The sequence below is a fragment of the Hutsoniella sourekii ATCC 700629 genome (assembly GCF_000518205.1).
GTDB lineage: Bacteria > Bacillota > Bacilli > Lactobacillales > Aerococcaceae > Hutsoniella > Hutsoniella sourekii.
In genome coordinates, this window is record NZ_JADD01000013.1 from 1 (window position 1) to 57,671 (window position 57,671).

Genomic DNA, 57,671 nt, shown 5'->3' on the forward strand with positions numbered 1-57,671 from the left:
TCATGAATGTTGAAATGAATAGCTACATCCTGATAAGAAGCGCCGGTCTCCTGCTTAAATCTTAATACATTCAGTTTAAAATTCAATGGATAGTGTTTGTTTGACTTCCTTTTCTTAAGCCCTGACGGGCCTTCCTCTCGAAACTGAGCTACCCATTTTTTGACTAAGGAAGAACTGGAAACGTCATATTTTTTGGTCAGTGACTCGTACCCTAACCGACCTTTTAAGTACTCTTGTACAATTTGTAATTTAAATTCGTAAGAATATTTTTTGGACATAAAATAACCCCCAAAAGTTAGATTTTTAACTCTAACTTTTGGGGGTCAGTACAGTACAGGTTAGCTATAGGCTTTTTTGTTTAACAAAATTTTGACTTTTCTACACAAATAATCTATTCTTAGTTCTATGTAGAAGACACCGTAAAGAATATATCCATAAGACTTTAGTCGAGGCTAGTTACCGGCTAACTCAGGAGGATATTTTCTTTTAATTAGTTAATATCTGACTAATAGATAAAGAAAGGAAGTTAACCGTGGATAATCGCAACGAATGGAATGGGTTGCTGCGAATTTTAGCGGTCATTCTGGGATCTATAGTTTCCCTGGGATGTATTTATATATCTTTTTACCTAAAGTTTTTAGGAGATATTCCCTACCGAAATTTTTCTGCTTTCGAAAATAGTTATCCATTTATTATTATTGGATTTATTGTGATCAATCTCTTGTTTGGTACCTATATTTTCTACAACAAGAGTAAAACAGACCTTTTTTATTTCACCATGTTAAGTCAGCTGTTTTTAAGTTTTTATATGATGGCCATGACTTATGCAGGTTCTTGGCTCACTTTTCCTAGATCTGTCTTACTGGTAAACTTTTTTGTTAGTAGCATTGTGATGTTTCTCTTTAATCTACTGATTTACAAGCTTTATCAGCGATTAAGAGGTCAAAAAAAAGTCTTAGTGGTAGGGGAGAGTGATCGCGCCTTAGAAGCCGTTCGTAACTTTGACTCTATGTCCAACCGTCGACATCAGGTGACCCATGTGGTTCTATCTAATTATTTAGTAAATATTCGTAAATTAATTGATCAGGTTGATATTGTTTATATCACGGGCAATATTGCCGATGAAGAAGAAAGATTAGCTATTTATGAATTTTTAATGAAGGCCAATAAGAAGCTGTTCTTAAGTACCAATTTTGAAAATCTGATGATGGTAAACCCCAATATTATGAACTTTGAAGACGAAAGTATCATTGAAGTTTCTGGCTTTAAGATTTCTGCAGAAGAAGCAGTAGTTAAACGCTTGATTGACTTAGCAGTCGCTTTAGTTTTATTAGTGGTGACAGCCCCAATTATGCTAGTAACAGCTATTTTGATTAAAGTAGACTCACCTGGACCTATTTTCTACCGCCAAGAGCGGATTACCAAAGACCAACAGACTTTTGACATTCTCAAGTTTCGCTCCATGAGTGAATCAGCTGAAGCAGAGTCAGGCCCGGTGCTAGCAAAATCTAATGACAGTCGCATTACTCGCGTAGGTAAATTTATTCGAAGTACGCGTATTGATGAATTACCACAACTGATTAATGTATTAAAAGGAGATATGTCGCTAGTGGGACCAAGACCTGAGCGACCTTATTTTGTCGACCGTTATGCCAAAGAGAACCCCTACTATCTCTTGCGCCATAATGTGCGGGCAGGTATTACAGGATATGCTCAAGTCTATGGTAAGTACACAACTGACTTTAATAGTAAATTAAACTTTGATTTACTTTATATTAAGACCTATTCCTTAGCCTTTGATTTCAAATTACTGTTTCAAACATTGAAAATTTTATTTGATAAGGTGAGTTCCAGAGGTTTGGACGAGGAAAATAAACGTAAGTCGGATTGGAGCGATTTTGACAATCAAATTCGTGTAATCAAATAAGATGATTTGAATAACTGACACCCTTCGGGGTGTCTTTTTTGATGATTATTGATTGCTAAGAATGTCTTATTTATGGTACTCTTAGGGCAAAGGAGGAGATTCTATCATGAAATTTGCTAAATGGTTACTTAGTCTGAGTTCACTAGGACTTGTGTTTGCTCCATTAAATAATGTCGTAAAGGCTGAAGCAATTGATTCAAAAACAATCTTAAAAGAATTACAAGAAGCCAATCAAGATGTTAATTCCTTAGCTGGACATGGTGAAGTGAGTATTTCCGTTGGAGATGATACCAATAAATTAGTGGATGGTAAGGCAAACGGTGACATTAAGATCCAAATGGAACCTTTCGCACTACAAGCTAATATTCAAGCAGATGGAGTCTTGGAAGATTTTGTCGCTGAGGATGAAGCAGAAGAAGAAAGTGAGCCAATGCCACTTAATTTCTCCGGTTCTGTGACAATTCTAGACAATATCATTTACTTCTATGATGGATCTGCATGGACGGTTCAGGATATTTCCGATGAAATCGGTGAATTTGAAACCGCATATGAACAATCAAAACAGGAGGCAGAAACAAATACGGAATTAATTGATCAATTGAATGCTGAACTAAGTGAGGTTACTGAGACTGATACAGAATATATTGTCAGCATTAAATCCGATCTTGATGTCGATACCTTGTATGATCAATTAAACGAAACCTTTGATTTCGATAAAATCATTCAAGAATCAATCGATCAAGCCCGCCAAGTCCAAGAAGAAGCTTTGACAGCTGAGGATGAGGCTCAAATTAAAGAAGTTCAAGAAAAAGCGATCAAAGCAGGTTTAGCTGGTATTCAAGAAAGTGAAGCCCGCTATGATAAAGAAAGCAAGATGCTAAAAGAAATGACACTTAAGTTTGCTCTAAGTCCAGAACAGATTGCTGAAGTTGTTGGCACGGACCTTGAGGAGGTAGGGGGTATTTCTGTTAATGTAGAGTACCACTTAGTTATCGATGAGTATGGACAAGATGTCGACATTCAAGTTCCTGCCGATGCTCCAACCTTTGATCAAGCTGAGGAAGAAGTGACCGATACTGAGTCTACTAGCTCTGAAGAAAGTGCTAGCTCTCAAGCGGCTTAAATTGTTTCAACACTCATAAGCAATCAAAATTCAAGGATATTCTCTCTTTTTCAAAGAGGGAATGTCCTTTTTTTTTGTGCAAAATTTTGATAATTGGAATGAATTAGGGTTAAATAAGCGAGTAAATAAGTCATAGAGCGCTTTTTATGGTACAATATCTCTAATAAATCCCAAGTAGATAGGATGGATGACCATGTACAATTATGAAGATGACAGCCTCATGCTTCACACAGACTTATACCAGATCAATATGCTGGAGACTTATTGGCGAGCTGGCATTGACCAAAGACCCGCTGTTTTCGAAGCTTATTTCCGTAGTTTACCTTTTGAAAATGGCTATGCCATCTTTGCTGGCTTGGAACGAATTGTCAATTATACCAATGGGTTGAAGTTTTCCCAAGAGGATTTGGATTATCTTCGTGAATTGGGGAACTATCAGGAAGATTTTCTGACTTATTTAAGCGAAATTGATTTCAAGTTGACCATTCGCTCGATGAGAGAAGGCGAGCTTTGCTTTGCTAATGAGCCTCTGATCCAGGTCGAAGGCCCGCTAGGTCAGTGTCAATTAGTTGAGACTGCGATTTTGAATATTATCAACTATCAAACACTTATTGCCACTAAGGCGGCCCGGATTCGCTCTGTAGTGGGCGAAGGCGATACTATAGCTGAATTCGGAGCTCGCAGAGCTCAAGAAATGGATGCGGCCTTGTGGGGAGCAAGAGCTGCTTATATTGGTGGCTTTGATTCGACAAGTAATGTACGAGCAGGTAAATTATTTGGTGTTCCAGTTTCTGGTACCCACGCCCATTCACTTGTTCAAGCTTACCGAGATGAATATGAGGCTTTTAAGGCTTATGCTTCAACGCATAAAGATGTTATCTTCTTGGTCGACACTTATGATACCTTACGTTCAGGTGTGCCAACAGCTATTCGAGTGGCTAAGGAAATGGGCGATAAGATTAACTTTATTGGGGTTAGAATTGATTCTGGGGATATTACTTATCAATCCAAACGTATCCGTGAACAATTAGATGATGCTGGATTCCCGGATGCCCGGATTGTAGCGTCTAATGACCTAGACGAGAAGACGATCTTAAACTTAAGAATGCAGGGGGCCAAGGTTAATGATTGGGGGATTGGAACAAAACTGATCACAGCTTTTGACCAACCAGCTCTAGGGGCAGTTTATAAATTAGTGAGTATCGATAATGGCTCTGGTCAACTTGTGCCGACAATGAAATTGTCTAGCAACGCTTCTAAAATGACAACGCCAGGTGTTAAACAGGTCTGGCGCATTAATCGTAATGAGGATGGAAAGTCAGAAGGCGATTATGTAGCCTTTAATTATGAACGACCTGATCAATTAGATGAGCTCTTTATGTTTCATCCGGTCCATACTTATATCAATAAAACCGTCAAAGACTTTACAGCCCGTCCGCTTCTTCATGATATTTTTAAAGCTGGTAAGCAAGTTTATAAATTACCTAATATCAACGAAATCCGGGAATATGCCAAAGAGAATTATATGGGACTTTGGGATGAATATCGTCGCATCCTAAATCCAGAACAGTATCCAGTAGACTTGTCTCAGGACTTGTATGATACTAAAATGGAAAGTATAGCAGAGATTCGTGATTCAGTGGATGAAATGGTTGCCCGAATCGAAGAGGAGAATTAAAGATGCGTTCATTACAAGCTGAAATCATTCAGGCCTTAGCTGTTCAACCCGAAATTGATCCGGCTTATCAGGTAAGATGGTCGGTTAACTTTCTAAAAGAATATTTATTAAAGCATGCGGGGCTCTTCACTTATGTTCTAGGAATTAGTGGTGGGCAGGATTCCACATTGGTAGGAAGACTGGCTCAGATTGCTGTCGAAGAGCTACGTCAGGAAACAAAGGATAACCGTTATCAATTTATAGCCGTTCGATTGCCATACGGTACTCAAGCAGATGAGGCGGATGCTCAAGCGGCTCTAGATTTTATCCAACCTGACCAACGAATGGTGGTGGATATTAAACCTGCTACTGATGCCATGGTGAATTCCTTAGTTCATAATGATTTAACAATTAGTGATTATAATAAGGGTAACATTAAAGCAAGACAGCGAATGATTGCCCAATATGCGATTGCAGGTCAGGTTAGTGGAGCGGTATTAGGTACAGATCACGCAGCTGAAAGTGTAACTGGTTTTTATACCAAGTTTGGAGATGGTGCTTGTGATGTTGCACCGATTTGGCGCTTGAATAAAAGACAGGGTCGCCAATTATTAGAGTATTTACAAGCTCCCGAAGCTTTATATCTCAAAGTTCCTACTGCCGACTTGGAAGAAGACCGTCCAATGCTTTCGGATGAAGTTGCGCTTGGCGTGAGTTATGAAGCTATTGATGACTACCTAGAAGGACGCGTCGTCACTGATCAAGAAGCTGAAGTAATTGAATCTTGGTATTTAAAAACTCAGCACAAACGCCATCTGCCTATCACTATTTATGATCAATTTTGGCGCTAATCATCAAGCTAGTCTGGATCCCATTTGGGAAGACTAGCTTTTTTATTTTCTAAGTCTAGTTGAGTGAGAACTTGTAATAGAGGAAGTGGTATGAAAGTGAAAACAGCGATAATAATTGATAGTTCTGCTGGGATCTCGGAATTAAATGCTCATCCAGACGTCTATCAGGTTGATTTATCAATCATTAAATTCAATGATGAAGTATTAGATGATCTTTACAATGAAAGTGAAATTGAGAAATTTTATCAATTTTTGAGTCAGGAGAAAGAATTACCGACTACCTCTCAACCAGCTCCAGCTGAATTTCTTCAAATACTAGACGAAATGAAGCGTATAGGATACGACCAGGTGATCGGGCTCTTTTTAGCTGACGCCTTGAGTGGGACCGCGCAAACCTGTCGCATACTCTTAGAAAGCTATCAAGAAGACTTTGAAAGCTTAGTGATCGATACAGCCGGGGCTTCCTTAAAAATACAATACATGGTTGACCAGACTTTAAAGGCTGTGGAACAAGGTTTCAATCTAGAAGAGATTCAAGCAATTCTAGTCAGAATTGCTCAGGAAGCAAACATCTATTTAATGGTAGATAGCCTGGATAATTTAGCCAAGGGAGGGCGAATTGGAGCAGCTTCTGCGCTCATCGGAACAGCCTTGAGTATTAAGCCTATCCTGAGGATTGGATCGGAGGGCTCGATAGAATTATTTGATAAGGTTCGTACTAAAAAGAAAGCCTTAAATCGGATGATTGATCAAGTATTGCTTGAAGCCAAGAAATATGGATCTGATTTTGATATAGGGATTGCTCATACAGGAGCAGAAAAAGAGGTTGAATACGTTTGCAATGCTATCCAAGAGCAATTAGCTAGCCCAGTTTCTTTTAAGATAGCCTGGCTAACACCGGTGATAGGTATTCATACAGGAACTGGTGCCTTAGGAATGATGGTCTTACCTCATCGTCCGGAAGAGATGTAACATCCTGTTTCAATAAAAAGCATCAGCTGATGAACGGACCCCCTAATATTGGATTTTATTGGTCCAACATTAGGGGGTCCGTTCATTTTTATTATTTATTGATAGGAAGATTAATTGTCTTTTTGCCAAGATGTTCAAAATCAACTTGGCCACTAAAACGCTCAGTTAGAGCATCTAGGAGTTGATTTGTTTCTTCTTCATGGCTTGCTAATTGATAGGTGACCTGGTCTGTATATTGGGTGTCCAGGACTGTGATTTTGAGGGTCGTTGTTTCCAAAAAATATTGAAACAAATCAATTTGAGAATAGTCCAGCTGGATTTCAAGAAGGTCTTGAGTAATATTTTGAATAATGATAGCTTTTTTTAAGGCTTCAGAAACCGCACTACTATAAGCTCGTATCAGCCCACCTGCGCCAAGTTTAACGCCGCCGAAATAACGGACAACAACGGCCATAATGAAGGTGAGGTCATTTTGTTTTAAAACTTCGAGCATTGGAACACCAGCCGTACCACTTGGTTCGCCATCATCATGGGCTCTTTGGACAGAAGCATCTTCTTCTAGAATAAAAGCTTGGCAATGATGAGTGGCTTTATAGTGTTCTTTACGTATTTGCTTAAGGTGTTGCTGGAACTCCTCTTCAGAATGAATGGGGATTAAGTAGGTAATGAAGCGAGATTTTTTGATTTCGATTTCATCCATAAGAGGTTCTTTAATACTGTAATAATTTGCAGACATTGAATTCATCCTTTGTTTTCTATTTACTGGGGGTAATCTGCCTCATTATAACATGATGAATTCTGTATAAACAAGTCACACACTGGTCATAAAAAAACGCAAGCCCGAAGGCTTGCGCTCATCATTTCAAATTAGAAGATTTCCTTGTCACTACCGAATGTTTCACCCAAAGCTTGTTGGGCTAATACGTTCAAGAAGTTCCATGGACGATCATATTCTGGTTGGAAGAAGAAGTCAGCAAGGGCTAAATCTTCTAGTGTCCAGCCAGCAGAAATAGCGACAGATAACGCATTGATGGCAACCATGACATCTTTTTCAGACATCAATTGAGCTCCTAAGATTCGATGGCTATCTTTTTCGTAGTGAACTTTCATATGGATGGTTGTATCGTCTCCGATAAATTTAGGTAAGATTAATTCCTCATGGTACTTACTTTCAACATCCAAGTCGATGCCACGTTCAACATCAATATCTTTGATTCCGGTACAAGCAAAGTGGTAGTCAAATAGGCTGAGACCTGAAGTACCTGAAACCGCAGGCATGGTGAATTTATTTTCGCCAGCAGCAATGTTTTTAGCAGCAATAACACCTTGACGGCGAGCATTTGAAGCTAAGGCGATCGCACGGGCGTCTCCAGTTGGGGCAAATGGGATATGAGTGGCGTCGCCAGCTACATAAATATCCTCAACACCTTCTGCCTGCATGTGTTCGTCAACAGCTACAAAACCGCGATCATTGACAGTTAGAGTATCTTTCAACCAAGCGGTATTAGGACGAACCCCTACAGCCATGACGACAGTATCTGCTTCATATTCACCCTTGTCTGTTACGACCTTGGCTACTTTACCATCTTCAGCAACAATTTCCTGAACTTTTTCTCCACCTTGGAAGGTCATGCCTTTTTCTTTAGCATTTTCTTGCAAGATGTCTGTGAATTCCTTGTCCAAGTAGGTTGGTAAGATAGTGTCTAAGGAGTCAATAACAGTGGTTTCAATGCCTTTTTTAACAAAAGCTTCAGCCACTTCAATACCGATATATCCCCCACCGACAACAACCGCTTTTTTAGCAGAATCCATCCGTGTTTTGACTTTATCAGCCCACTCACGACCACGTAAGTAGTAAACATGTTCACTATCAATACCAGGAATTGGGATTTCAACTGGAACTGCACCAGGACTTAGGAAAAGCTTGTCATAAGAAGCTTCCTCTTCACCTTCTTGAGTTTTAACAGTAATTTTCTTGGCTTCTGGATCTAGGGCGATGACATCACTGTTCATATGGACATGGACACCCTGAGCCTTATACGAATCTTCATTAGCATAGTGCAAACTGTCTAATGATGGAGAGATTCCCTCTAAGTAACTTTGAATACCACATGATAGGAATGAAGCGGTAGAGCCCCGTTCGTATAGATGGATTTCTACATCCGGAACTTCCTTAAGTAAAGTCTGGACAGCTTCATAACCCGCATGAGAGGTACCAACAACGATTACTTTCATTTACAATTCCTCCTAATAGTTTATTGGTAATTTAAATGTAAACGTTATACTAGGGGAATTCAAATAATTTGCTCAGATTGTAATCGTTTCATCCTAACACTGACTATGATAGAATAACGATACATGATAAGGAGTGGAATAAGATGAAAAGAGCAATGATCATTGTTAATCCAAGTTCTGGTCAAGAAGAAGCGGTAGACTACGCTCATCAATTAGAGAAAGTTTTACAAGAGCAGTTTGACCATGTTTCTATAGAAGAAACACAAGCAGAAGGTGATGCTACTGCATTAGCTAAGGAGGCTTGCGATAAAGAATATGCGGCCATTTATTTACTGGGTGGCGATGGAACTATCAATGAGGGGATTACTGGCCTAGCTGATCAGTCTTATCGACCAGCGATTGGCTTATTGCCTTTAGGGACCAAAAATAACTTTGCACGCATGCTAGACTATCCAATGGATGTTGATCAAGCGATCGATGCCCTCCGTCAACCGGTTATTCAAGAGATTGATTTGGGAACGGTAGGTAATCAATATTTTATCAGCTCGGTATCAATTGGAGCTTTACCGGAATCTGTTCAAGAGGTTGATTCAGATATGAAGACCAAGTGGGGGCCATTAGCTTATGCTATTAAGGGGCTTCAATCTTTGGGTCAAGACCAAGCGCCAACCTACCGCTTAGAAGTAGATGGGGTGGTACAGGAAGAAGCTTATGAACTGATTGTTATCGGGTTAGGCAACTCGATTTACGGCTTGGAATCATTCTTTTCGGAATCTAGTCTAGGCGACGGTTACTTACAGATGTTAGCAGTCAAGGAATCTTCTGCACTGGAGTCGCTATCGATGATTCCTGAATTCTTCAAGGAAAAGAAATCGGACAATCCGCAAATGACCTACTTGCAATTCAAGGAGGCGACTATTTCTATTGATGATAGCCAGGAGCACTACTTAACCGTCGATGGTGATCAAGGACCAGCTCTTCCTTGTCGCATTAGTATCGTGCATGATCATTTGAAAATGATTAAACCCCAAAAAGAGGCGATCTAGGTCTTGACCGGCCCAGACTCACCTATTCAATATACTTATAGAGCAAGGATGACTAGCCTAGACATGGCTAGTCTTTTTTTGCATTAAAATAATGTAAATTTAAAAATTATGTGTATTTATATAGTAGGGGGGTGAAAGGAGAAAAATAATGCACACACAAGCAGATAAAATGGTACTAGCGGGTAGATTGCTAACTGATCATGAATTTCATCAGGCCGGTGGTCAGCTTACCCAGTTGGAGCAAGTGATTCAACTACCCGCTATCCAGGGAGAAGTAGGTTCCTTCATTTGTCAACGTTGTAGTAATCAGAATCAGGCATTGTTTGCTAAGATTCCTTCCAGTTCTTTGTTCAATTTAGAAGAGAAAGTCTACTGCACCGCTTGCTTACAGATGGGGAGGTCCTGCCAGGGAGACTGTCTGTATTATCATCCATCTGTGAATCAACTAACACCATCTACGGATTCCTCTTATTTAACTTGGCAGGGCCAGTTATCCCCGGAGCAAAGTCGTGCGTCTCAAGAAGTGATCGCAAGCTTAGAAGAGCTAGATAAGCCTCATATGATTTATGCGGTAACAGGGGCAGGTAAGACCGAGATACTATTTCAACCTATCGATCATGTCCTACAGGCCGGTGGTAGAGTAGCCGTTGTTTCTCCTCGAGTGGATGTATGTCGCGAACTAGCCCCTCGATTAAAGGAGGCCTTTAATAGTGTAGACCAAGTTCTTCTATATGGTGGCGGTGATCAGTACCGCTGGACCCCTTTAGTGATAGCTACTACCCATCAGATGTTACGGTTTCAGGAGGCCTTTGATCTATTAATTGTCGATGAAGTGGATGCCTTCCCCTATGTGGGGGATCCAACCTTACATTATGCTGTCAAACGGGCGATTAAGTCGACAGGCAAGTTAGTCTACCTCACTGCAACGCCTGACGACCACTTAAATCAATTAGTCCAGTCTAACCAGGTAAGCCAATCCATCCTTCCAGCACGTTATCATGGCCATCCCTTGCCAATTCCCGAATTCGTTTGGATCGGCGATTGGAGACAAGCTATCCAAAAGCGCAATCGTCGCTCAATCTTTTGGCAATCTGTGACACAGTTTACAGCTCAAGATGGGGTTGTTTTAATCTTTGTCCCCCATATTCAGTTGGCTGAAGACTTATTTAGCTGGCTGAAGGAAGAATGTCCTCATTTAAGCTATGCTTGTGTCCATTCTAAAGATCCTAAGCGCAAAGAAAAGGTTCAGGCCGTTCGAGATGGAGATTTGACAGGGTTGATTACTACCACTATTTTGGAAAGAGGGGTTACTTTTACTAATTGTCATGTATTCATAGTTGGGAGTGAGGATCGGTTATTTACTCGCTCTTCACTTGTTCAAATGAGTGGTAGAGTGGGACGGAAATGGGATTATCCTAAGGGCCAATTGATCTATGGTCATTATGGCCTTACCCGAGCTATGAAGGAGGCGAGAGAAGAAATACAAACGATGAATCAACGAGCTCGCCAGAAAGGATTGATTAAGGATGAGTAGGGCTATGACAGATTTTTGCTTGGATTGTCAAAAAGATCTGAATCATGATTTAACATTTAGCCAAGTATTGAGTCTAGCTCCCTTGGAGTTTCCCGTCTTGTGTTCTGATTGTCGTTCAAGCTATAGACGGTTTGTGAGTCAATCACCAGCTTGTGATGGTTGTCAGCGAAGTCTAGATCCAAAAGCAGAAGAATTATACCGTCAAGTTTATCATTGGGATGATAGTGACTATTGCTATGATTGCTATCGTTGGAGAAGAAGTCATACAAAGGAACTCCTTAAGCATTATCCGATTTATCACTATAACCAAGCTCTCAGGGAGTGGATCTATCGATACAAATACCAAGATGATGTTCGTTTGGCTTGGATTTTTAAAGAGGAGTTGAAAACAATTTATCCTACTTACTCCGATTTTCAATGGTTGGTACTTCCCTCATCTCCTCGTAGTCTCAAGGAGCGCTATTTTCATCCTGTGAGTTTATTACTAGATACAGCAGGTATTCCTCACCAATGTTGCTTTAACTACGTTGGAGATAATCAAAGACAGGCCCAAAAAAATCGTCAGGAACGATTACAACTGAAACAACCTTTTGAAATTGCTTCGGATTTCAAGTTTGTGGATAAGAAGTATTTAATCTTTGATGATATCTATACTACTGGTGCGACGATATTAGCGTCCAAGAGCTTGTTGAAGGAATGCTTGGACTTAAAGGGTGGAGGAGAGATCATAAGTCTAAGCTTAGCTAGAGATGATTTAGATGAGAAATAATTAAGAAGATTTATGAAAATAATCTGTTTGCGTTTTCATTTTTGAGTGATTATGCTATAATACAGTTAAGTAGTAGACAACTACTTCTACTAATGTGATTGACTGGCTTTGAGGCTTTCATCGCTAGTCAGTGCTAGATGATGAAGTCAACAAGATTTATCTACTGAAGTTGGTCCTGACCATTAGAATATAAGTGGGAAGAGGGATTTAGAATGTTTAATTATAATGTACGTGGAGAAAACATTGAGGTTACTCAAGCGATTCGCGATTATGCAGAAAAGAAAGTGGCTAAATTAGAAAAATATTTTGATGAGTCACCGGATGCTACTGCTTACGTCAACCTTAAGGTTTATCCTGACAAAACATCTAAAGCAGAAGTGACAATTCCCTTGTCATTTTTAGTCTTGCGTGCAGAAGAAACAACAGATGATCTATACAAGAGTATTGATTTCGTTGTTGATAAGTTAGAGCGTCAAGTGCGCAAATATAAAACAAAAATTAACCGTAAATCCAGAGAAAAAGGAGTGGAAGGTTTTGTGACTTCCCTAGAAGATCACTCTGGTGATGAGGAAGAGCCACAGCTAGAAATTGTGCGTTCTAAACGAATTGATCTTAAACCAATGGACAGTGAAGAAGCAGTACTTCAAATGAACATGCTAGGCCACGACTTCTTTATCTATACTGATGGAGAAACAAATGATATTAACATTGTTTACCGTCGTAACGATGGTCGCTACGGTTTAATTGAAACAGCTTCACTGAATTAATCAATTAATCCACAAAATTCCACTAGAAATAGTGGAATTTTTTTTTGAAATCAAGTAAGCTAGATAATGATTTAAACTAAAGCTAAACCATGATACACTATAGAAGTGTACCTCTTATATGATAGATATTTAGACAATGAAACAAATCGAGTATTTGTTGTTGATTTAAAGGAGTAATTGAATGGCAAATTTTCTCAAAAATCTTATTGAAAATGATAAAGCAGAACTTAAACGTACCGGGAAGATTGCAGATAAGATAATGGCTTTAGAGCCAACTTATCGGGCAATGTCGGATGAACAATTACGGGCGATGACAACGGAATTTAAGGCTAAGTTAGACCAAGGTGCTAGCTTGGACGATATCTTAATCGATGCCTTTGCGGTGGTCCGTGAAGCAGCCTACCGAGTATTGGGACTGCTCCCCTATAAGGTTCAGATCCAAGGGGGTATTATCCTTCACGGAGGCAATATTGCTGAGATGAAGACTGGTGAAGGGAAGACTTTGACGGCTACTATGCCCGTTTATTTGAATGCCCTAGCTGGACGTGGTGTTCACGTTGTAACCGTCAATGATTATTTGGCGACGCGAGACTCCCAAGAGATGGGGGAAGTGTATCGTTTCCTTGGATTAACCGTCGGTTTAAACTTGAACTCTTTAAACGCTCAAGAAAAACGTGAGGCTTACAACGCAGATATTACTTATAGTACCAATAATGAATTAGGATTCGACTATCTGCGCGATAACATGGTGGTTTACAAGCACCAAATGGTTCAGCGCGACCTTTATTTTGCGGTGGTTGATGAGACGGATTCAATTTTAATTGATGAAGCTAGAACCCCTTTAATTATTTCGGGACAAGCAGGAAAGTCAACAGCCTTATATACGCGAGCTGATTATTTTGTTAAAGGCTTAAAAGAAGATGAAGACTATACCATCGATGTCACTTCTAAGACCATTGCTTTAACAGACGAAGGAACGGATAAGGCAGAGCGTGTATTCCGCTTAAATAACTTATATGATATTGAAAATTCTGCCCTCGTTCATCACTTGGACCAAGCTTTGCGAGCTAACTACATTATGCTTCGTGATATTGATTATGTGGTTGATGAAGGTAAAGTGAAGATTGTCGATGGCTTTACGGGTCGGATTATGGATGGACGTCGTTATTCAGACGGTTTGCACCAAGCGATTGAAGCAAAAGAGAATGTAGAAATCGAAGATGAGTCTAAGACCATGGCTTCCATTACGTTCCAAAACTATTTCCGTATGTATGATAAATTATCAGGAATGACAGGGACCGCTAAGACGGAAGAAGAAGAATTCCGAGAAATCTATAATATGAACGTTGTGCAAATTCCAACCAACCGTCCAGTTCAACGGATAGATGCGGCCGATTTATTGTATCCGAATTTGAAATCTAAATTTAGAGCGGTTGTTGAAGAGATCAAACGCCGCCATGCAACAGGTCAACCGATCTTGGTAGGTACCGTAGCTGTGGAGACGTCAGAATACTTATCTCATCTCTTAACTCAAGAAGGAATTCCGCACGAAGTGTTGAATGCTAAGAATCACTTCAAGGAAGCTGAAATTATCCTACAGGCTGGCCAACGTGGAGCTGTTACAATTGCGACTAACATGGCTGGACGGGGAACCGATATTAAGCTTGGTTATGGTGTCGAAGAGCTAGGTGGTCTCTGCGTTATTGGAACCGAACGCCATGAGTCTCGTCGGATTGATGACCAATTGCGTGGACGATCCGGTCGTCAGGGTGACCCAGGTGCTTCTCAATTCTACCTATCCTTGGAAGATGACTTGATGCGTCGATTCGGATCGGATCGGATTCAAGCGGTCTGGGAACGCCTAAACGCGGACGATGACGATGGTGAAGATATGGCTATCCAGAGCCGGATGCTAACCCGCCAAGTAGAATCTGCCCAAAAACGGGTGGAAGGTAATAACTACGATACACGTAAAAACGTCTTGGAATACGACGAGGTTATGCGTGAACAACGGGAAGTTATTTATGGTCAACGTCAAAAGGTAATCAATACCCAAGAAAGTTTAACACCTTATGTAGAAGCTATGATCTACCGGACAATCGACCGTCAGGTAGAAATCTTTACTGAAGGTGATAAGAAGGATTGGAATCTGGAAGGATTATTAGAGTTTGTTCATTCTGTATTATTACCAGAGGATGCCATCCAATTATCCGATCTCAAGGGTAAATCAGCTAAAGAACTCAAGCAAAACCTTTACGATCGTGCCATTGCTCTATATCGGGAGAAGATAGGGCAGCTAAATGGTCCGGAACAAGTGCTAGAATTTGAAAAAGTGATCATCTTACGAGTTGTTGATACCAAATGGACAGACCACATCGATATGATGGACCACCTTCGTCAAGGAGTTGGCTTGCGTGCCTATGCTCAAACGAACCCATTGACAGAGTATCAAACAGAAGGTTATGAGCGCTTTAAAGAGATGACAGCGGCTATTGAATATGATGTCACACGTTTTCTAATGAAGGCACAAGTGCGTCAAAATGTTCAACGTGAACAAGTCAACCACCCTACGCGTGTCAGCTAACAAATAAACGAAACAGTAGCAACCGAATGATTAATCGCTTATTGAGCTGCAGATTAATTGTTCGGTTGTCTTCTTAATTAGGAGGAAATTATGGAACTATATGAGATAAAAAATCGCTTAGATTATTTTGAACAACAAATTGATAGCTTTAGGGGGTCTCTTTGACTTAGAAGGGCTGGAAGCAGATATTGCAGACTATGACCATCAGATGAGCCAGCCTGGATTTTGGGATGATAATGAAGCAGCTCAAGTAGTCATTAAAAAATCAAATGAGGCTAAGCAAGCTTACGATTCACTGAATAACTTAATCACACAAGTTGAGGAACTAGCGATGGCCGTAGAATTGTATGAACTCAGTCAAGACCCCGAATTATTAGCGGAAGCGGAATCTTTAACTAGTCAGGTCGAAGAATTGATTAATAACTACGCCTTAGAAATGTTGTTATCCGGTGAGCATGATGAATCAGATGCTATCTTGGAAATCCACCCTGGTGCTGGAGGAACGGAGTCTCAAGATTGGGGAAGCATTTTACTTAGAATGTACCAACGCTGGGCAGATCATAAGGGCTATCAAGTGGCAGTTATCGACTATCAAGCGGGTGAAGAAGCAGGAATTAAGAGCGTGACTTTAGAAATTAGGGGACGTAATGCCTATGGTTACCTCAAATCAGAAAAAGGAGTCCACCGTCTGGTTAGAATATCCCCTTTTGACTCTAATAGTCGCCGCCACACTTCCTTTGCTTCAGTGGAAGTGGTTCCAGTCTTAGATGATACGATTGAAGTCGTCATCAATGATGATGATTTGCGGATTGACACTTACCGTGCTAGTGGAGCAGGAGGACAGCATGTTAACAAGACAGATTCAGCTGTCCGTATTACCCACTTGCCGACCGGAATTGTAACCCAAAGTCAATCCCAGCGTTCTCAATTACAGAACCGGGAGCAGGCGATGGCTTTACTAAAAGCAAAGCTTTATCAAAAGCAAGAAGAAGATAAGCAAGCAGAATTAGACCAAATCAAAGGTAATCAAAAAGAAATTGCCTGGGGATCTCAGATTCGCTCCTATGTCTTCCACCCCTATTCTATGGTGAAGGATCATCGGACGAATTATGAGGTAGGTAATGCGGATGCGGTTGTTGATGGCGAATTGGACGGTTTTATCGATGCCTATTTGAAGTGGGCGATGAACTTGAATGAGGAGGGATAAGGCGATGATTCAATTTACGAATGTAAGTAAACAGTATGACAATGGAGTGATTGCCCTATCAAATATTAACCTAAGGATAGAGCAAGGTGAATTTGTCTACATTGTAGGTCCTAGTGGTTCAGGTAAGTCCAGTTTGATGAAATTGATCTACCGTGAAGAGCACGCCAGTCAGGGGACAATTCAGGTAGGTAAATTTAAAGTCACCAAGATCAAGGAGCGAGATATCGCTAATTTAAGAAGATCTTTAGGGGTTATTTTCCAAGATTTCAAATTATTGCCCCGACTTACTGTTTTTGAAAATATTGCCTATGCCATGGAAGTCACTGGCGCTAGCAGTAAACAAATCAAAAAGCGGGTCCATGAAGTGTTGGATCTAGTTGGACTGAGACATAAATTTCAAGATTATCCTGACAATTTATCGGGTGGAGAACAACAACGAGTTGCCATCGCTCGGGCACTGGTTAATCATCCAAGCATTCTAGTAGCGGACGAGCCCACTGGTAACTTGGACCCTGAAAATGCCTTGGAAATCTTCCGTCTACTTGAGCGGATCAATCAAAGTGGAACGACTGTTGTTTTGGGTACTCACAATGATCAATTAGTGGATTCGATGCGTCACCGAATTATTCGTTTGGATCATGGGCGCATTGTCAATGATGAGTATAAGGGGGATTATCATGCGGGTCTTTAGAAGTTGGGGACGTCATTTGCGTGATGGCTTCCGAAATTTATTTCGTAACGGTTGGATGACGACGGCAACTATTATAACGATGACGATGACGCTGTTTGTTATCGGAGGGTTGGCCGTTCTAATCAGCAACGTCAATACGTTGACTAATAATATAGAGGATGGGATGCAAATTCGCACCCACATCGACATAGCTGCCAGCCAAGAGGATGCTGAAAAATTAAAGCACTCCATTGAAGCCATTGATCATGTCCAAAAAGTTAGCTTCCGAAGCAAGGAAGAAGAGTTGGAAGCCTTAATCAGTAATGTCGGAAGTGAATTTGAACTCTTTCAAGGAGATGCTAATCCGCTCTATGATGTTTATCTTGTGGATGTAGATAATCCTGACTACTTGGGAGAAGTGGCGGATCAAATTCGTCAACTTCCCTACGCTGTGGAAGTCGGTTATGGAGAGCTGGATACAAGTAAGCTCTTAGAATCTATTGATACCGTTCGTCTGGTCCTAGCCTTGGTTGCTTCGATTTTAGTTATCATTGCTGTTATTTTGGTAACAAATACCATTCGCATGACCATCAATTCGCGACAGAAAGAAATTGAAATTATGCGCTTGGTTGGAGCACGCAAGAGTTACATTCGAGCGCCTTTTACGATTGAGGGCTTCTTTATCGGAATAGTTAGTGGTTTGATTGCTAGTTTGTTTCTCTACGGGGCTTATGAAGGCCTTCAACAAGCCATACTGGAGACGATTGGTAATCAGGTGATCCATTTAACACCGCTATGGCCATTTATCCTATATGTCTCAGCGGGTCTACTTATTACTGGTGCCCTACTAGGCATGATAGGTTCCTATCGTTCAACCAGTCGATTTCTTAAAATTTAAAGACATGCACAGGATCTAAGATCCTGTGTATTTTAGCGTTCGGTTACTCAGGATCACTTTTGCTAACATTAAGCTGTTATTTAATGATATCTTTGTTAAAATAAGAGAGTGGTAGTAGTGATAGGAGGTTTCAATGGAATATATTTTGGTTGTAGATGACGAACCCTCGATCCTCACCCTGCTAGAATATAATTTGACCCAAGCAGGTTATAAAGTAGATACGGCTGAAGAAGGGAATGAAGCCTACCAAAAAATTAGAAAAAACAGTTATGATTTTATTATCTTGGATATTATGCTATCAGGCATGGATGGGATGGATATCTGTCGTAAAGTGCGTCAAGATGGAATTGAAACGCCGATATTAATGTTAACGGCAAAAGATCAAGAGTATGATAAGATTGTTGGTTTGGAATTAGGAGCGGATGATTATATGACGAAACCCTTCAGTAACAGGGAAGTCATTGCTCGCATCAAAGCAATCTTGAGACGGACAGCTGGCAGCCAAGCATCCCAAAATAAAGCCAATCAAGATCAGCCAAATGCTTCCAAGGAGCAAGAAGAAACGGAAGCAGAAGAAGCAGTGATTCATGATGAAGTGATTCAAATTGGTGATCTAGAAATTTTCACTCAACGTTATGAAGTATTAGTCAGAGGGAAATTAGTTGATTTAACGCCAAAAGAGTTTGAGCTACTCGTCTATCTGGCTGCACGTAAGGGGCGAATCCTCAGTCGTGAGCAATTATTGAATAGTATTTGGGATTATGATTATGCAGGTGAGACTCGTATTGTTGATGTCCATATCAGTCATTTACGGGATAAGATTGAAGACAATACAAAAAAACCTCAATACATCAAGACAGTTAGAGGCTTTGGTTATAAATTTGAGGAACCTAAATAATGAATAAATACTTTAATAAAAAAGAATTAACGACACTGATTATTTTATATAGTCTTGTCGTTATTATTATGGGATTCGGCGCTCGATTTTTTTTGCATGCTAGTATTCAAATGAATCTTGAAAGAGAGGTATTTATCCACCAGCAAATCATCAATTCTGAAAAGGAATCAGACTTAACTTATCAAGCCATTAGCAAGGACTTGTTTAGTCTAGTAGAACCGGTTCAATTAGCATTTGTTGAAAGAAAGTCTGACCAAAACCACGTACTTTGGAATAACTTCCAAAATAAACCTCTTATTTCAGAGATCGTAAAGCAATATAATAAGCAAAATAAACCTGTTTTATCAGGTCATAACTTATCTGGTTACTGGGTCTTGACCCAGTTGGCTGACCAGCATTTATTGATTGAGTTCTATACACGTGACGTCTTCAGCCGATATTTTTTTATCTATTGGTTATTTATCTCATTTGCCGCCTTACTTCTGCTTATCTTTGTCATTTTTATTTGTTGGTTTAATTTTCTACCTATGGACCGTAAGCTCCACAAAATTAACCTATCACTCAAGAACATTCTTAACACGGGTGAATCACTTGAATTCATTGAGACAGGAAGTCCGGTGTTAGGGGAGCTGGCAAGCACGGTCAATCAATTAAAAGAGGACTTGAATCGTAATCATACTCATCTTATTACAAGTGAGCAACGCTTGTCACTCTTGCTAGATAATATTAACTTAGGGGTCGTCCTCGTTAATCCCAACGAGATGATAGAGCTTTATAATCCTGAAGCTGCCAATTTATTGCAATGGGACTCGGATATGTTGGGCACGTCTTATGAGGTAGCGATTAAGTCCTTTCTTTTGGTTCAGATGATTGATAACGTCATTGTAGACCGGCAAGCCTTGCATGATGAAGTGGAAATTTATATTCCGGAGTCACGCTATATTGATGTGACGATCATCCCATATGAAGAAAGTGGCGAAGGTACCGGATCGATTCTAGTTCTTCTATACGATATTTCTAACATTCGTCGCTTGGAAACTGTTAGAACTGAATTTGTCGCTAACGCTTCACATGAACTTCGAACGCCTGTAACAGCTATTAAAGGATTTGCAGAGACCCTTGTTGACGGCGCCTTGCAGGACCCAGAGCTAGCACAACAATTTGTGGAAATAATACTAAAAGAAAGTAATCGCCTAGAGACATTAATCTTCGATATATTAGAGCTATCCCGCGTGGAAAAACGGAGTGAGCCACTAATTGTAGAAGTGTTCGATTTGGTCTTAGTGGTAAAACAGATGATTGAATTTTTTGTCGATCGCGCCAACAGACACCAGATGACGATTCACTTACAAGCTCCAGAGGCTGTTTATATGAAGGCTGACCAGCATCGAGTCGAACAAGTAGTGACCAATTTACTAGATAACGCACTGAAATACTCAAACGACGGTCAATCTGTTAACGTGACGATTGAACAACGTGGGGGAATTGCGGTTATAACTTTTGTGGACTATGGTATTGGGATACCAGCACAAGACCAAGAGCGAATTTTTGAACGTTTCTACCGGGTGGATAAAGGGCGAAGCCGTCGTTCTGGAGGAACGGGACTCGGCTTATCGATTGTAAAAAATTTAATTCGCATTCTAAAAGGGTCGATCGATGTAGAAAGTCAGCTTGGCAAAGGCTCCACCTTTACAGTAAAACTCCCCTTGGAGTAGCAGTTTAGGCTAGTAGTAATTGTAAAAAGAGATCAAAGAGATGATTTACAAAAAAAGCAAAATTTTTAACAAAATTTACATTAAATTTACAATCGCAAGGTATAATGAAGAAGAAATGATCTAGCTATTACAGCTAAAAAATAAAAGGAGAAAGAATATGTCCAAAGATTTTACTGAGAATTTAATGAAATATGTATTCTTATTGTGTGCCTCTATTTCAATTATCTCAATTATTTTAATCTTCTACTTCATTTTTGAAGGGGGATTACCTTTTATCTTAGAGGAAGGATTTGGTAAGTTTATTTTAGGTACGGAATGGCGTCCAACGGCCTCTAATCCTAAATTCGGAATTTTGCCAATGATTATCGGTTCCTTACTAGTCACCTTGGGTGCAATTATTGTGGGGGTACCAATTGGTGTGTTAACTTCCATATTTATGGCTTACTTCTGCCCACCAGGATTATACCGCTTTGCTAAGCCGGCAATAAATTTAATGGCGGCTATTCCATCGATTGTTTACGGGTTCTTTGCTCTGCAATTATTTGTTCCGTTTTTCCGTAACTTGATGGGGGGAACGGGTATGAACATTGTCACAGCCTCTGTCTTGCTCGGGATAATGATTTTACCAACTATTATTGGTTTGTCTGAATCCAGTATTCGAGCCGTCCCTCGTTCTTACTATGAAGCAAGTGTAGGGTTGGGAGCGACCCATGAGCGGTCAGTGATGCAAGTTGTGGTGCCAGCTGCTAAATCAGGGATTGTTTCAGCGATTATCTTGGGAATTGGTCGTGCGATTGGGGAGACTATGGCTGTAATTTTGGTTACTGGTAACCAGCCGGTTATTCCGACACGATTGAATCAAGGGGTTCGTACGCTAACCACTAATATCGTCCTTGAGATGGGCTACGCTTCTGGTCGTCACCAAGAAGCTTTGATAGCAACAGCTGTTGTCCTCTTTGTTTTCATTTTGATAATCAACTCGATTTTCATGGTCATCAAGTCGAGAGGAGATAAGAAATAATGGAATCTAAATTCAGCTTTACTCGTCTATTAGTGTGGGCAGCTGGCATATTTACCTTGTCTATGCTGTTGTTTATTGTTGGTTTTATTTTAGTGAAGGGAATTCCTGCCTTAAACTTAGATATGTTTGCTTGGAATTATACCACCGATAACGTATCCATGATGCCAGCAATTGTATCGACCTTGGTTATTATTGCTATTGCCTTGTTGATAGCAGTACCGATTGGTGTATTCACAGGTTTCTACTTGGTAGAGTATGCCGACCGTAACTCTAAGTTCTTGCCAGTTCTTCGTTTGGCTACAGATACTCTAGCAGCGGTTCCATCCATTGTTTATGGTTTGTTCGGGATGTTATTCTTTGTCTCTAACAAGCGCTTAGGCCTAGGTTATTCACACTGGGCTGGTATTTTTACTATTACCATTATGATTCTTCCGGTTGTTATTTCTTCCACCGAAGAAGCTCTAAGATCTGTTAATGATAACTTGCGAATGGGTAGCTTGGCTTTAGGAGCTGGTAAGTTAAGAACCATTTTTACGGTTGTTCTCCCAGTGGCCATGCCAGGTATTTTATCGGGAGTCATTTTAGCAATTGGTCGTATTGTCGGTGAGTCTGCTGCCTTGATCTATACACTAGGTTCATCTTCACAGATGATGGATAGCTTATCTTCGTCTGGACGGACCTTGGCGGTTCATATGTATATGCTTTCTCAGGAAGGATTACACGTCCAAGAAGCCTATGCAACAGCTACTGTCTTAATATTAATTGTTTTGATTATCAACTGGCTATCAACCTTCTTGAGTCGTAAGTTAGGAACTGGAGGAAAATAAAAATGACAAACGATTTAAAATTTGAAATTAAAGATTTAGATTTTTATTACGGTGATTTTCAAGCACTAAAAAATATCAATATGAATATTGAAGAGAACCTAGTAACCGCATTTATCGGACCATCTGGTTGCGGGAAGTCTACCTTCATTAAGACTTTGAACCGTATGCAAGACCTCGTTCCTTCTGCTCGAGTGGATGGTTCGATCCGTTTAGACGGGGAAGATATTTATGCTAGTGGTTATGACGTGAACTTACTGCGTAAGCGTGTAGGTATGGTTTTCCAACATCCGAATCCGTTTCCTAAGAGTATTTATGATAATATTGCCTATGGTCCAAGAACACATGGTATTACTGACAAGGCTCAATTAGATCAGATCGTTGAAGAAAGTCTACAAGGGGCTGCCATTTGGAATGAAGTGAAAGATAAGCTAAACCGAAATGCCACTGAAATTTCCGGAGGGCAACAGCAAAGAATTTGTATTGCTCGAGCGATTGCTAATAACCCTGAAGTTTTGTTAATGGATGAGCCTACTTCTGCCTTGGACCCTATCTCTACAGGTAAGATTGAAGAATTAGTTTCAGAACTCAAGGAAAAATATACGGTTGTAATGGTTACGCATAATATGCAACAAGCTGCACGTATCTCTGACAAAACAGCTTTCTTCTTAACGGGAGAAGTAATCGAGTTTGATGATACTGAAACCATCTTCTCCAATCCGCGTGATCAACGAACGAATGATTATATTTCAGGACGTTTTGGTTAATTTTTCTTATACAACTATTTATACTAATATTAAGGGGTGGAATAAATGAGAGAAACATTTGATACAGAATTACAGAAGTTCACAGATAATCTATACCGTCTAGGCAATGCGGCAAATGAATCAGTACACCGAGCCATGCAGGCATATAATAATAATGACAAGGAATTAGCGCATGAAGTTGTAGCTGATGATCTACGTATTAATGCATTAACAGTAGATATTGAACAAGAAGCATACCGCTTAATCGTTTTGCAACAACCGGTCGCACAAGATTTGCGCAAGATTTTTACAGTACTTCAAGCAAGCTCTGATATTGAGCGTCTTGCTGACCACGCGGCATCAATTTCAAAGCAAATTATTCGTCGTAAGGGTACTCAGCATGACCAAGTAGAAGATATTGATAGTTTAATCAATGAAATGGGTCAACATGTAACCGAAATGATTTCTGAAGTACTTGAAGCATACCGCAATGAAGATGTTCAGGCTGCCCGAGAGATTGCTCATAAGGACCGCCAAGTTGATGAAATTCTCAAGCAAGTTTATAAATTAGTTTCATCACACATGAAGGAAGATACTTCATTAGTGGGTGTGGGGATTAGCTACATTGGGATTGCTAATAGTTTAGAGCGAATCGGGGACTATGTGACAAATATTTGTGAGCGTATCCTATACCTACATTCAGGAGATATTGTAGAATTGAATTAATTAGTATAACCGATCTATTAACCGTTTTCTCTTTGGGAAAACGGTTTTTATATTTAAATAAAGTTTAAAGAATCTTGGAGAAGCTTGTCACAATAGACTTCCTAGCATATAATGAGGGTAATTAATTTTAGAAAAGGTGGATTTGCCTATGGACATTTTAAATAAATTAACTAGTTTAAAAAATCACCCCAGAATTTTAGCAGCAATTATTGCTGGAGCTCTGGTCGTTATTTCCTTACTTGGACTCTCAATTAAACACTTTGGTCAGGAGCCGGATCAGGTGCATGGGGCCCATGGCCAATCTGAACAGCCAGAAGCCTATGAATTATATAAGATGATAGCTGCTGATCCGATAGCAGTTAATGGTCAGGCCAACTTAGAGTCAGACCAGTCCTATTATTATGAAGCTGACCGAGGGAAAATCGAATCCATCTTTGTAAAAGATGGACAGTTCGTCCAAAAGGGTGATCTTTTGTTTCAGTATCGCACAGATAATCCTCAGCCTCGTTATGACTTGGAAGATGCCTACCGAGAACAATCAAGGTTACTGGAAGATCGTAAGAAGGCTATTTATGATTTAGCAGCGATTACCGGTTATGCTTATAATTATCGTGGGGATCGTCTGATCTATTATTGGGATGAGTACGGTAATGAGAACTATTATATTGAAGAAGCTATGGGTAAGTCCGGCAAGGCTTCCAATGAAAATCCTGACGGTATTATAACCGCACAAGATTCTGAAACAGAGACTTTAGATCAAGGTGAAGAACCGGATCAAGCACTCAAAAAGCAAATTAGAGAATACAATCAAAAACTAGAAGATTATGAAATCAAAATTCAACGCCTCATCGAACAACAAGAAGGAAAGGTGACCGCTAAAAGAAATGGCAAGGTCATTCTAGACCAAGAGGGAATGGATAATAACCAAGTGCCCCTCGTGCGTGTAATTAGCGACCAGATAACGGTTAAAGGTCAAGTAGGCGAGTATGATTTCCATCTCCTTCATGAAGGGAGTCCGGTTGAGGTTTATGTGAATGCTGAAAACCGACAATTAGAAGGGAAAATTATTTCTTTTGACAAGATCCCTGCCCCTCAACCTGCCACTCCGATGACGCCTGCTACCCCTGGACAAGCTGGAGATTCAGGTGATTCTAATCCGGTGTCTGGATCCGTTTCTTCCAATGAACCAAAATATGGGTTTGAAGTAGAGGTAAATGAACCGATCCAACCTGGTTTTACTGTCAAAGTTCGCTTGCTTCCTAAAGGAATGAGCGTACCTAGTCAGGCCATCGTTGAAGAAAATAATAAACAATATGTTTTTATCTTTAAGGATGGCAAGGCCCATAAACAAGAAGTTCAATTAGAAGCCCAAGGAATCGGGCAAGTTGTAACCAGTGGGCTCAGTGTTGGTGATCAAATTATTCTGCGTCCAGTTGGCATAGAAGATGGCCAGAAAATTGAGGTTATCGAAGAGGCTGAAGAAGCTACTCCTGAACCACAAAATCAGCCTAACCAAGGATAGGAGGATAGGGATGATTGATTCACAGCCCTTGATCCAACTGGATCATATCAATAAATACTATCAAGTAGGTGAGCAAAAGCTACACGTCTTGAAAGATATAGAATTATCTATCCAAAAAGGAGAGTTTGTCTCAGTGATGGGGCCATCTGGCTCCGGGAAGTCGACTTTGATAAACATTGTTGGTTTTTTAGATAATAAATTTGAAGGTGAGTATTATTTTGATGGACAGGCGATTAAGAATTGGAATGATAATAAATTCTCACACTTACGAAATGAGGAAGTTGGCTTTATTTTTCAAAGCTTTAACCTGATTGAATCCATGTCTGTTGCAGATAATGTGCGTTTACCTTTAATTTATCAGGGAATGCGAACTTCTCAAACGAGGGAACAAGTCCAACACGCTCTTGAAAGAGTAGGACTTGCTAATAAAGGACGCAATAAAATTTATGAATTATCTGGTGGTCAAAAGCAACGGGTTGCTATTGCTAGAGCTTTGATTAACCGACCTAGTTTTATCATTGCGGATGAGCCAACGGGAGCCTTGGATACCAAGACATCCAAGGTGATTATGGAAATCATCTCTGAGCTAAATCAAAAAGATGGTGTCACGGTGATGATGGTGACTCACGATCCTAATCTACAAGCATATGCTGACCGACACATTGTTATTATCGATGGGGTGATGAGTGAACAAACAGAAATGGATGCAGAAGCCCTGACGCGTGAATTTAATAAGTCTTATCAAGTGACAGACGAGTTTGAAGACCGTTATCAGACAAAGGAGGATCAAGTATGAGATTAGCAGAACTGATTAAATCTTCCTTTACGACACTGAAGGCTAATGGTCGCCGTACATTTCTTACAATGATAGGGATTATCATAGGAATTTCATCGGTTATCACCATCCTAAGTATTGGTAATGGTTTTCAGAAGTATTCGGTGGAGACACTCACTAACGATAGTCAAGGTAGGGTGAGTCAGTGGGTCATGTTTTATCCTAAAGATGGCTTGAAGGCGGATGCAATCAAGGCTTTTAACCCTGAAGATCTCGGCTTGGCCCAAGAAGTCCAAGGAGTATCCGATGTGGAAGTGGCCAATTTCCCTTCATTTGCTACGCAAGTAGCGGTTCTGCCCGTTAAGAGACAGGATAAGTCGGACTATTATAATGTTGCTCACTCCGAAGAGGTTCCACCTTATCAGATGATTGTTGGACGACGTTTAAATCAAGTCGATTCAGATAATCGTCAGAGAGTGACCATCATTAATGAAGACATCGCGAAAGAGCATTTTGGGTCTGCAGAAGAAGCCCTTCAACAAATGTTAACCATTGGTGACCACCCTTTTACGGTGGTTGGAGTCTATGCGGTGGATTCTAAGTATGCTAATACTGGCTTTATTTCTTTAACTAGTGAGCGGGTTATGGATATTCCTTCTGGTACTTATGATTTACTTTTTGGTGCCAGTGACTTTAAGCAATATTTAAAAGTTTTTATCGAGGATGGCTTTGATCCTAGGGCGGTTGGTCAGAACGTTCAAAAGAAATTAACCGAAGATGGAGCGGGACGTAGCCAAGGGCAATATATGTTCCAAGATATTTCACAACAGATGGAAGGGGTTCAAACGACCCTTCAGTCTGCCACCTTGTTGATTTCAGCCGTCGCGGCTATTTCCCTATTTATTGCTGGAGTCGGGGTAATGAATATGATGTATATTTCGGTTGCTGAACGCACAAAAGAAATCGGGATTCGTCGGTCAATGGGGGCCACTCAAAAAAGTATTCAATGGCAATTTTTACTGGAAGGGATTGCCATCACCTTCCTGGGCGGTGTCATTGGCTATGTCTTAGGTATCATCATTTCAATGGTTGTCAGCCAATTCTTACCTTTTAAATCGGCTTTTGATATCAAAACAGCGATGATTAGTGTGCTGATTTCTGTATTTATTGGTATTGTCTTTTCAGTGATGCCCGCTCGCTCGGCTGCTAAGAAAAATTTGGTGGAAATATTGCGCTAAAAGTAATAATTTTCCAAAAATTAACGTGAAATTTACATTAAATTTACAATTGTCAGGTATAATGGAATTGAGCTTGAAAATGAAACGTTTTTAAGCGGAGTTGTTAGATGCCTAAAAATCAAAAATAGAGGAGTTGTATTAATGAAAAAATCATTAAAAGCTTTACCATTTATGGCAGTTGCTGGATTAGCAGCGTCTGTTGTCGCACCAGTATTCGCTCAAGAAGGTCCAATCAATGTTGTATCGCGTGAAGATGGTTCAGGAACTCGTGGAGCTTTTGTTGAAATCGTTGGCGTTGTAGACGAAAACGATGACGATATGACCGTCCTATCAGCAGCAATCCAAAACTCTACTAATGGGGTAATGCAAGCCGTTGCTGGAGATCCTGCAGCTGTTGGTTATATTTCATTAGGTTCTTTAGATGATACAGTTAAAGCTGTTAAAGTTGATGGTGTAGAAGCTACACCTGAAAACGTTAAATCTGGAGACTATCCAATCGCTCGTCCATTTAACTTGGCTTGGAATAATTCAGAAGATTTATCTGAAGTTGCTCAAGACTTTGTAAACTTTATTCATTCAGCAGAGGGACAAGCTGTTGTTGAAGAAGAAGGATTCATTTCTGTTGCTAAAGATGGTGAAGAACTACCAGCTTTTGAAGCAGGTGAAGTAGAAGGTACAATCGAAGTGGTTGGTTCAACTTCAGTTACACCAGTAATGGAAAAATTACAAGAAGCATACAACAAATTAAACGATAAAGTGACTATCAACATCACTTCAAACGGTTCATCTGCAGGTATGTCAGCTGCAATGGACGGTACGGCTGATTTAGGTATGGCATCTCGTGAACTTTCAGAAGAAGAAACAGCTGCTTTGGATTCAGATGCAATCGCCTTAGATGGTATCGCGGTTGTTGTAAACAATGAAAACCCTGTTGAAGACTTGAAATTAGAAGCAATCAAACAAATTTTCCTTGGAGAAATCACTACTTGGGAAGACGCTGTTAAATAATTATTCCTTTTAGGAATTCTAGAGAGCTTAGCCTTTTGGCTAGGCTCTTTTTTTAGAACATATGTTTCGTTTTGCTTCTGCAGGTGTGATATAATGGGTGAATGATAGAGGGGGTATTAAATGTTGAATCAAGAAATCAAAGTACATGGCGCCCGTACCCATAATTTAAAAAATATCGACGTTACGATACCACGCAATGAACTTGTGATTATTACTGGTTTATCGGGTTCAGGCAAGAGTTCCCTGGCATTTCAAACACTATATGCGGAAGGTCAGCGGAGATATGTAGAAAGTTTGTCTGCTTATGCCCGTCAGTTTTTGGGCCAAATGGATAAACCGGATGTGGATTCCATCGAAGGTCTCAGTCCATCCATTTCCATTGACCAGAAAACAACCAGCCATAACCCACGTTCAACCGTGGGTACGGCGACAGAAATAAATGACTATTTGCGATTATTATATGCTCGCGTAGGAACACCTTATTGCCCCAACCATCATGTCCCTATTGAAAGACAGTCACCGGAACAGATGGTCAATCGGCTATTGAGTCTGGAAGAAGGGACACGAATTCAGATTTTATCACCAGCTGTTCGGGATAAGCGGGGTCAGCATAAGCGCTTACTGGAAAAAATCAATAAATCCGGTTATATTCGTGTGCGAGTAGATGGGGAAATATATGATGTTATGGAAGTTCCTGATCTGGAAAAAAATCAAAAGCATACCATTGAAGTGGTTGTTGATCGCCTAGTTATTAAAGATGGAATCCGGACTCGCTTGTTTGATTCAGTTGAGCAAGCGCTAAGATACTCTGATGGTTATATGTTGGTAGATGTTATTGGTGAAAAAATGCTTTATTTTAATGAGCATTTTGCCTGTCCTTATTGCGATTTTACAGTTGATGCTTTAGAACCGCGTCTGTTTTCATTTAATGCTCCTTATGGGGCTTGTCCTTCTTGTGATGGTCTGGGATCTAGATTAACAGTGGATGAAGAATTGGTAATACCAGACCCGACACTAAGCCTAGCTGAAGGTGCTTTAGCCCCTTGGTCTAATTCAGATTATTATCGGGCATTGCTTGAACAATATTGTCAAAGCCAGGATATTCCTCTGGATCTTCCTTTCAAAGACTTAAGTCCTGAGCAGCAAGATAAGATTAAGTATGGGGATCCAGGTACGGTCTTCAAATTCACCTTCACTGAATTTAGGGGTAAAAGGAAGAAAACAAGTGACAAGGAATTTGAAGGTGTGATGACTAATGTGGAGCGGCGTTATAATGATACGGCTTCAGACTTTATGCGTGGTGTTCTCAGAGAATACATGCATGAATTAACTTGTCCAACCTGTAAAGGGCAACGCTTAAATAGGGAAGCCCTATCTGTAAAGGTCAACGATCGCAATATTGCTGAAGTTTCAGATTTGTCGATTGAAGATGCCAGAGAGTATTTTCAACATTTGACCTTCAATGAAGAAGGGCAAGCTATTTCTGAACCGATTATCAAGGAAATCGGTGATCGCTTGAATTTCTTGTATAATGTAGGCCTAGGCTATTTAACTTTGAGCCGGGTGGCCGGTTCACTATCTGGTGGAGAATCTCAACGAATTAGACTTGCCACTCAGATTGGTTCAAACCTCAGTGGAGTCATGTATGTCTTAGATGAACCTTCCATTGGTCTCCATCAACGGGACAATGCTCGATTAATTGAATCCCTTAAACAAATGCGAGACCTAGGCAATACCCTCATAGTCGTTGAACACGATGAAGAGACCATGGCAGAGGCTGATTATATTATTGATATTGGACCCGGTGCCGGTGAGGCAGGTGGTGAAATAGTCGCTGTTGGCACACCAGAGGAAGTCATGAGAAATCCTCAATCCTTGACTGGTAGATATCTTTCAGGGGAATTGTCAATCCCAGTACCTAAATCTCGCCGCCAAGAAGACTTAGGAGCGGTTGATGTGCTGGGAGCCAGCGAAAATAATTTGAAGCATGTCGATGTTTCCTTCCCTTTGGGTCGATTTACCTGTGTAACGGGTGTGTCTGGATCTGGTAAAAGTAGTCTGGTTAATAATATTTTGAAAATAGCTCTTCAACAACGAACGACCAGTACCCAGGAGCGTCCGGGTCAATTTGATGATATTAAAGGCTATGAAGGTTTAGACAAGGTGATTGACATCGACCAAAGTCCGATTGGCCGTACACCTCGCAGTAATCCAGCTACTTATACAGGCGTCTTTGATGATATTCGTGAGCTCTTTGCTAAAACCAATGGAGCCAAGCAAAGAGGTTATGATAAGGGCCGATTTAGCTTTAATGTCAAAGGAGGCCGCTGTGAAGCGTGTAAGGGGGCAGGGATTAAGCAAATCGAAATGCACTTCCTACCAGATGTCTACGTGCCGTGTGAGGTCTGTCATGGTACTCGCTACAACTCAGAAACTTTAGAAATTGAATACAAAGGCAAAAATATTGACCAAGTCTTAAATATGACGATCGATGAAGCGCTAGATTTCTTTAGTGCTATCCCTAAAATTAAACGTAAATTGGAAACTTTGGTAGATGTTGGATTGGGTTATGTGACCTTGGGTCAATCAGCAACGACTTTATCAGGAGGAGAAGCTCAACGGATGAAATTAGCCTCCGAGTTGCAGAGGGTAGCTACTGGTGATACCTTTTATATTCTGGATGAACCCACAACAGGTCTTCATGCACATGATATTAAGAAACTCTTAAAAGTTTTGGATCGTTTAGTTGAATCAGGTAACACGGTTGTTGTAATCGAACATAATTTAGATGTTATTAAGACAGCTGATTATATTATTGACATGGGGCCAGAAGGTGGTGTTGGCGGAGGACAGGTCGTCGCTACCGGCACACCAGAGGAGGTTGCTCAAGTATCTGAAAGTTACACTGGTCAATATTTAGCAAAAATACTTAATTAATAGAGAAGAAGTTGTAAGTGAAGTAATCATGCCAAACTTAATTTAAACAAATCGTTTAGATTTATAGCCTTTATTCGTGTTTAAATCAGTTGATAGTAGTGAAAAAATATTCCCTCAGCAGTAGTTTTAGGACAATTGACGCATAGCGCGCTCTGAAGATGGTCCACTACAGCTGAGGGATGTTTGGTTTTTGAGCTTTTATCAATTAATTTTAACTTATTTTACAAGCTCTTTATTGAATAATCGGCCCTGAGACCTATGCATAAATGGTAGGAAGATGAGATAATTAAACTGTAGAAAAGGTTCAGGATTTATGAAGGAGGCCTACCATGTCACAAAAAGAACGCATTATTGAACTCGTTCGTCAAGGCGTAATTACAGCAGATGAAGCCTTGGACTTATTAGAAAGTCAGTATAAGCAAGCGGATCGATCAGCCACCGATTATTATAGTAAAGAGTATGAGGCAGATTTGCATGAATTTCAGCAGGAATCAGAATTAAGCTCTCAAATTCGAGAATTAGAAGAACACGTAGAGGAATTAAAAAAAGAGAAAACAATTGCCCAACAAAAGATCCGGGAATTAGATATTTTAGAGGATTTAGAAGATCTAAATGATGAAAGTATAAAACAAAGAGAAGACTATCAAGAAAAACTCACTGAACTTGAAGAGACACTGGACCAAAAACAAGCAACATTAGATCAGCTTCACCAGCAAGCGAAAATAGAGGGCTCAGAGTCAGACTTTGAATCAAATCAAGGTAAGAGATTTGCTGATTATGCTGATCAAGCCAGCCAGGAAGGTGAACGTATTGCACGGAAGGTGAAGACCTTCACTCAAGATTTATTGGATAACTTCAATTGGAAGGAAATTAATCTACAAGTGCCGTGGCTAAAGACTAATGAATGGAGTCATCGTCTTGAAATGCCTGCAAGTTCCGTTGACCGTTTAGATTTAGCTATTAATAATGGATCCATTCAAGTGGTTGAAACAGATCAAGATAAAATTATCTTGGATTGTCAAGTGACCTTCTTTGGAAATGAACCCGAAGATTTACAGCAAGAGTTTAACCGTTTAGTAACTTTTGAGAAAGATCGCAATAACTTAATTTTCCACGCGAATGCAGCTCGTATAGCTGTGGATGTCGCAGTTGGCTTGCCAAAAAATGAGTATCAGTCTTTGGAAGTCAGTCTTTGGAACGGCGACTGCCAAATTGTTGGTGGTCAATTTAAGGAATTGAAAGTGGAAAACAAAAACGGTAATATTAGTCTTGAAGATGTTCAACTGGATCAAGTGGAGCTAGCAACACTGAATGGTGATGTTTTGATGAAATCGAGTGAGTGGCAGACCAGTCAGGTCAACACCTTAAAAGGTGATATCCGTTTACTTGGAGCCATAGCAGATAGTCAAGTGGAAAGTCAATTAGGAACCATTTACTTAACCAAACAAGATCTAAAGCCAGCTAATATTCAAGCTCGTTGCTTACATGGAGACATCAAACTGGCCCTTCCTAATCAACAAGCCTGTTCGATCGTAGCCAAGGCTCAAAATGGTCAAGTATTGAACCGACTATCAGGCATGGGAGATGGCCAAGAACAAGTAAAAGTAAAGGAAATTCAACGTTCAGGTCAAGAGCAGGTAAGAGGACATTTACAAGCTGTCTCTGGGAACATTTATCTCAAAGATAATGAATAGGAGGAAATAGTGATGCGTAAAGAATTATATAAATCATCTGTTAATAAACGTTTTATGGGCGTTTGCCAAGGTTTAGCTGATTATTTTGATATTAGTGTTAATATTGTGCGAGCTATCTTTTTGATTTTAGCATTAGCTGGTTCTGGACTTGGTATTTTGGTCTACTTTGCGTTAGGTATTTTCTTACCTTACGACTATCAGGTGCAAGGACAAGCCGGACCCGGCAATCAGAGACCGGGTGGCCAATCTTACAGTTACACCAATCCTTTTAATCGTAATCAAGAACAAGCGCGTAAAGACGTTACACCAGAAGATGAAGATCACTGGTCTGATTTCTAATAAGTAGGGCCCGCAGTCATGCGGGTCTTTTTTAGTGGATAAATTTTGTCAGTAGCCCCTTTTTTAACTATAATGGTAGAAAGATATGATAGATAAAAGGAGATAATAATGATTGATTATGTAACAGTCGGTGAATTAGTCGAGGCCTTAAATGTGTCTTTTGTGTGTGGGAAGGAGCATGACCATCGCCGTATTTATTCAAGTGAGGTATCACGTCCGGGCTTGGTATTAGCAGGTTATGACCATAATTATCCGCATGAACGGCTTCAACTAATTGGCTCAACAGAAATGAATTATATTGATGTACACGATTCAGATAAGCAAGAGGAATTATTTGATTTAGTGATCACCGAAGATACACCAGCTGTTGTTTTTTCAAGGGACATTACTATTCCTACTTCCTTTCTTAAAATTGCTAAAACCAAGGGTGTGCCGGTTTTAACTAGCCAATCAAAGACGAGTCGAGTCTTAGCTAATATTGCCAACTATTTGGAAATGCGCTTGGCTGAACGTATGTCTAAGCATGGAGTCTTTGTTGAAGTATTCGGTATGGGCGTATTATTAGTGGGCGCGAGCGGGGTTGGTAAGTCAGAGACCGGCTTAGAATTGATCCAAAGAGGTCACCGTTTGATCGCTGATGACCGTGTTGAATTTTACCAAATCGATGAGCGGACCCTAATCGGTGAATCGCCAGATATATTGAAGAATTTAATCGAGATTCGCGGACTCGGTATTATTGATGTGATGAGTTTATATGGTGTAGCTTCCATTCGTGATTCTAAGCGTTTAGAGCTGATCATTGACTTAGTTCTAGATGATGGTACCGTCGAGTATGACCGTCTTGGCTATGATACGGCCTATGAACAGATCTTTGATGTTCACGTGCCAAAAATTTCTATTCCGGTTAAGTTAGGGCGTAACTTAGCGGTTATCATTGAATCTGCTGCTATGAATTATCGCGCGACTGAGATGGGTTACGATGCCAAGAAGAAGTTCAATGATAACTTGCGGAGACTGATCGAAGCGAATCGAGAAGGTGAGTAAGATGACCTTAGCCTGGATTGATCCGGTGGCTTTTGAGCTTTTTGGTGTCGGAATTCGATGGTATGCCATTATTATAGCTCTAGGGGCAGCCATCGGTTATTTTATGTTTCTACAAGAGGGTCGACGTTTGCAGTTGGATGAAGACACCCTGTTTGATCTATTTTTTTGGTCCGTAATTATTGGCTTAGTGGGAGCTCGTTTGTATTATGTAATATTTTCTTTTAAAGATTATATCGACCGTCCTTGGGATATTTTAAATATTCGTCAAGGTGGTATGGCTATTTATGGTGGTGTACTCGCAGGGATTGCGACCATCTATTATCAAGCTAGAAAACGAGGCCTTTCTTTTATCACTCTACTTGATATTGCAGCTCCAGCAACAATGATGGCTCAGGCTATTGGCCGTTGGGGGAATTTTGTCAACCAGGAGGCCCACGGTGGGCCTGTTTCACGCGCCTTTCTGGAAAGCCTTTATCTGCCTTCTTGGATGATTCAACAATTATATATAGATCAAACCTATGTCCACCCCACATTCTTATATGAGTCTGTCTGGTGTATACTGGGGGTTCTAGTGATGATTTACTTACGTAACCAGCCCAAACTCTTAAGACAAGGTGGTTTAGTCGCTTGTTATTGTATCTGGTATGGCTTGGGCCGATTTTGGATAGAAGCTCTACGTACCGATAGCTTATACTTAGGGGGTCTGAGAGTATCTCAAGCTTTGTCCTTGATTTTAATAATTATGGGTCTATATCTATTGTATTATCAGAGAAAAAATGGGGTCCCTTTTTATAGCGATCGACGGAAGGTCAGCTAGTGAATAGGAGGAATGAATGATGAAAATGTCAGTATTAGGTAGTGGGTCTTGGGGGAGCGCTTTGGCTAAAGTTTTAGCAGAAAATGGTCATTCAGTGATGATCTGGGGGCGCAACCAGAAAGTGATAGATGAAATTAATCAGCACCATACCAACTCTTTCTATCTTCCTGCAAACCACCAGGTCCTACCTGAAAGTATTCAAGCAACTACTGATTTAAAGCAAGCCTTAGCTAATTGTGAGCTTCTATTATTGGTGACACCAACTCAGACTATCCGGTCTTTGATGGAATCCTTGCGCCCCCAATTAATTGAAATGACTAAGCAGCCCATTATTGTTCATGCAACTAAGGGTTTAGAATTGACCAGCCACCTAAGAGTGAGTCAAGTCATTGAACAAGTGATGGGAGATGATCTACAGCAAGAAGTGGCGGTCTTATCTGGACCGAGTCATGCTGAAGAGGTGGTGCGCCAAGATATAACGACTTTAACGGTAGCTAGTCAAAATTTGCGAGTTGCTACTACTGTCCAAGGAATATTCATGAATCCTTACTTTAGAGTCTATACCAATACTGATGTGATTGGAGTGGAATTAGGTGGAGCGCTTAAGAATATTATCGCTCTCGCCAGTGGGATCCTTGATGGATGTGGTTATGGCGATAATGCCAAGGCGGCCTTAATCACTCGAGGGCTAGCAGAAATTAGCCGATTAGGGATTGAAATGGGAGCAGATCCATTGACCTTTAGTGGTCTAAGTGGGGTTGGTGATTTAATTGTGACTTGTACCAGCCCTCATTCTAGAAATTATCAAGCCGGTCTAAAATTCGCAGAAGGGAAGACAGCCGATCAAGTTGGCCAAGAGATGACGATGGTTGTTGAAGGGATGACCACTTGCCAAGCTGCCTATGAGTTGGCTAAAGAGCACGGGGTTGAAATGCCAATCACCGAAACCCTTTATCAATTACTCTACCGAAATCAGGATTTATCAACAGCTGTGAATCGATTAATGACTCGTGCTGGCAAGCAAGAAGCGTCATTTGACCAGCACGTCAAGGAGGATGTAGATGACGAATAATACAGAAGCGACAAAAAAAGATGTCATAATAGTTGGAGCAGGACCTGGAGGTATGACTGCTGCCTTATATGCATCAAGAGCTAATTTAGAGACTTTAGTGATTGAGCAAGGGGCGCCAGGCGGAGAGTTGCTAAATACGTCGGAAGTTGAAAACTATCCGGGTTTTTCAGCGATATCGGGAACAGAATTAGCTATGAAGATGTACGATAGTTCAACGGCTTTTGGAGCTGAACATACTTACGGTAAGGTAGATCGCATTGAAGTCGATGGTTCTACCAAGTATGTCTATAGTGGCGACCAAGTCTATAGGGCACCGGTTGTTATTATCGCGACCGGTTCCTATAATCGAGAATTGAACGTTCCGGGTGAAAAGGAGTTAGCCGGTCGAGGGGTGTCCTACTGTGCGGTCTGCGACGGCTTCTTCTTCAAGGATAAACATCTAGTGGTCGTTGGGGGTGGCGACTCAGCGGTTGAGGAAGGTCACTATTTGACTCAATTTGCTAGCCGGGTAACGATTATTCATCGCCGTGACCAACTACGGGCGCAAAAAATCTTACAAGACCGTGCTTTTGCCAATGATAAAATTGATTTTGTTTGGGATAGTGTTGTCGAAGAAATTATGGGTAACGATCTAGTCGAAGCGGTCAGTATTCGCAATGTTAAAACCGGCCAAGAAAGTCTCTTGAAAACAGATGGTGTCTTTGTTTATGTCGGAGTTATTCCCAACAGCCAACTGGTTCAAGGTCTTGAAATTACGGATCCTGAAGGTTGGATCATAACAAATGAGCAAATGGAAACAAGCATCCCAGGTTTATATGCCATCGGGGATGTTAGACAGAAATACTTACGCCAAGTGGCAACAGCAGTTGGTGATGGTAGTATTGCTGGACAAAAGGCTTATGAATATATTGAAAGTTTAAAGGATTAAGAATAAATAAGAGAAGAAGGAAGACAAGTTGATTTGTCTTCTTTTTTTATTTTTCATGTAAATGATTGAAGAGAGCGTCGTCTTTTATTATGATTTGTTCATTAAAAGAGTGCTAAAATTCTAATGAAATGGTATAATGAAAGCGCATAATAATTGAAAGGTGGCGTTAATGATGACGTGGCAAGAAACCTATGAATTGTGGGTAAATAATGAACAACTTGATCCCCTACTCAAAGAGCAACTTCAAACTTTATCTGAAGCAGAAATTGAAGATGCATTTGGAGCTTCCTTGAGTTTTGGAACGGCAGGGATGCGTGGAACCCTTGGCACAGGAACCAATCGGATGAACATTTATACCGTGCGTCAAGCAACAGAAGGATTGGCTCAATTGATCCTAGAAGCCGGTCCGCAAGCCAAGGAACAAGGCGTAGCAATTGCATATGACTCTAGACACTTCTCACCAGAGTTCGCTATGGAAGCGGCGCTAGTTCTCGGTAATCACGGAATTAAAAGTTATGTTTACGAAAGTTTAAGACCTACACCTGTGCTATCCTTCGCGGTTAGATACTTAAAGACTTATGCCGGAATTATGATCACAGCTTCCCATAATCCAGCGGCTTATAATGGTTATAAGGTTTATGGCAGTGATGGAGGGCAAATGCCACCAGAAGATGCTGATAATTTAACTAACTATGTGAAAGCAGTTAGCAATCCCCTTGAGGTCGCTATCGGAGATAAGACAGAACTACTAGGCTCTGGAACCATTGAAATTATTGGCGAGCGAGTGGATCAAGCCTATTTAGAGGAAATGAAAGCCGTAACGATTGATCCGCAAGTGATTCAAGAAATGGCAGATGATGTAGAAATTGTCTTTAGCCCTCTACACGGAACGGGTCTTGAGATTGGACTCAAGGCATTGGACCAAGCAGGCTTCAAGAATATCCACGTTGTTGAAGAACAAAGAAAACCTGACGGTGATTTTCCAACGGTTGCTTCACCTAACCCTGAGTCTCCTGAAGCCTTCGAATTAGCTGAGAAATTAGGCCATCAAGTCGAAGCAGATATACTACTAGCAACGGACCCAGATGCTGACCGTCTGGGAGCGATGATTCGTAAGTCTGATGGTAGTTATCAATTACTAACTGGTAATCAGATCGCTTCATTGATGCTTGATTATATTTTGGCAGCCCGCAAAGCAAAAGATGACTTACCAGCAAATAGTGTGGCCGTGAAGTCAATCGTTTCAACCAATTTAGCGGATCAAATTTTAGCCAGCTATGACCTTGAAATGGTAGAAGTTCTCACCGGCTTTAAATTTATTGCCGAGAAGATCAAAGAATATGAAGAAACCGGTAACCATACTTTCGTCATGGGATTTGAGGAAAGTTACGGCTACTTGGTCAAGCCATTTGTTCGTGATAAGGATGCCATTCAAGCTCTGGTTGTCTTATCTGAATTAACGGCTTACCACAAGAAGGCCGGTCGCACATTAGGAGATGCCTTGGAAGCTATTTATGATCAGCACGGTTATTTCTATGAAAAAACAATCTCTGTTGATTTCCCAGGCTTATCAGGTAAAGAAAAGATGGCTGAGATTATGGATTCTGTTCGTCAGTCACGCCCTCAAGAAATTGGAGGCATTGCGGTCGACTATACCAATGACTATTTGAATAGTGTGACTTACGATAAAGAAGGTCAAGAATCTAAATTAACCTTACCAGTATCTGATGCACTCAAACTCTTCTTAGAAGACGGCAGTTGGGTTGCCTTCCGACCAAGTGGAACGGAACCTAAGATTAAGCTTTATCTAGGAACCCAAGCTGAAGACAAGCAAGCTGCCTTAGATAAGGCTGAAAAGATTGAAGCGAGTATTCGAGCCCTCACTGCTTAATTAATGAGCCCCCTTTTGGGGGCTTTTTTTGCTAAGGGGGAGTCAACGACTTTAAACTTAAAATATGATATAATGAACAATACTAAAACGGTAAGGAGCGATTGCAATGACCGACACCTTAGAATTAGTCATTATTACAGGCATGAGCGGTGCGGGTAAGACTGTAGCGGTGCAAAGTTTTGAAGATTTGGGCTACTATTGTATTGATAATATGCCACCTAACTTATTGCCTAATTTCTGGGAATTGATGAAGGAAAATGGCAAAATCACAAAGATTGCTCTCGTTATTGATTTGCGGACGCGGGAATTTTTTAGTGAATTAAATAATGTCATTCAACAAATGGATAATACACAGTTTATTACGACGCGAATTCTCTTCTTGGATGCTAGCGACCAAGCTCTAGTGTCGCGTTATAAAGAGACTAGACGTGGGCACCCTCTAGCTCATGAAGACCGTCCTTTCGAGGGCATTCAAAAAGAAAGAAGGTTGCTTGAAGACATTCGGACCAGAGCGCAGATGGTTATTGACACGAGTGATTTGACGCCTAGACAATTAAGAGAAGAGATTATCTCTACCTTCGCAACAGCTGATTACACAGGGTTTGTTGTTAATGTGGTATCTTTTGGTTTTAAATATGGGGCACCAATGGACGCTGATGTTATGATGGATGTTCGTTTTCTACCGAATCCGCACTACATCGATGAATTGCGCCCACAAACCGGAATGGATCAACCCGTCTATGACTATGTGATGAAACAACCTGAAACTCAGACCTTCTATTATAAGTTTATGGATTTAATTGAGTTCTGCCTACCTGGTTATAAACGTGAAGGTAAATCGAGTGTGACAATTGCTATTGGATGTACGGGAGGAAGACATCGGTCCGTCTCCTTGGCAAGACGCATTGCTCAACACTTAGAAAATGATGACTATGTTGTGAATCTGACTCACCGTGACGCTGGCAAAGTAAAGGAATCGGTGAATCGATCATGATGGAAAACAAATTTCGTAACAATGTAGCGGTTATTGGTGGTGGAACGGGTCTTCCAGTTATTTTGCGTGGCTTGAAAGACTTGGAAGCCAATATTTCTGCTATTGTTACCGTCGCTGACGATGGGGGGTCGAGTGGAGCCATTCGTGATTACGTCAACGTGGTTCCCCCTGGTGATATTCGTAACTGTATGATGGCTTTAGCGGATGTTGAACCTCAATTGAGTGATCTTTTCCAGTATCGATTTGATAGTGAGGATGCCTTTCTAGCAGGGCACGCGATTGGCAATTTACTAATAGCTGCTCTCAAAGAAATGAACGGGTCGTTAGAAGAAGCGATTAATATTTTATCGCGGTGGATGCGAGTTAAAGGGCAAATCCTACCAGCTGCTCCTGATGCACTAGTCTTGCATGCCGAATTTGAAGATGGAACAACAGCTGTAGGGGAGTCTAAGATTGCTCAACACCGTAAGAAGATATCACGTGTCTATCTCACTAATCAAGAAGGTCAACCGGCTACTCATGCCTCGCCACGTGTGGTAGAAGCGATTATGGATGCGGATTTGATTGTTTTGGGGCCGGGCTCTCTATATACTAGTATTTTGCCTAATTTGATGATTCAAGAGATTGGCGATGCTATGAAGCAAACAGAAGCTGAAGTGGTCTATGTGTGTAATATTATGACCCAGCTAGGCGAAACGGAAAACTTCACTGACGCCGATCATGTCCGTGTCCTTCATGAACACCTAGGTGATCATATTGTTGATACGGTTCTAGTAAATATCACGCCAGTACCAGAAGATTATATCCGAAATCAGCCGAATGAAGAATATTTGTTACAAGTGCGCCATGATTTCCAAGCCTTACGCGCGGAAGGTTGCCGGGTTATTTCTAGTGAGTTTTTGAGTATGAAGGAAGGTGGCGCTTACCACGACACAAAAAAAGTAGTGGAAGAGCTAGGTTATATCTTGGATACGATAAAACTTAATTCAAAAAATCACGCTCGTCAATCGAGCTGAAAGGGGTCTTGATTTATTGTGACCTTTGCCTCGGAAGTAAAAAAAGAGTGTACCCTCCTAGAGGTACACCGAGAACACGCTAAAGCTGAACTAACAGCTCTGATTCGAATGAACGGAGCTGTTAGTATTTATAATCAGCAATTTATCCTAAATGTACAAACTGAAAATGCTGCTATCGCGCGTCGGATTTATAGTTTATTGAAGACCTTCTACCAGACTGAAGGCGAATTGATTGTTAGACGCAAGATGAAGCTCAAGAAAAATAACGTTTATATTGTTCGGTGTCGCTACGGTGTAAAAAACATTTTAGCTGACTTAAAGATTTTTAATGGCTTAGCTATTGATACGGCCATTGAAGATGATATTTTGAATGATGATTCTTTGACCCGGTCCTACTTGCGGGGGGCCTTTTTGGCCGGTGGCTCGGTCAATGATCCTGGCTCTAATAATTATCATTTGGAGATCTATTCAAATTATGAAAATCATAATGATGCTATCTGTTATCTGATGAATAAATTTAACCTAAATGCTAAGACGGTCCAACGGCGCAATGGTTATATCACCTACCTAAAAGAAGCAGAAAAGATTTCTGATTTTCTAGCCTTAATCGGAGCGGATGCAGCCGTCTTAAAATTCGAAGATATAAGAATTCTTAGAGATGTCAGGAATTCTGTAAACCGTCTTGTTAATTGTGAAAATGCCAATATGAACAAGACGATTACCGCTTCGCAAAAGCAAATTCAGGCGATTCGTCTTTTGGATGAGCAGGTAGGCTTGTCTAGCCTACCTGAAAAGCTTGAGTTAATGGCGCGTTTTCGCCTGGAAAATCCGGATATGAGCTTAAAGGAGCTCGGGGAATTAGTTCCTGGAGGGCCTATTTCCAAATCTGGCGTCAATCATCGTTTGCGCAAGCTAATTGAATTAGCAGATAATTTATAATAAATCCAAGCAAAAAAATGCAAATCCGCAAAAAATGTGTATTTATATAATAGACCCACTGATTTAAAGGAGGATTTATTATGAATAATGTTGTTTTGTGCGGTCGCATTGTCAGAGAAGTGGAGCTCAAATCGGTTGGGACGGGCCAAGCCAGAGTCATTAATAACACCTTAGCGATTGACCGACCTTATGTTGATCGCAATGGTGAAAAACTAACTGACTTTATTCCATTTGTTATCTGGAACCGTCAAGCTGATTTTATGAAGGAACGGTGTCAAAAGGGAGATTTGATTGTCATATCAGGTTTGATGCAGAGTCGCTCTTATGAGAATCAACAAGGGCAAAAGGTATATGTTGTCGAATGTTTGGTTGATCAAGTCTCCTGCCCTTCTAATCGAAGAGCCAGTGGGACAGGCGAATTTCAAGATAAGAAAGCGGAAGACTTACCTGATTCCAGCCAAATGCAAGAAGATATTGATGCTGTAATGGAAACGATGAAATAATTAATAGGACTAGCTAATTCTTGACCTAATGGAGGAATTAGCTAGTTTTTGATTTTTTTGTAAGGAAATGGTTGAGGGAACTTGAAATATTTATTAAACTTTTTCCTTCTTGGGCATTATTTATTTATTCAGGTTATAATGAAATGGGAACTTATTTCTTAACAGGGGTCACCAATGATATAATGGGTGAGAGATTAATAGGAGGGTTCAGAATGAATATATTAATGATTGAAGATAATGAATCTGTCAGTGAAATGATGTCAATGTTCTTTGAAAATGAGGACTACCAAGCAACCTTTATCCATGATGGAGCTGAAGGCTATGATGTTTACCAAGCGGATCCAGGTAAATGGGATATTGTTATTTTGGATTTGAATTTACCATCGATGGATGGCATGCAGGTCTGCCGCAAAATTCGCGAGCATGGTGAACAAACGCCTATCATTATGCTAACAGCGCGTGATTCTGAAAGTGATCAAGTTCTAGGGTTAGAGATGGGCGCTGACGACTATGTAACCAAGCCATTTAGTCCGATTACCTTATTGGCTAGAATTAAGGCCCTTTATCGCCGTGCTCATGTTAATCCAACTGAGACTAGTCAGTCGGATTCAGTGTCTGACTTTGATGTTGAAACTAATGTTATCCAGATCAACACCAGCACCCGAGAGGCTTACTACAACGGGAAAGAAATTGAAAATTTGACCCCCAAAGAGTTTGACTTGTTGGTCATGTTTGCTTCAAACCCTAAGCGAGTATTTAGCCGCGATGATTTATTGACTAGCTTGTGGGAAGATCCCTTCTATGGTGATGAGCGAACAGTGGATGCGCACATTAAGAAGCTCCGTCAAAAAATAGAAACGGTGGGTAGTCAAGTAATTCAGACAGTCTGGGGGATTGGATATAAGTACGAAGAACTTGGTGATCAAGAATGAAATTCCTCTGGCAACAATTGCTAGGATTCTTTGTAGTTATTATTGTGATTTTGGCCTTTCTTTCTAGCCGAATCGAGAATTATATGGTAAAACAAATTGAAAATACCCGGGAAGAACAGTTATTAAATTATGGCCGTAATATTGTAAATAATAATTTTTCAAGAACAGACCTGATCCGTGCCTCTCAATTGTTGGCCAGTGAAGAAATCATCATCCAGGTTTATTTAGAGGATGGTCGAACAATCTACCCCCTCTACGATCCAGATTATGATGCGCCTTTGAGTCAAGAAGAGTTGGCTATTCTAAACTCAGGTCAACAGTTGGGCTTTAGACGAACAGATCGTCGAAGTGTCAATGGCGAATTAAAGTCTTATTTAACTGTCTATTTGCCACATTCAAATGTAGGGGAATTTCCGAGTGGATTTATCAGTTTGGCGGCCCCTCTAAGTGGTTTGGAGGAGCAATTAAGTGCTGTTAGAGAAAATATTTTGGTATCCTTTATTATTTCTAGCTTGATCGGTCTAGCTATTAGTTTAATGACGGCTCTCTATCAAAATCGGAAGATTTCTAGACTTCAAGTAGCTACCAAGAAGATTGCTTCTGGTAACTATGCAGTTAATTTGGACACGACAGGAACTGATGAATTTGGCGATTTGGCGCGGGACTTTGAAGTGATGGCTCAATCACTAGCAGCCTCACAGGAAGAGATTAAACGACAAGAAGAATTGCGCAGTCAATTCATGATGGATGTGGCTCATGAAATGCGAACGCCACTAACAACCATGGCTGGCTTGATTGAAGGCTTACAATATAATATGATTCCTGAAAAGCAAAGAGGTCGAAGTCTTGAATTGATTAGTAAAGAAACCAAGCGTTTAACGCGCTTAGTGAATGAGAATTTGGATTACGAAAAGATTCGTAGCCATCAATTTACGCTAACTAAACGGTTAATTGATGGTCAACAGCTCTTTAAGCAAGTTCAAGAGCAAATGAATGTCAAAGCCAAAGAAAATAATAACCAGGTCACAATCGAAGCGCCTGAGGGGTTAACCTTTTGGGCGGATTATGATCGCTTGGTTCAAATTATTATTAATTTAGTAACCAATGCCATTCAATTTTCAAAAGATTCTGAGATTCTTCTCAAGGGACAGATGTTAGCCAAGGAAAGTCAGATCCAAGTGATAGATCAAGGCATTGGGATGGATCCCGAGGATCTGGATCGAATCTGGGAGCGATTTTACAAAGTGGATGAGTCACGTAAAAACACCAAGTTTGGCGAGTCTGGGATTGGTCTTTCCTTGGTTCGTTCCTTGGTTGAAGCTCATGGTGGCCACATCAGTGTTACCAGCCAAAAAGGAAAAGGCTCAACTTTTACGGTTCGTCTGCCACTTAGAAAGGAGAGTGATGAAACGTGATTACACGGGTTTATTTAGCTCATCCTCAAGTGGAGGATTCGGGGAGCCAGCAATTTCTGATTCAATCTGGCCAAGCACTGACAAAAACTCACTATAAATACTTAATGCAAGAAGTAGATAGGCAGGGGAATTTTGACCGTGAAAAAGAAATTGAAGATCTGTTAGCTACTGATCGAATTATCTTCCAATTTCCTCTCTACTGGTACCAGGCTCCGGCTATATTGAAGCAGTGGCTTGACCAGGTGTTGGATACGGACTTTAAATTAGATGATTTATACCAAGATTTAGCAGGTAAAGAATTAGGATTAGTTATCAATATGGGGGTGAAAGCTCAAGCCTTCCAACCGACGGGTCGAGAAGGGCGTGTGATTAGTGATCTCTTGAGCCCTTATGAGACTTTAGCGCGTCATTTCCAGATGACCTATTTAGAGCCTTTTTTAATTCATCAGTATGATCGTCTGACTGATGAAGAGCAATACCGATTGTTGGCTGAATATGTTTGCTATTTGGAGACTGGTTCTTTCTCGAGTTTTCGCCAGTTTCAGCACTACATGATAGATAAGGTTCAAAATTTAACACAAGAAGATCTGACTTTAGAGATAACCGATCAGATCTTTTTGGATCTAATGTTGGAACAAATGGATCAGCAAGCTGAGGAAGTAGATTCGCTTTATGAAATGAATGATTGGAGAAGATGATGGCAGCACCTAGTCTGGAAAAGATAATGAAGCAAGCCAAGAATTATCCCACTAAAGCCTTATTGTATGTCTTAGGGCAAGTCGATCTTGAACAAAAGAAACGCTTGCAACAGCAAAGGCAACAATTAGATGGACAGTCCTGGAGTCGTAAAGAATGGGACCATCAATAAATAGACTAAATAAGCGCGCAAGCAAAGATGAAGATTGAATCTTTGCTTGCGCGCTTTTATTAGTTGCCTCATCTTTGGTAACGGCGTCTTAATCGTTCACTAAGGTGATTAGGAAATAATTTTTACGTCCGCGACGAACAACAATATATTTGTCACCAATGGCATCCGCTTTACTAATTGGATAATCGACATCGGTTATTTTTTTCCCATTAATTGAGATGGCTCCATTGGAGACGAATTCTCTGGCTTGACGTCTTGAATCCACTAAGCCAGTATCCACTAGCCAAATAGCTAGTTCAGGGTGCTCGCTATTAACTGGTGCTTCAAATTGAGGCATATTCTTAAAACCTGTTTCAATTTGTTCAGGTGTCAAAGAGCGAATGTCGCCACTAAATAAAGCATCCGTAATTTTTTGTGCATCTTCTAACGCTTCTTTGCCATGCACAAACTCAGTGATTTCTTCAGCTAATCGTTTTTGAGCAGTTCTTAAATGAGGGCGATCTTTGATCTCCTCTTCAAGCGCTTCAATCTCTTCCTTAGATAAGAAGGTAAAGTACTTCAAGAATTTAGGTGTGTCCTCATCCGTTTGGTTTAACCAGAATTGGTAGAATTCATAAGGAGTTGTGCGCTCTGGATCTAACCAGATAGCATTTCCTGCGGATTTACCAAATTTCGTCCCATCTGATTTAAGCATGAGTGGAATGGTTAAGCCGTAAGCTTCTGCTTCGGGTCCTTCCATCCGACGAATAAAGTCTAAACCAGCTGTGATATTCCCCCACTGGTCTGCACCACCAATCTGTAACTGAATTTGATGATTCTTATATAAGTAATGAAAATCAATGGATTGTAAGATCTGATAAGAGAATTCAGTAAATGAAATCCCATGTTCCAAACGACTTGAGACAATATCCTTGGCAAGCATCGTATTGATATTGAAGTGTTTGCCGTAATCTCTTAAAAAGTCGAGCAAGGAAAGTTTACTTAACCAATCATAGTTGTTATAAATAGTAAAAGAATTGTTGCTATCATCATTGTTTACAAAAAGACGTTCCATTTGCTGGGTTAATTTGCGAGCATTCTCATTAACCACGTCCATGGTTTGTAATGTTCGTTCACTGGTTCGTCCACTTGGATCACCAATAGATCCAGTCGCTCCCCCAATGACTACTACCGGATTATGACCAGCTAATTGGAATCGTTTAAGGATCATAAAAGGAATCAAGTGGCCAATATGCATAGAATCCCCCGTTGGGTCTACGCCACAATAGAGGTAGATAGCCTTATCTTCAACTAGCTTCTTAAGCCCTTCGGCATCCGTTTGTTGATTAATGGCCCCACGCCACTGTAAATCATCAATAATTGATGTCATCTTTATCCTCCTTGATAAATTTCTTTAGTCTAATAAATATTATATGGATTCAATGGCTCAATTACAACCAACAAAGTAATTTTAAATAACTTTAAAAATTCTTAATTAATTACAGCAATGTTACAAAGAGAATACTTTTTGACTAAAAGCCTCCCAAAGCTTAAAAAAGATGGTATTATACATTCATGCCTAATTCAAAAGGAATTAGTTTATTTTATAAAAAAACCACTTACTTATATATAAACTTTGATTAAGGAGAAATGTTACTAATGAAGAAAAGTATTTTCAAAACTTTATTCACATCGGCAATGGTAGTCGCTGCTGCAGCTCCAAGCGCTCAAGCATTTGCCCAAGACTACGATGCGATGATTCAAGACACTGAACTTCAAATCGAAGGTCTTTCTGCTCAACAAGCTAATTTATATGAAGAATTACAAAACTTATACGGACAAATCAATATCTTGCAAGAAGAGGCTAATCAAGTATTAGCTGGACTAGAAGCAGATAATAACCGATTAGAAGAATTAGAAGCTGAGATCGCTAAACTTGAAGATGTTATTGCTAAGCGTCAAGAAGTCTTAGCTAAGCAAGCTCGCGCGGTACAGACTAGTACGGGATCAGCAAACTATTTAAATTACGTAACAGCCTCAGAAGGTGTCAGTGACTTTGTTGGACGCGTAGATGTTGTCCGCAAAATGGTTGACGCTAACCGCGATTTATTAAACACTCAAAAAGATGATAAAGCCAGCGTAGATGCAGCTAAGAAGGAAACGGAAGCTACGAAGCAAGCTAAAGTTGAAAAAATGAATGAATTAGAAAGTCTTAAAGGAGAACTTTCTGCTCATACAGCTGATCAAGAAGCTGTCTACAATCAACTAAGCAATGATATCAATATCGCTGCTGCCAATCGCGAGGCACTCATTCAAGAGAAAGCTGCTTTCATTGAAGCACAACGTGTAGTCGCTGCTGAAGCTGCAGCTGCACAAGAGGCTGCTTTAAAGGCAGAGCAAGAAGCGATTGCGGCTGCGCAAGCCCAAGCAGATGCTGAAGCTCAAGCCCTTGCTCAAGCGCAAGAAGCCGCTGCCCAGGCTCAAGCTGAAGCAGACGCTCTTGTAGCTGTTGATCCAGCGTCGGATGCAGCTGCTAGCCAAGCCCAAGCTGTTGCTGCCGAAGCTCAGGCTCAAGCAGATGCTGTAGCTGCTCAAGCTCCAGCAGAAGTCGCAGCAGATGCTTACTATGAAGAAGTAACAAATGCTGAAACTGGAGAAGTCACTTCAGTATTAAATGAAGCAGCTTATGCTGAGGCTCAAGCCCAGGCTCAAGCGGCTCAAGAAGCAGCAGCCGCTGAAGCACAGGCCCAGGCTCAAGCAGCCCAAGCTCAAGCGCAGGAAGCCGCTGCACAAGCTCAAGCTCAAGCAAGTCAAGACCAAGCGGCCGCTCAAGCAGCAGCACAGGAACGTGTAGCAGCTGCTCAAGCAGAAGTCGCTGCTGCTAGCCAGAGAGCGGAAGCAGCTCAGGCTAACGTTAATTCATTGATCTCTAATGCTGAGAAGTATCTAGGAACACCTTACGTATGGGGTGGTAAGAATCCAAGTGGATTTGACTGTTCTGGATTTGTTCAATATGTATTTAATGAAACATACGGTATTGACGTCGGTGGATGGACTGGTGCTCAAGAAGGTTCAGGAACCGCTATTAGCGTAGGCGAAGCTCAAGCAGGAGACCTCTACTTCTGGGGTAATCAAGGAAGTACTTACCATGTGGCGATCGCAACGGGTGACGGAAACTATATCCACGCTTCTCAACCAGGAACACCATTAGAATATAACAAGGTTTCTAACTTTACTCCACAATGGGCCTTGAGAGTTAACCGTTAATTTATCATTTGTTTTAAGCCATCAGAAAAACTGATGGCTTTATTTTATTTTAATTATATTAGGGACAAGTTATCTATAAGTGGATGGCTTGTGCTATAATGGTAGGAGATTATTCAATTAATAAAGGAGGCACTCATTCGTGACCGAAACAAATCAAAAACCTAGCTATTATTTAACTACCCCCATTTATTATCCAAGTGGCAAGATTCACATTGGTAACACCTACACGACCGTTGCTTGTGATGCCCTTGCTCGTTATAAACGTCTCATGGGTTATGACGTTTACTTTCTAACCGGAACGGATGAACACGGGCAAAAAATTGAGAAAAAAGCGGCTGAATTGAATTTGGATCCGCAAATCTATGTAGACCAAATGGCAGAAGAAATTCAAGGTCTATGGAAGAGAATGAAAATTACGAATACGACCTTTATGCGGACTACTTATGATTATCACAAGAAAGCTATCCAAAAAATCTTCCAACAATTACTCGATCAAGGCGATATTTACTTAGGAGAGTATGAAGGTTGGTATTCAGTTAGTGATGAAGAATACTTTACCGAAAGTCAATTAGTGGAAGTCTACAAGGATGACCAAGGAAAAGTGATTGGTGGAAAGGCCCCAAGTGGTCATGATGTCGAGCTAGTTAAGGAGGAATCTTATTTCTTCCGTTTAAGTAATTATGCCGACCGCCTAATCGACTATTACGAGTCCCATCCAGACTTCTTGAAGCCAGATTACCGGCAAACAGAAATGATTAATAACTTCATCAAACCTGGTTTGGAAGACTTGGCTATCTCGCGGACTTCATTTTCTTGGGGAATCCCTGTAAAGTCTAATCCTAAGCATGTTGTTTATGTATGGATAGATGCTTTGTCCAACTATATTACGAACTTAGGTTATGGTGGAGAGGACACGACACTCTTTGATAAATATTGGCCAGCCGATCTCCATATGGTTGGTAAAGATATCTCTCGTTTCCATATGATTTATTGGCCGGCGATGCTGATGGCTTTAGGCATAGAAATTCCAAAACAAATCTTTGCCCATGGTTGGATCGTAATGAAAGATGGCAAAATGTCTAAATCTAAGGGTAATGTTATTTATCCAGATACCCTGATTGACCGGTATGGTTTAGATGCAACTCGTTTCTATCTCTTGCGAGAGATGAGTCAGGGTAATGACACTGTTTTCACACCGGAAGACTTTGTTAATCGCGTCAATTTTGAGTTAGCTAATGACTTGGGTAATTTATTGAACCGGACAGTAGCCATGATGAATAAATACTTTGAGGGTCACGTGCCAACCCCAGCGACTGATGAGCTAGTCGCTCATGCTATTGATTCAGAATTTGAAAGCTTAGTAAATGAGCGAATTGAATCTTATCACCAAGCTCTAGATAAGTTAGGCTTTAGTGAGGCTTTGGATCAAGTGATGACGATTGTTTCTCGGACCAATAAATATATTGACGAAACAGAGCCTTGGGTACTTGCTAAAGATGAAGCTAACAAAGGTCTGCTTCAGTCTACGATGTATCATCTGGCAGAATCGTTAAGAATCGTGGCCCACTTATTACGTCCCTTTATGCCAGATGCGCCAGAGCAAATCTTTAAACAGTTGGGCATTGAACAAGAGCTTGCTAAGGACTTGAAAGACCTAACATGGGGAGACTTCCCACAAGATTCTAAGACCATCGAAAAGGGTCAACCCATCTTCCCTCGGTTGGATGTAGACGAAGAAGTTGCTTTCATCCATGATCAAATGACCCCTCAAAGCGAAAGATTGACAGTGGATGATCCTAATTGGCAACCTGAAGAGATTGAGTTTTTGGTTGAGGAAGTTCCTTCGGTAGACTTTGACCAATTTATACAAGTAGAAATGCGAGTTGCCGAAGTGATTGATGTAGCACCAGTAGAAGGTTCTAATAAGTTGTTGCGTTTCCGTTTGGATGCTGGAGATTCAGGTCACCGTCAGATTCTATCAGGCATCGCCAAGGCCTATCCAAACTACGAAGAATTAATAGGCAAAAAGTTAGCTATTGTGGCTAATTTGAAGCCACGTAAGATGATGGGTCTTGTTAGTCAGGGGATGATCCTGTCTGCTGAGAATGGGGATGGAAGTTTAAGACTAATCTTTGCACCAGACGAAGCAGATAATGGAGCTTTATTAGGATAAGTCATTTAACCTTAACTCTTCTTAGGTTGAGTTAAGGTTTTGCTCATTTAGGAGGATAATCATGAAGCTATTTGATACGCATACACATTTAAACGTACGAAACTTCTTGGGACGGGAAGAAGAAGTAATCGCTGAGGCTGCTCAAGCCGGAGTGGAGTACATGGCTGTGGTCGGCTTTGACCAAGAGACTATCGCTAAGAGCTTAGAATTAAGCCGGACCTATCCCAATATCATTTCAGTCATTGGTTGGCATCCAACGGAGGCCAAGCATTACAACCAAGCAATTGAAGATCAGTTGCACCAATGGTTAGAGCAGCCTAAGGTTCACATGTTAGGCGAGATTGGTTTGGATTACTATTGGGATGATTCGCCAATCGACGTCCAAAAGAAGGTTTTTGCTCGTTTAATTGCGATTGCTAAAGAACACCAACTCCCGATAACGATTCATAACCGAGAAGCCACAGAGGATGTCTATAAGATTTTGCAGGCTGAAAAGATACCGGAAGCTGGAGGTATTATGCATAGTTTTGGTGAAGGGCCCGAATGGGCGCAACGATTTTTAGATTTGGGGATGCATATTTCTTATTCAGGTGTCGCCACTTTCAAGAAAACGGATGATGTGCGTGAGTCAGCTAGGTTAACACCAATTGACCGACTCTTAATCGAAACAGACGCTCCTTATCTGGCGCCTGTGCCCAAGAGAGGCAAAGAAAACCAACCCGCTTATGTTCGTTATGTAGCCGAATGCTTAGCTAACGTTAAGAAAATAAGCTTGGAAGAGTTCGCTGAACAAACCTGTCAGAATGCTTTCAATTTATTTAATTGGTGGCCAGAGGAAGAAGCTAATCATGAAGACGCCTAAAGAGTGGATAGTGGTCGAAGGGCCTAGTGATACCAGACGTCTCATCGAAGTCTTTGGTCAACGGGTTAAGACCATTGAAACAGGCGGATCTGCGATTAACCAGGAGACGATTGACCAAATTAGACACGCTCACCAAAAACAAGGGGTCATCGTTTTAACAGATCCTGATTATCCAGGCAAGCGTATTCGCCAGCTAATCACCCAAGCCGTTCCTTCTGTTAAACACGCCTACATCGATCCCCAACATGCTCAGGCTAAACGAAAAGGGAAGAGTTTAGGCGTTGAACATACAGATGACCAAGCCATTTTGGAAGCCATCGGAAGAGTGATGACCCCTAGTAACAGTGCGGATCAAGCTTTAATTAGTGTTTCGCAGCTAATGGAATTAGGTCTCGTTCGATCAGCTGATGCAAGTCAAAGGCGAAAGTATTTAGCTGATTACTTCCATCTGGGGCATTCAAACGGTAAAAGGCTTCATCAACAATTGGCGCGCTATCAAATCGGCTATCAAGAAGTTAAACAGGTACTAGAAGAAGGAGGTTATCGATGATTCAGGACAAGTTAATCGCGACGCCCAGTCGTACTACCGAGATAATGAAGCAATATGATATCAAAATGAAAAAAAGTTTAGGGCAAAACTTTTTAGTGGAACCTCAGATTTTAGATCGCATGGTCCAAACGGCAAAGATCACTGATCAGACTACAGTCATTGAAATAGGTCCGGGGATCGGTGCCTTGACAGAAGTTCTAGCCCGCACCGCTAAGCAAGTTATCGCCTTTGAGATTGACAAACGATTTATTGCTATTTTGGCTGACACGCTCGCAGCTTATCATAACGTTCAGATTATCCACCAGGACATCCTAGACGTGGATCTAAGTAGTCCCGATCTACAGCAGATTCAAGAAGCGGAAGACTTAGTGGTCGTAGCGAATCTGCCCTATTATATTACAACGCCTATTATTATGAAGTTAATCAGTAGTGCGCTTCCTTTTCGACAATTGGTGATGATGATGCAAAAAGAAGTTGCGCAAAAAATGACTGCGTCAGTAGGAGATAAGGATTATAATTCCCTGAGTATCGCGATTCAAAACTCAATGCAAGCAGACTTAGCCTTTATCGTTCCCAAAACAGTCTTTATTCCCCAACCAAGAGTTGATTCGGCTGTCTTGTCATTAACAAGACGGGACCATCCACTGGTTGAAGTAGCAGATGATCATGCCTTTCAAAGCTTTGTCCGCTCTTGCTTTGCTCAGAGACGCAAAACGTTATGGAATAACTTAAAGAAAATTGATTTTCCGGAAGAAAGATCACTGGATTCCCTTGAATTAGCTCTAGATCAGCTTCAAATTGAACCGAGTCGAAGAGCCCAGACCTTAACAATTGAGGAGTTTGCAGCTCTGTACCGGTGCTTATTTGAATCGGGGACAGTGGATTGAGGGCTAGAATAAAATAAATACATTGATCATCTTGCACAATATAACTAGTTGTGTTATATTGACATTTAATGGTATTTTGTGTTACAATGAGGTAACGAGGTGATAATGGATGCCGAGAGAATTAGCAGAAATTAAGCAACAATTAGATAGTCGCTTAGGTGAAGAAATTGTTGTCACTGTCCAAATGGGGCGCAAACGTAAGAAGGAACGCCGTGGAATTCTCAAAGAAACTTATCGGTCTGTATTTGTTGTCGATTTAAATCAAGACGAGAATGATTTTGACCGTGTTTCTTATAGTTACCGTGATATTTTAACTGAAACAATCGAGCTAGATTTTACAAATTAATGATTGATGCCTAAGCAAACTTCGGTTTGCTTTTTTTGCGCTCCTCGTGTCTTTAATTCACATGCTCTGTTATAATAGATGTAGACAGTTCTATGGGCTTAGCCTATAGAACTCATTTTGTGTCAACCATGAATAAGGAGAATGAAATGAAGTTAGTAGTAGGATTAGGAAATCCGGGTGAAAAATATTCAGGAACTCGTCATAATATTGGATTTGCAGTTATTGATCAAGTACTGACAAATAACCAATTAAAGCTGGATGAGCAAAAGTTTCGTTGTGACTTTACGATATGGAATCAGATGGGACAGCGAACTGTCCTGGCAGAACCCTTTACCTATATGAATTTATCAGGAGAAGCTGTCTTACCCCTTATGGCCTATTATGGTATAGGAGCCGAAGATATTCTGGTTGTTTATGATGATCTAGATCTAGAGCCGGGTAAGCTTCGTCTCCGTCAAAAAGGCAGTGCCGGTGGGCACAACGGAGTTAAAAGTATTATTCAAATGCTGGGTACAGATGAATTCAACCGAATTAAAATCGGTATCGGTCGTCCTGCTCCGGGATGGAAAGTAGTCGATCATGTATTGGCTAGTTTTACCAAAGAGGAGTTACCAGTTATTGATGAAGCGATTAGTCAGGCCAGTCAAATTGTCGAAGATTGGGCGGATGGTGAAGATTTTCTTAAACTAATGAATCAGCACAACTAAGGCAGAGGAGGTAAGTATGAATAGCTCAATATATAAAGAGCCCTTTCAACAAGCTGTTAATGAGATTCAGGCAAGTCGGGAACTCCCTCATCTAGTCACTGGCATTGATGACAGTGCACGAGCGGTTTTTCTGGCTCAATTATTTACGGCTCAACCTGGCCAATATATTGTTGTTGAATCTCATCCTAATAAACTCAACCAATTATTGGCAGATTTAGAGGCGCTTTTACCTGAAGCTGCTATTTTCCATTTTCCTGAGGAAGAGACGTTGGCTATTGAACATTCTTTGGCGTCTAAAGACAATCAAGCCATGCGGATCCAAGTCCTCAACCATCTAGTGAGTGGAGCGGATGGTATTGTGGTGACCTCTGTGTCTGGCTTGATTAAACGATTAACCCCAGTTGCTCAGTGGCGTAACTCGCGCATTGATTTTGAAGTGGGTGCTAGTTATGATTTCTCTAATTTACAAGATGTATTTATCCAATTAGGTTATCAAAGAGTATCTTTAGTTGAAGCGCCTGGTGAGTTTTCGATACGGGGAAGCATTATTGATTTTTATGCGCTAGACCAAGAAAGTCCCGTTCGTTTGGACTTTTTTGATGTGGAATTAGATTCAATCCGTCGTTTTGACCTGGACACTCAAGAGTCCATTGTTAACTTAGATTCGGTGTCTTTGAGTCCAGCTACTGATATTATTTTTTCAATTGAGGACCAGCAATCCTTATTGGGAGATTTAGAGAAATCTTTTAAACTAGCGAGCAAGCAAATGCAAGATCCTGACTTGAAGGAAGCTTTTGACAAGCATTTTCAAGATCAATTAGACCAGTTAGAAGCAGGGGAGCCATTAGCCTATCCTTCTGTTTATTTAGGTCTGTTTGACCCAAAAGACACGAATTTACAAAGTTACCTGCAAGGGAACGGCCACTTAATTGTGATGGATTTTCATAAGATTCAAGAAAAACAAGCCCAAATTTTAGAAGAAAATCAATATTGGATTGAACAAGAGGTGGCCTTAGGTCGCCTGCTACCGAAGTTAGAGATTAAGTTGAATGCCTTTGAACTTGTGCGCCAATCAGAGCAGCCTGTCGTTTATTTTTCTTTAATGCAAAGAAACATGGGCAACTTAAAGTTAGCCGGCATCCATAATTTTTCCTACCGATCTATGAATCAGTTTTTCAATCAATTACCCTTAATCAAGACGGAACTAGATCAATGGATGCAACAGGGATATATGATTCAAGTCTGCCTGCCAACCCAACAAGAAGCCCGTAGAGTTCAGCAGCTGTTTGATGATCATGAGATTCGGCCCACATTGATTCAGGAAGCTGCGCCTAAGCTTGGAGCAATCAATATCCTTGTTCAGCCGTTAACTCGGGGCTTTGAGCTTCCTCAAAATAAGTGGGTGGTTTTGGATGAATCTGCCTTATTTGCCCAACGAAAACAGGTGACTAGACGCAAGGTCAACCTATCGAATGCTGAGCGGATTAAAAGCTATAATGAGCTTAATGTGGGGGATTTTGTTGTTCATCAAAGTCACGGAATCGGTCGTTATCTAGGCATTGAGACTTTGGAGATGAAGGGTTCTCATCGTGATATGCTTACGGTTGAATACGATGGTAGCGCACGGATCTATATACCTGTGGACCAGATTCATCTCTTACAAAAGTATGTCGCTTCAGAATCTAAAACACCTAAATTAAATAAATTAGGCTCCACTGATTGGGCCAAAACAAAGCAAAGAGTTCAATCTACGGTAGAAGATATCGCTGATGAACTGATCGAACTGTATGCTAAACGTGAGCAACAAAAAGGTTATGCCTTCGGGCCAGATACGCCAGAACAAGCAGAATTTGAATCAGCCTTTCCCTATGTGGAGACTGAAGATCAACTTAAAAGTGCAGCGGAAATTAAGGCTGATATGGAGAAGGAAAAACCGATGGATCGCTTGTTGATCGGAGATGTTGGCTATGGAAAAACAGAAGTAGCGATGCGAGCCATTTTTAAAGCGGTAATGGAAGGCAAGCAAGTGGCCTTCTTGGTTCCTACCACGATTCTAGCTCAACAACATTATAATTCGTTGGTTGAACGCTTCCAAGGCTGGCCCTTTGAAATAGCTTTAATGAGTCGTTTTGTCACACAGGCGAACCAGAAGGAGACGATTGAAGGTTTGGCCAATGGAGCCGTATCGATCGTTGTCGGTACCCACCGAGTACTTTCAAAAGATATCAAATTTCATGATTTAGGCCTTTTAGTTGTTGATGAAGAGCAGCGGTTTGGTGTTAAACATAAGGAAAGGTTAAAACGGCTAAAGTCTCAAGTAGATGTTCTCACCCTTACTGCAACGCCAATCCCTCGAACACTTCATATGTCGATGATTGGTATTCGTGATCTCTCTGTAATTGAGACGCCTCCTTCTAACCGCTTCCCGGTCCAAACTTATGTTATGGAGCAAAATGACGCTGCGATTCGTTCAGCTATTGACCGAGAATTGGCTCGAGGTGGACAGGTCTTCTACCTTTATAATCGGGTGGCCACCATTGAACAACGAGCAATGGAAATCAAAGATCTGGTCCCACAAGCTCGTGTAGCCTATGCCCACGGTCAGCTTCATGAAAGAGAATTGGAAGACATTCTGATGGCCTTTGTGGATGGTGAGTATGATGTTTTGGTTACGACCACTATTATCGAAACGGGTGTTGATATTCCTAATGCTAACACCTTGTTTATTGAGAATGCTGATAAAATGGGCTTGTCTACTCTTTATCAACTGCGAGGCAGAGTAGGGCGAACTCACCGGG

The 57,671-nt window shown here is 40.8% G+C and carries 51 protein-coding genes (1 of these 51 running past the window's edge); 47 read left to right on the top strand and 4 right to left on the bottom strand.

Features of this window, described 5'->3' with window-relative positions:
• Nucleotides 1-278 (bottom strand): helix-turn-helix domain-containing protein (locus T408_RS0103485; RefSeq protein ID WP_028118714.1); only part of this gene is annotated, 278 nt, incomplete at its 3' end.
• A 254-nt stretch (nt 279-532) separates the two neighbouring features.
• Here T408_RS0103485 and T408_RS0103490 point away from each other — a divergent pair.
• The 5 genes from T408_RS0103490 (at nt 533) to T408_RS0103510 (ending at nt 6,530) form a co-directional block, all read left to right on the top strand.
• A complete protein-coding gene (locus tag T408_RS0103490) occupies nt 533-1,927 on the top strand; it encodes a sugar transferase (RefSeq protein ID WP_028118715.1) in 1,395 nt (464 codons plus the stop codon).
• Nucleotides 1,928-2,033: 106 nt separating this feature from the next.
• Nucleotides 2,034-3,050, top strand: coding sequence for an RpnC/YadD family protein (locus tag T408_RS0103495; RefSeq protein ID WP_028118716.1), 1,017 nt, complete (start codon nt 2,034-2,036; stop codon nt 3,048-3,050).
• Between the two features lie 193 nt (nt 3,051-3,243).
• Nucleotides 3,244-4,728, top strand: a complete 1,485-nt coding sequence (locus T408_RS0103500) for a nicotinate phosphoribosyltransferase (RefSeq protein ID WP_157060751.1) — start codon at nt 3,244-3,246, stop codon at nt 4,726-4,728.
• 2 nt (nt 4,729-4,730) lie between these two features.
• The gene (gene nadE, locus T408_RS0103505) at nt 4,731-5,558 is read left to right on the top strand and encodes an ammonia-dependent NAD(+) synthetase (RefSeq protein WP_028118718.1); all 828 of its coding nucleotides are present in this window, start codon (nt 4,731-4,733) and stop codon (nt 5,556-5,558) included.
• A 90-nt stretch (nt 5,559-5,648) separates the two neighbouring features.
• Nucleotides 5,649-6,530 (top strand): DegV family protein, encoded by an 882-nt coding sequence (locus T408_RS0103510; RefSeq protein WP_028118719.1) that lies wholly within the window; start codon nt 5,649-5,651, stop codon nt 6,528-6,530.
• A 91-nt stretch (nt 6,531-6,621) separates the two neighbouring features.
• Here T408_RS0103510 and T408_RS0103515 read toward each other — a convergent pair whose 3' ends face one another.
• Both T408_RS0103515 and T408_RS0103520 read right to left on the bottom strand, forming a co-directional pair.
• Nucleotides 6,622-7,266, bottom strand: coding sequence for a YigZ family protein (locus tag T408_RS0103515; protein ID WP_028118720.1), 645 nt, complete (start codon nt 7,264-7,266; stop codon nt 6,622-6,624).
• A 131-nt stretch (nt 7,267-7,397) separates the two neighbouring features.
• Complete coding sequence (locus tag T408_RS0103520; RefSeq protein ID WP_028118721.1) at nt 7,398-8,765, bottom strand: FAD-dependent oxidoreductase; 1,368 nt, start codon at nt 8,763-8,765, stop codon at nt 7,398-7,400.
• 143 nt (nt 8,766-8,908) lie between these two features.
• Here T408_RS0103520 and T408_RS0103525 point away from each other — a divergent pair, with 143 nt between their 5' ends.
• From T408_RS0103525 to T408_RS12055, 34 genes are all read left to right on the top strand, one after another.
• The gene (locus T408_RS0103525; protein WP_028118722.1) at nt 8,909-9,811 is read left to right on the top strand and encodes a diacylglycerol/lipid kinase family protein; all 903 of its coding nucleotides are present in this window, start codon (nt 8,909-8,911) and stop codon (nt 9,809-9,811) included.
• Nucleotides 9,812-9,959: 148 nt separating this feature from the next.
• On the top strand, nt 9,960-11,345 hold the full coding sequence (locus tag T408_RS0103530) for a DEAD/DEAH box helicase (protein WP_084543891.1): 1,386 nt from the start codon (nt 9,960-9,962) through the stop codon (nt 11,343-11,345).
• Between the two features lie 4 nt (nt 11,346-11,349).
• On the top strand, nt 11,350-12,114 hold the full coding sequence (locus tag T408_RS0103535; protein ID WP_028118724.1) for a ComF family protein: 765 nt from the start codon (nt 11,350-11,352) through the stop codon (nt 12,112-12,114).
• A gap of 212 nt (nt 12,115-12,326) precedes the next feature.
• Nucleotides 12,327-12,881: a ribosome hibernation-promoting factor, HPF/YfiA family gene (gene hpf, locus T408_RS0103540; protein WP_028118725.1), complete on the top strand. Its 555-nt coding sequence runs from the start codon at nt 12,327-12,329 to the stop codon at nt 12,879-12,881.
• A 181-nt stretch (nt 12,882-13,062) separates the two neighbouring features.
• Nucleotides 13,063-15,465, top strand: a complete 2,403-nt coding sequence (gene secA, locus T408_RS10765) for a preprotein translocase subunit SecA (RefSeq protein ID WP_035420008.1) — start codon at nt 13,063-13,065, stop codon at nt 15,463-15,465.
• 90 nt (nt 15,466-15,555) lie between these two features.
• Nucleotides 15,556-16,672, top strand: a protein-coding gene (gene prfB / locus T408_RS0103550; protein ID WP_157060752.1) for a peptide chain release factor 2 whose coding sequence is annotated in 2 segments (ribosomal slippage) — nt 15,556-15,627 and nt 15,629-16,672 — 1,116 coding nt in all. Because the reading frame shifts where the segments join, the coding sequence is not laid out codon by codon here.
• Nucleotides 16,659-17,363, top strand: a complete 705-nt coding sequence (gene ftsE, locus T408_RS0103555; protein WP_235731617.1) for a cell division ATP-binding protein FtsE — start codon at nt 16,659-16,661, stop codon at nt 17,361-17,363. The genes prfB and ftsE overlap by 14 nt, the downstream gene beginning before the upstream one ends.
• Nucleotides 17,350-18,240 carry a permease-like cell division protein FtsX gene (ftsX, locus tag T408_RS0103560; RefSeq protein ID WP_028118728.1) on the top strand — a complete coding sequence of 297 codons (891 nt, stop codon included), beginning with the start codon at nt 17,350-17,352 and terminating at the stop codon, nt 18,238-18,240. Before ftsE ends, ftsX begins: the two co-directional genes overlap by 14 nt.
• A 133-nt stretch (nt 18,241-18,373) precedes the next feature.
• A complete protein-coding gene (locus tag T408_RS0103565) occupies nt 18,374-19,138 on the top strand; it encodes a response regulator transcription factor (protein ID WP_028118729.1) in 765 nt (254 codons plus the stop codon).
• Nucleotides 19,138-20,853 carry a two-component system histidine kinase PnpS gene (gene pnpS, locus T408_RS10770; RefSeq protein WP_084543892.1) on the top strand — a complete coding sequence of 572 codons (1,716 nt, stop codon included), beginning with the start codon at nt 19,138-19,140 and terminating at the stop codon, nt 20,851-20,853. Before T408_RS0103565 ends, pnpS begins: the two co-directional genes overlap by 1 nt.
• A 157-nt stretch (nt 20,854-21,010) precedes the next feature.
• Nucleotides 21,011-21,874: a phosphate ABC transporter permease subunit PstC gene (gene pstC / locus T408_RS0103575; protein WP_028118730.1), complete on the top strand. Its 864-nt coding sequence runs from the start codon at nt 21,011-21,013 to the stop codon at nt 21,872-21,874.
• A complete protein-coding gene (gene pstA, locus T408_RS0103580; RefSeq protein WP_028118731.1) occupies nt 21,874-22,701 on the top strand; it encodes a phosphate ABC transporter permease PstA in 828 nt (275 codons plus the stop codon). Before pstC ends, pstA begins: the two co-directional genes overlap by 1 nt.
• A gap of 2 nt (nt 22,702-22,703) precedes the next feature.
• Nucleotides 22,704-23,465: a phosphate ABC transporter ATP-binding protein PstB gene (gene pstB, locus T408_RS0103585; protein WP_028118732.1), complete on the top strand. Its 762-nt coding sequence runs from the start codon at nt 22,704-22,706 to the stop codon at nt 23,463-23,465.
• A 45-nt stretch (nt 23,466-23,510) separates the two neighbouring features.
• Nucleotides 23,511-24,170, top strand: a complete 660-nt coding sequence (gene phoU, locus T408_RS0103590) for a phosphate signaling complex protein PhoU (RefSeq protein ID WP_028118733.1) — start codon at nt 23,511-23,513, stop codon at nt 24,168-24,170.
• 148 nt (nt 24,171-24,318) lie between these two features.
• Nucleotides 24,319-25,692, top strand: coding sequence for an efflux RND transporter periplasmic adaptor subunit (locus T408_RS10775; protein ID WP_051444772.1), 1,374 nt, complete (start codon nt 24,319-24,321; stop codon nt 25,690-25,692).
• A gap of 10 nt (nt 25,693-25,702) precedes the next feature.
• Nucleotides 25,703-26,488, top strand: coding sequence for an ABC transporter ATP-binding protein (locus T408_RS0103600; protein ID WP_028118734.1), 786 nt, complete (start codon nt 25,703-25,705; stop codon nt 26,486-26,488).
• A complete protein-coding gene (locus T408_RS0103605) occupies nt 26,485-27,705 on the top strand; it encodes an ABC transporter permease (RefSeq protein ID WP_028118735.1) in 1,221 nt (406 codons plus the stop codon). The genes T408_RS0103600 and T408_RS0103605 overlap by 4 nt, the downstream gene beginning before the upstream one ends.
• Before the next feature lie 141 nt (nt 27,706-27,846).
• Nucleotides 27,847-28,713: a substrate-binding domain-containing protein gene (locus T408_RS0103610; protein WP_028118736.1), complete on the top strand. Its 867-nt coding sequence runs from the start codon at nt 27,847-27,849 to the stop codon at nt 28,711-28,713.
• Between the two features lie 120 nt (nt 28,714-28,833).
• The gene (gene uvrA, locus T408_RS0103615) at nt 28,834-31,650 is read left to right on the top strand and encodes an excinuclease ABC subunit UvrA (RefSeq protein ID WP_028118737.1); all 2,817 of its coding nucleotides are present in this window, start codon (nt 28,834-28,836) and stop codon (nt 31,648-31,650) included.
• 329 nt (nt 31,651-31,979) lie between these two features.
• Complete coding sequence (locus tag T408_RS0103620) at nt 31,980-33,344, top strand: DUF4097 family beta strand repeat-containing protein (RefSeq protein WP_028118738.1); 1,365 nt, start codon at nt 31,980-31,982, stop codon at nt 33,342-33,344.
• A 12-nt stretch (nt 33,345-33,356) separates the two neighbouring features.
• Nucleotides 33,357-33,683, top strand: a complete 327-nt coding sequence (locus tag T408_RS10780; RefSeq protein ID WP_035420013.1) for a PspC domain-containing protein — start codon at nt 33,357-33,359, stop codon at nt 33,681-33,683.
• Nucleotides 33,684-33,791: 108 nt separating this feature from the next.
• Entirely contained in the window at nt 33,792-34,727 is a 936-nt protein-coding gene (gene hprK / locus T408_RS0103630) for an HPr(Ser) kinase/phosphatase (RefSeq protein WP_028118739.1), read from the top strand.
• A gap of 1 nt (nt 34,728) precedes the next feature.
• Entirely contained in the window at nt 34,729-35,544 is an 816-nt protein-coding gene (gene lgt / locus T408_RS0103635; protein ID WP_028118740.1) for a prolipoprotein diacylglyceryl transferase, read from the top strand.
• A gap of 19 nt (nt 35,545-35,563) precedes the next feature.
• Entirely contained in the window at nt 35,564-36,616 is a 1,053-nt protein-coding gene (locus T408_RS0103640) for an NAD(P)H-dependent glycerol-3-phosphate dehydrogenase (protein ID WP_028118741.1), read from the top strand.
• Nucleotides 36,606-37,544, top strand: coding sequence for a thioredoxin-disulfide reductase (gene trxB, locus T408_RS0103645; protein WP_028118742.1), 939 nt, complete (start codon nt 36,606-36,608; stop codon nt 37,542-37,544). Before T408_RS0103640 ends, trxB begins: the two co-directional genes overlap by 11 nt.
• Before the next feature lie 172 nt (nt 37,545-37,716).
• On the top strand, nt 37,717-39,435 hold the full coding sequence (locus T408_RS0103650) for a phospho-sugar mutase (protein ID WP_028118743.1): 1,719 nt from the start codon (nt 37,717-37,719) through the stop codon (nt 39,433-39,435).
• A 106-nt stretch (nt 39,436-39,541) separates the two neighbouring features.
• Nucleotides 39,542-40,429: an RNase adapter RapZ gene (rapZ, locus tag T408_RS0103655; protein ID WP_028118744.1), complete on the top strand. Its 888-nt coding sequence runs from the start codon at nt 39,542-39,544 to the stop codon at nt 40,427-40,429.
• Nucleotides 40,426-41,445, top strand: a complete 1,020-nt coding sequence (locus T408_RS0103660; protein WP_028118745.1) for a gluconeogenesis factor YvcK family protein — start codon at nt 40,426-40,428, stop codon at nt 41,443-41,445. The genes rapZ and T408_RS0103660 overlap by 4 nt, the downstream gene beginning before the upstream one ends.
• Before the next feature lie 18 nt (nt 41,446-41,463).
• Entirely contained in the window at nt 41,464-42,384 is a 921-nt protein-coding gene (gene whiA / locus T408_RS0103665; protein WP_028118746.1) for a DNA-binding protein WhiA, read from the top strand.
• Nucleotides 42,385-42,464: 80 nt separating this feature from the next.
• Nucleotides 42,465-42,887, top strand: coding sequence for a single-stranded DNA-binding protein (locus T408_RS10785; protein WP_035420018.1), 423 nt, complete (start codon nt 42,465-42,467; stop codon nt 42,885-42,887).
• Between the two features lie 212 nt (nt 42,888-43,099).
• The gene (locus T408_RS0103675) at nt 43,100-43,819 is read left to right on the top strand and encodes a response regulator transcription factor (protein ID WP_028118747.1); all 720 of its coding nucleotides are present in this window, start codon (nt 43,100-43,102) and stop codon (nt 43,817-43,819) included.
• Nucleotides 43,816-45,234, top strand: a complete 1,419-nt coding sequence (locus T408_RS0103680) for a sensor histidine kinase (RefSeq protein WP_028118748.1) — start codon at nt 43,816-43,818, stop codon at nt 45,232-45,234. Before T408_RS0103675 ends, T408_RS0103680 begins: the two co-directional genes overlap by 4 nt.
• Nucleotides 45,231-45,932: an NAD(P)H-dependent oxidoreductase gene (locus T408_RS10790; RefSeq protein ID WP_051444773.1), complete on the top strand. Its 702-nt coding sequence runs from the start codon at nt 45,231-45,233 to the stop codon at nt 45,930-45,932. Before T408_RS0103680 ends, T408_RS10790 begins: the two co-directional genes overlap by 4 nt.
• Nucleotides 45,932-46,102 (top strand): hypothetical protein, encoded by a 171-nt coding sequence (locus T408_RS12055; RefSeq protein WP_157060754.1) that lies wholly within the window; start codon nt 45,932-45,934, stop codon nt 46,100-46,102. The genes T408_RS10790 and T408_RS12055 overlap by 1 nt, the downstream gene beginning before the upstream one ends.
• A gap of 88 nt (nt 46,103-46,190) precedes the next feature.
• On the opposite strand, the gene tyrS is transcribed toward T408_RS12055, so the two are convergent.
• On the bottom strand, nt 46,191-47,471 hold the full coding sequence (tyrS, locus tag T408_RS0103695; RefSeq protein WP_028118749.1) for a tyrosine--tRNA ligase: 1,281 nt from the start codon (nt 47,469-47,471) through the stop codon (nt 46,191-46,193).
• Between the two features lie 269 nt (nt 47,472-47,740).
• Between tyrS and T408_RS0103700 the strand changes: the two genes are divergently transcribed.
• The 8 genes from T408_RS0103700 to mfd form a co-directional block, all read left to right on the top strand.
• Nucleotides 47,741-49,348, top strand: a complete 1,608-nt coding sequence (locus T408_RS0103700; RefSeq protein ID WP_028118750.1) for a C40 family peptidase — start codon at nt 47,741-47,743, stop codon at nt 49,346-49,348.
• A gap of 139 nt (nt 49,349-49,487) precedes the next feature.
• The gene (gene metG, locus T408_RS0103705) at nt 49,488-51,521 is read left to right on the top strand and encodes a methionine--tRNA ligase (protein ID WP_028118751.1); all 2,034 of its coding nucleotides are present in this window, start codon (nt 49,488-49,490) and stop codon (nt 51,519-51,521) included.
• Between the two features lie 61 nt (nt 51,522-51,582).
• Nucleotides 51,583-52,383, top strand: coding sequence for a TatD family hydrolase (locus tag T408_RS0103710; protein WP_028118752.1), 801 nt, complete (start codon nt 51,583-51,585; stop codon nt 52,381-52,383).
• Nucleotides 52,370-52,933 carry a ribonuclease M5 gene (rnmV, locus tag T408_RS0103715; RefSeq protein WP_028118753.1) on the top strand — a complete coding sequence of 188 codons (564 nt, stop codon included), beginning with the start codon at nt 52,370-52,372 and terminating at the stop codon, nt 52,931-52,933. The genes T408_RS0103710 and rnmV overlap by 14 nt, the downstream gene beginning before the upstream one ends.
• Nucleotides 52,930-53,820 (top strand): 16S rRNA (adenine(1518)-N(6)/adenine(1519)-N(6))-dimethyltransferase RsmA, encoded by an 891-nt coding sequence (gene rsmA, locus T408_RS0103720; protein ID WP_028118754.1) that lies wholly within the window; start codon nt 52,930-52,932, stop codon nt 53,818-53,820. Before rnmV ends, rsmA begins: the two co-directional genes overlap by 4 nt.
• A 109-nt stretch (nt 53,821-53,929) precedes the next feature.
• Nucleotides 53,930-54,166: a Veg family protein gene (locus T408_RS0103725; protein ID WP_028118755.1), complete on the top strand. Its 237-nt coding sequence runs from the start codon at nt 53,930-53,932 to the stop codon at nt 54,164-54,166.
• A 146-nt stretch (nt 54,167-54,312) separates the two neighbouring features.
• Nucleotides 54,313-54,873: an aminoacyl-tRNA hydrolase gene (gene pth, locus T408_RS0103730; protein WP_028118756.1), complete on the top strand. Its 561-nt coding sequence runs from the start codon at nt 54,313-54,315 to the stop codon at nt 54,871-54,873.
• A gap of 16 nt (nt 54,874-54,889) precedes the next feature.
• On the top strand, nt 54,890-57,671 hold the 5' portion of the coding sequence (gene mfd / locus T408_RS0103735) for a transcription-repair coupling factor (RefSeq protein ID WP_028118757.1). Its footprint extends 758 nt past the window's final position; the window shows 2,782 of its 3,540 coding nt (coding positions 1-2,782); its start codon is at nt 54,890-54,892; its stop codon lies beyond the right edge, outside the window.

What these genes read in the sequence shown, in the direction of transcription:
- T408_RS0103710 (WP_028118752.1), top strand. Translation starts at nt 51,583, where the DNA reads ATGAAGCTATTTGATACGCATACACATTTAAACGTACGAAACTTCTTG.
- ftsE (WP_235731617.1), top strand. Translation starts at nt 16,659, where the DNA reads ATGAGGAGGGATAAGGCGATGATTCAATTTACGAATGTAAGTAAACAG.
- trxB (WP_028118742.1), top strand. Translation starts at nt 36,606, where the DNA reads ATGACGAATAATACAGAAGCGACAAAAAAAGATGTCATAATAGTTGGA.
- T408_RS0103600 (WP_028118734.1), top strand. Translation starts at nt 25,703, where the DNA reads ATGATTGATTCACAGCCCTTGATCCAACTGGATCATATCAATAAATAC.
- hprK (WP_028118739.1), top strand. Translation starts at nt 33,792, where the DNA reads ATGATTGATTATGTAACAGTCGGTGAATTAGTCGAGGCCTTAAATGTG.
- nadE (WP_028118718.1), top strand. Translation starts at nt 4,731, where the DNA reads ATGCGTTCATTACAAGCTGAAATCATTCAGGCCTTAGCTGTTCAACCC.
- T408_RS0103610 (WP_028118736.1), top strand. Translation starts at nt 27,847, where the DNA reads ATGAAAAAATCATTAAAAGCTTTACCATTTATGGCAGTTGCTGGATTA.
- ftsX (WP_028118728.1), top strand. Translation starts at nt 17,350, where the DNA reads ATGCGGGTCTTTAGAAGTTGGGGACGTCATTTGCGTGATGGCTTCCGA.
- uvrA (WP_028118737.1), top strand. Translation starts at nt 28,834, where the DNA reads ATGTTGAATCAAGAAATCAAAGTACATGGCGCCCGTACCCATAATTTA.
- pstB (WP_028118732.1), top strand. Translation starts at nt 22,704, where the DNA reads ATGACAAACGATTTAAAATTTGAAATTAAAGATTTAGATTTTTATTAC.
- pnpS (WP_084543892.1), top strand. Translation starts at nt 19,138, where the DNA reads ATGAATAAATACTTTAATAAAAAAGAATTAACGACACTGATTATTTTA.
- tyrS (WP_028118749.1), bottom strand. Translation starts at nt 47,471, where the DNA reads ATGACATCAATTATTGATGATTTACAGTGGCGTGGGGCCATTAATCAA.
- T408_RS0103500 (WP_157060751.1), top strand. Translation starts at nt 3,244, where the DNA reads ATGTACAATTATGAAGATGACAGCCTCATGCTTCACACAGACTTATAC.
- T408_RS0103515 (WP_028118720.1), bottom strand. Translation starts at nt 7,266, where the DNA reads ATGTCTGCAAATTATTACAGTATTAAAGAACCTCTTATGGATGAAATC.
- T408_RS0103605 (WP_028118735.1), top strand. Translation starts at nt 26,485, where the DNA reads ATGAGATTAGCAGAACTGATTAAATCTTCCTTTACGACACTGAAGGCT.
- T408_RS0103495 (WP_028118716.1), top strand. Translation starts at nt 2,034, where the DNA reads ATGAAATTTGCTAAATGGTTACTTAGTCTGAGTTCACTAGGACTTGTG.
- pth (WP_028118756.1), top strand. Translation starts at nt 54,313, where the DNA reads ATGAAGTTAGTAGTAGGATTAGGAAATCCGGGTGAAAAATATTCAGGA.
- rnmV (WP_028118753.1), top strand. Translation starts at nt 52,370, where the DNA reads ATGAAGACGCCTAAAGAGTGGATAGTGGTCGAAGGGCCTAGTGATACC.
- pstA (WP_028118731.1), top strand. Translation starts at nt 21,874, where the DNA reads ATGGAATCTAAATTCAGCTTTACTCGTCTATTAGTGTGGGCAGCTGGC.
- lgt (WP_028118740.1), top strand. Translation starts at nt 34,729, where the DNA reads ATGACCTTAGCCTGGATTGATCCGGTGGCTTTTGAGCTTTTTGGTGTC.
- T408_RS0103620 (WP_028118738.1), top strand. Translation starts at nt 31,980, where the DNA reads ATGTCACAAAAAGAACGCATTATTGAACTCGTTCGTCAAGGCGTAATT.
- phoU (WP_028118733.1), top strand. Translation starts at nt 23,511, where the DNA reads ATGAGAGAAACATTTGATACAGAATTACAGAAGTTCACAGATAATCTA.
- T408_RS10775 (WP_051444772.1), top strand. Translation starts at nt 24,319, where the DNA reads ATGGACATTTTAAATAAATTAACTAGTTTAAAAAATCACCCCAGAATT.
- T408_RS0103640 (WP_028118741.1), top strand. Translation starts at nt 35,564, where the DNA reads ATGAAAATGTCAGTATTAGGTAGTGGGTCTTGGGGGAGCGCTTTGGCT.
- hpf (WP_028118725.1), top strand. Translation starts at nt 12,327, where the DNA reads ATGTTTAATTATAATGTACGTGGAGAAAACATTGAGGTTACTCAAGCG.
- T408_RS0103725 (WP_028118755.1), top strand. Translation starts at nt 53,930, where the DNA reads ATGCCGAGAGAATTAGCAGAAATTAAGCAACAATTAGATAGTCGCTTA.
- pstC (WP_028118730.1), top strand. Translation starts at nt 21,011, where the DNA reads ATGTCCAAAGATTTTACTGAGAATTTAATGAAATATGTATTCTTATTG.
- T408_RS0103510 (WP_028118719.1), top strand. Translation starts at nt 5,649, where the DNA reads ATGAAAGTGAAAACAGCGATAATAATTGATAGTTCTGCTGGGATCTCG.
- T408_RS0103535 (WP_028118724.1), top strand. Translation starts at nt 11,350, where the DNA reads ATGACAGATTTTTGCTTGGATTGTCAAAAAGATCTGAATCATGATTTA.
- rapZ (WP_028118744.1), top strand. Translation starts at nt 39,542, where the DNA reads ATGACCGACACCTTAGAATTAGTCATTATTACAGGCATGAGCGGTGCG.
- T408_RS0103700 (WP_028118750.1), top strand. Translation starts at nt 47,741, where the DNA reads ATGAAGAAAAGTATTTTCAAAACTTTATTCACATCGGCAATGGTAGTC.
- secA (WP_035420008.1), top strand. Translation starts at nt 13,063, where the DNA reads ATGGCAAATTTTCTCAAAAATCTTATTGAAAATGATAAAGCAGAACTT.
- T408_RS0103680 (WP_028118748.1), top strand. Translation starts at nt 43,816, where the DNA reads ATGAAATTCCTCTGGCAACAATTGCTAGGATTCTTTGTAGTTATTATT.
- rsmA (WP_028118754.1), top strand. Translation starts at nt 52,930, where the DNA reads ATGATTCAGGACAAGTTAATCGCGACGCCCAGTCGTACTACCGAGATA.
- T408_RS10780 (WP_035420013.1), top strand. Translation starts at nt 33,357, where the DNA reads ATGCGTAAAGAATTATATAAATCATCTGTTAATAAACGTTTTATGGGC.
- T408_RS0103650 (WP_028118743.1), top strand. Translation starts at nt 37,717, where the DNA reads ATGACGTGGCAAGAAACCTATGAATTGTGGGTAAATAATGAACAACTT.
- T408_RS0103660 (WP_028118745.1), top strand. Translation starts at nt 40,426, where the DNA reads ATGATGGAAAACAAATTTCGTAACAATGTAGCGGTTATTGGTGGTGGA.
- T408_RS10785 (WP_035420018.1), top strand. Translation starts at nt 42,465, where the DNA reads ATGAATAATGTTGTTTTGTGCGGTCGCATTGTCAGAGAAGTGGAGCTC.
- T408_RS0103675 (WP_028118747.1), top strand. Translation starts at nt 43,100, where the DNA reads ATGAATATATTAATGATTGAAGATAATGAATCTGTCAGTGAAATGATG.
- T408_RS0103565 (WP_028118729.1), top strand. Translation starts at nt 18,374, where the DNA reads ATGGAATATATTTTGGTTGTAGATGACGAACCCTCGATCCTCACCCTG.
- T408_RS0103525 (WP_028118722.1), top strand. Translation starts at nt 8,909, where the DNA reads ATGAAAAGAGCAATGATCATTGTTAATCCAAGTTCTGGTCAAGAAGAA.
- T408_RS0103530 (WP_084543891.1), top strand. Translation starts at nt 9,960, where the DNA reads ATGCACACACAAGCAGATAAAATGGTACTAGCGGGTAGATTGCTAACT.
- T408_RS12055 (WP_157060754.1), top strand. Translation starts at nt 45,932, where the DNA reads ATGGCAGCACCTAGTCTGGAAAAGATAATGAAGCAAGCCAAGAATTAT.
- T408_RS0103520 (WP_028118721.1), bottom strand. Translation starts at nt 8,765, where the DNA reads ATGAAAGTAATCGTTGTTGGTACCTCTCATGCGGGTTATGAAGCTGTC.